The sequence below is a fragment of the Streptomyces sp. A012304 genome (assembly GCF_026008495.1).
In the GTDB taxonomy this organism is placed as follows: domain Bacteria; phylum Actinomycetota; class Actinomycetes; order Streptomycetales; family Streptomycetaceae; genus Streptomyces.
Map to the genome: position 1 here is coordinate 1 of NZ_BQUN01000198.1, position 41,379 is coordinate 41,379.

Sequence of the window (41,379 nt, forward strand, 5' to 3'; positions counted from 1 at the left end):
CCCACCCCGTCCCTGCCCGGCGCCCCCACCCCCGCCCTCCTCGGCTGGGCCCTCACCGCCCTGGGCCTCGCCCTGGCCGGCCCCGGCCTCACCCACCTCTGCGGCCGCCTCCTGCAAGCCGTCCGCCCGGGCGCCCTCCGCCTGCTGGCCGGCCGCGGCCTGATGGAGGAGGCGTCCCGCATCGGCCGCCCCCTGGGCATCCTGTGCGCGGTGGCCTCCGGCGCGCACACGATGGCCGCCCTGTACGACCCCGCGGATCCGTCCTTCGGCCCGCTTACCACTCTCGGCGCCGTCCTGGTCGCCGGCTGCGCCCTCGCCACGCTCCTCATGGCGGCCGTGGAGGCACGTCAGGCCCGCGCCGGCACCACCACGGCGCTGCTGCGCCTCGGCGCCCCGACCACGACGCTGCGCGCCGCGGCCGCCCTGCGCGCCGGCGCGCTCGCGGCCCTCTTCGTCCCCCTCACCCTGATCGTGGCGGAACTCGCGGCGCTGCTCCTCACCGGCTGACCGAGAACTCGCGCGAAAAAACCTTCCCGGCCACCGATGAGTTCCGCGCGGCCCCTCGGTCTACCCCTCGAACACCACGAACACGCCGCACGAACCGATTGGGAGAGATCGATGACCACCTCCGCCTACCAGCAGATGATCTTCATCAACCTGCCCGTGAACGACCTCGACGCCTCGAAGAAGTTCTTCACGGAGCTGGGCTACTCGCTCAACGCGCAGTTCACCGACGAGAACGCGGCCTCCGTGGTGATCAGCGACACCATCGTCGCGATGCTGCTCACCAAGCCGTTCTACTCGACCTTCACCAAGAAGGAGATCGCGGACGCCTCGAAGACCAGCGAGGTGCTGCTCTGCCTGAGCGCCGAGAGCCGCGAGAAGGTGGACGAGCTGGTCGAGAAGGCCGTCGCCGCGGGCGGCACCGCGTCGGACAAGGTGCAGGACATGGACTTCATGTACGGCCGCTCCTTCGACGACCTCGACGGCCACACCTGGGAGGTCGTCTGGATGAACCCGGAAGCCGTCCAGGGCTGACACGGGCCGCCCAGGCCGTGTCGTTTGGATCAGGCCGGCTGTGAGGTGCGGTGCCTTTCGGCCGACCCGAGCGGGGCATGGTGCGTGCAGATGCAAGGCGGAGGAGGGAGTCGACGCGGAGCGTCGGCGAGTGACGACAACGCCGCAGATGTGCGTGCCATGCCCCGCGACGCCGGGATGATCCAAACGACACGGCCTAGCATGGGCGGGTGCATGCGACGACACCCGCCCGGCCGTTCGACGGCTCCCGCGACCGTGAGATCGAGTCCCTCGCAGAGTTCGACGAGGTGGTGTCCTCCCAGGGCTCCCTCGCGCACCACCGCGTGCAGGCCGTCGACCTGACGGACCGTACGGAGGTCCTGCTGACCCTGGACACCACGGGCGCCGTCTTCCTCGGCTGCCCGATGGAGCCGGAGGCGGCGGCCACGGCGCGCGCCTCGGGCGCCCTGGTCTTCCCGCCGGTCCCCGGCCTCCCCTTCGACCCCTACCGCGGCTTCGTCTACTCCCCCGACGAACTGTTCGCGGCGCTGCGCCAGGGCGGATACGAGGCCACACCGGACGCCCTCACCTACGCCTGGTTCCAGCGGACGAGGACCGACGGCGACGTCTTCGCCTCGATGCTCCGCTCGATCCACGACGACGCCGTCTCCGACGCCCTCGACGAACTCCTCGTCGGCGCCCGCGTGGTGGGCGTCATGGGCGGGCACGCCATGGCGCGCGGCACGGAGGCCTACGCGGGGGCCGCGCGCCTCGGCCGTGAACTCGCCCGCGGCGGACTGACCGTGGCGACCGGCGGCGGCCCGGGCGCGATGGAGGCGGCGAACCTCGGCGCCTACGCGGCCCCCTTCGCCGACGGCATGCTCACCGAGGCGCTCCTGCTCCTCGCCAAGGCGCCGTCGTTCACGCCGTCCATCACCGACTGGGCGACGGCGGCCTTCGAGGTCCGCGCCCGCTGGCCGCGGGGCGGCCCCTCGGTCGGCGTCCCCACCTGGTTCTACGGACACGAGCCGCCGAATCCGTTCGCCGCGCACATCGCCAAGTACTTCTCCAACGCCACCCGTGAGGACGGCCTGCTGGCCCGCTGCACCGCGGGGGTGGTGTTCCTGCCGGGCGCGGCCGGCACCGTACAGGAGATCTTCGACAACGCGACGCCCAACTACTACGAGTCGCGGGGCGAGCCGACGCCGATGGTGCTGGTGGACCGGGCGCACTGGACCGAGCGGCTGCCGGCCTGGCCGCTGCTGCGGGCGCTCGCCCGGGAGCGGTCGATGGAGGACCGGATCGCGCTGGTCGACCGGATCGAGGAGGCCCCGGAGGCGCTGAAACGTCTCGGTGGGTGAGAAGCGGGCCGTTCCAAGGGCCCGGAGTGGCCTCCGGATTGACATTACTTATGGAACGCTTATAGACCTGTGGGACTCCTGGGGACGCTGTCGCCACCTCGTCGGGGGCGTCATCTCCCCCTCCACCCCCCGCAGTTGCGCATCTCGTAAAGGACAAACGTGTCCATATCCCGCCGTACCGCCGCTCGTTCGGTGCGCCTGCTCGGTGTCACCGCCGCTTCGGCCGCCCTTGTGTTCGGCGCCGTCGGATCCGCGCTGGCCACCGACCTCAAGGACTTCTCCGCCGAGGCCGCCTGTGACGGCGCGAAGGGTGTCATCACCGTCACCGACAAGGACAAGACGGCGACCCCCGCTGTCGTGAGCGTCTTCCTCGAGAACAACGGCGCCGACCTGAGGAAGGTCGGTGAACTGCCCGTCGCCGGCTCGGCCAAGGGCGTCACCGTCACCTTCGCCGAGGACTGGGAGCCGGGTGCCGTCTACCGGGTGCATGTCACGACGGCCGACCTCAACGCCGACCTCGAACTGCTGACGACCCCCGCCAAGGCATGCAAGGGCGACACCCCCTCCACGCCGCCCACCACCCCGTCGACCTCGCCCTCCCCGTCGCCGTCGGACTCCGCCTCCGCCTCGGCTCCGGCCGAGCCGGGGACGCAGGCCCCGTCGGACTCCGCGAGCGAGAGCACGGCGCCCGCCGGGGGCACCGGCACCACGGACAACACCGGCGCCACCGGGGAGAACGCGAGCAACGCACCGTCACCCGCGGTCGGTGAGTCCAACCTCGCCGAGACCGGCGCCAACTCCAACACACCTCTGATCGTCAGCATCGCGGTCGTCCTGGTCGCCGTCGGCGGCGGCGCGATCTTCTTCGGCCTGCGCCGCAAGGGCAGCAGCAACCGCTGACGCCCCGGGCACAGCGGTGGCCCGTCCGTCCCCCGGGGCGAACGGGCCACCGCCGCCGGTCAGCCGAACGTCGTCTTCTCCAGCCACAGCTCCAGCAGCGCCCGCTCGCCCAGGACCTCAAGGCCCGGGCTGTCCAGCGGCAGCCGGCGGTAGAAGGCGAGGAGGAGCGTGGTGAGCGGACCGCGCAGCGCCACCGTCGCCTTCTCGTGCCCGCGCCGCCAGACGATGCCCTGCTCGGTGAGTTCGATCAGCCACTCGGCGTCCAGGCCGGCGGGCGCGTCGGTGGCGTGCAGATGGATGCCGCGGTCCGCGACGAGCAGCTCGTCGGCGGCCGCGTCGGGCGCGTTCCGCTGCACCCACGCGACGATTTCCAGCCACTCGTCGATCGCGTCGACGGCCACATCGGCCGCGACCTCGTAGGGCAGCCCGGCGGCGAGCGCCGCGTCGGCGCGGTGCACGGTGATCTCGTGCGTCACACGGCGGGCCCAGAACCCGGCGTCGAGAACGCCCGCCCAGCCCCACACCTTGGCGTCGGGCCCGGCCTCCCGCAGTGCGGCGACGGCGATCTCGCCGCTCTCCGCGAGCCACGCGTCCAGCGCGGCCGGATCGCCCTCGGTGTCCGGCCCGCCGTGCAGCGGGATCCGTTCCTCGGGGATGTTCTCCGACGCCCGCGTCCGCACGAGCGTCTCCACCCAGCGCAGGGCGCCGCCCATGTGCCGCACGAGCTGTTCCAGGGACCACTCCGGGCAGGTCGGCACGGTGGCCGACAGGTCCGCCCCCGAGGTCACCACGGACCTCAACAGGCCGACCTGGAGGGCGATTTCGTCGCAGTATCGATCGTGCGCGAGAAGGGTCATGCGCAGCACCCTAGGGGTGGTCCGGTCCGTCGAGCACCGCGATTTCCAGCGCGTCGAACGCCACCCCGACCACGTCCCCGGTCTCCGGCGCGAGGCGCAGCGCGCAGGCGGCCTCCAGTCGTGGCGCGTCACTCGGCTGGAGATGGACGGCGACATGGGTGCCCTTGAAGGTGCGGGCGGCGACCGTGCAGCGCAGGCCCTCGTCCGCGGCGACCAGCCGCACCCCGGCCGGCCGCACCAGCAGCGTGCGGGTCCCCTGCGGGGAGCCGGCCGGCACCGGCACCTTGCCCCACGGCGTGTCCGCCGTCTCCCCGGCGACGCTCGCCTCCACGACGTTGTCGAAGCCGAGGAAGCGGGCGACGAACGCGTCGGCGGGCCGCTGCCACACCTCCAGCGGCGTCCCCGACTGGGCGATCCGCCCGTCCCGCATCACCACCACCCGGTCGGCGAGCGCGAACGCCTCGCCCTGGTCGTGGGTGACCGCCAGCACGGTGGTGCCCAACCGGCCGAAGAGGTCCCGCAGTTCGACGACCAGCCGCTCCCGCAGCGACCGGTCGAGCTGACCGAGCGGCTCGTCCAGCATCAGCAGCCGGGGCCGGGGCGCGAGGGCGCGGGCCAGCGCGACCCGCTGCTGCTCCCCGCCGGAGAGCGCGGCGACGGAACGGCGGACCGCCCCCGGAAGCCCGACGAGGTCGAGCAACTCCCCTACCCGCTCCTGCTGTTGCCGCTTGGGCGTGCCGTGCATCCGCAGTCCGAAGGCCACGTTGCCGCCCACGTCCCGCTGCGGGAACAGCTGGTGGTCCTGGAACATCAGCCCCAGCTCCCGTCGGTGCGCGGGCACGCCCGCCTGGTCGCGCCCGTCGAGCACCACCCGTCCGGCGTCCAGGGGCTGGAGCCCGGCGACCGCCCGCAGCAGCGTCGACTTGCCGCTGCCGCTCGGCCCGAGCACGCACACCACCTCGTGCTCGGCGACGTCGAGGCCGACATCGTCCAGCACGGCCCGCCCGCCGAACCGCACGGTCGCGCCCTCCAGCCGCAGCAGCATCAGAACTCCCCCGTCCGGTCGGTGCGCAGCCGCTCCAGCACCAGCAGGGCCACCGCGCACACCAGCATCAGAATCGTCGAAAGGGCCATGGCCTGGCCGTAGTTGAGGTCACCGGCCCGGCCCAGCAGCCGGGCCACGGCGACCGGCAGCGTCGGGTTGTCGGGCCGGGCGATGAACACCGTCGCGCCGAACTCCCCGAGCGACACCGCGAAGGCGAACCCGGCCGCGACCAGCAGCGCCCGCCGCACCATCGGCAGGTCCACCTCCCGCCACACCCGCCAGGGCGACGCCCCGAGCACGGCCGCCGCCTCCCGCAGCCGCTCGTCCACCGCCCGCAGCACCGGCAGCATGGTCCGTACGACGAAGGGGACGCCGACCAGCGCCTGCGCGAGCGGCACGAGGATCCAGCTGCTGCGCAGATCCAGTGGCGGCTCGTCGAGCGCGATCAGGAAACCGAAGCCCACGGTGACGGCGGAGACGCCCAGCGGCAGCATCAGCAGCGCGTCGAAGCCCCGCACCAGGCGTCCGGCGTCCCGCCGGGTGAGCGCGGCGGCGGCCAGCCCGCCGATCACCACCGCGATGACGGTGGCGACGACGGCGTACTGGAGGGAGTTGCCGATCGCGTCGATCGGCGGGACCAGGAAGACATTGCCCTCGTCGCTGGTCAGCGCCCGGTAGTAGGCGAAGTCGGATGCGTCCAGCGAACGCTGCACCAGCACCGCCAGCGGCAGCAGGATCAGCACGACGACGGTGCCGAGGACGGCGGCCAGCAGCGCCCACTGCCCGGCCCCGCGCGGCCGCCGCTCCGTCAGGGAGGCGTCCACCAGCCGCAGGGCGGTCTCCCGCCGCCGTACGGTCCAGGCGTGCAGGGCGAGGATCGCGCCGACGGCGGCGAACTGGACGAGGGTGAGGACGGCGGCCGTGGACAGGTCGAAGATCTCCGAGGTCTGCCGGTAGATCTCCACCTCCAGGGTGGAGAACGTCGGCCCGCCGAGGATCTGCACCACACCGAAGGAGGTGAAGGTGAACAGGAACACCATGAGCGCGGCGGCGGCGACGGCCGGCCCGAGGGCGGGCAGCGTCACCGTGCGCCAGGCGGTGAGGCGGGACGCGCCCAGCATCCGCGCCGCCTCCTCCTGCCGTGGGTCCAGCTGCGCCCACAGCCCGCCGACCGTGCGTACGACGACCGCGTAGTTGAAGAAGACGTGCGCCAGCAGGATCGCCCACACGGTGGTGTCCAGCCGTACGCCCCACAGCTCGTCGAGGAGACCGCCGCGCCCCACGAGCGCCAGGAACGCCGTACCGACGACGACCGTCGGCAGCACGAACGGGACGGTCACCACCGCCCGCAGGACCTGCTTGCCGGGGAAGGCGAAGCGGGCGAAGACATGGGCGGCGGGCAGGGCGAGCAGCAGGGTGAGCGCGGTGGAGGCGAGCGCCTGCCAGGTGGTGAACCACAGGACGTGCCGGATGTCGGGCTGCCCGAGTACGTCGACGAGCCGCCCGAGGTGCCATTCCCCGCCGTCGCCGAGCCCACGGGAGACGATCGCGGCGACCGGGTAGGCGAAGAACACCCCGAAGAACGCGACGGGCAGGGCCATCAGCCCGAGCCGCGCCGCGCTCCCGCGTCGGGTGGCCGCTACTTGAGGACGAGCGAGGTCCACGACTTGACCCAGTCGTCACGGTCGGCGGCGATCTTCGCCGGGTCCATGGTCTCGGGATCCTGGGCGGGCGGCCCGTACTGCGTGAACTCGGCGGGCACGGCCGCGCCCTTGAGCACCGGGTAGACGAACATGTTCAGCGGCATGTCCTGCTGGAACTCCTTGCCGATCAGGAAGTCGATCAGCGCCTTGCCGCCCTCCGCGTTCTTCGCGTTGCTCAGCAGCCCCGCGAACTCCACCTGCCGGAAGCAGGTGCCGGTCGCGACGCCGGTCGGGGCGGTGGTGGGCTTGGGGTCGCCGTAGATCACCTCGGCGGGCGGCGAGGAGGCGTAGGAGACGACGAGCGGCCGGTCGCCCCCGGCCTTCCTGCCGCCGGCGGAGCCGGAGAACTCCTCGTTGTAGGCCTGCTCCCAGCCGTCGACCACCTTCACGCCGTTGGCCTTCAGCTTCTTCCAGTACCCCTCCCAGCCCTGGTCGCCGTAGGCCGCGGCGGTGCCCAGCAGGAAGCCGAGGCCGGGCGAGGAGGTGGAGGCGTTCTCGGTGACGAGGAGGTTCTTGTAGGCGGGCTTGACCAGGTCGTCGAAGGTCGTGGGCGGGGCCAGCTCGCGGTCGGCGAAGTACTTCTTGTCGTAGTTGACGCAGATGTCGCCGTGGTCGACGGGCGTGACGCGGTGCTTGTCCGCGTCGAGCTGGTACTGGCTGTCGACCTGGTCGAGCCCCTTCGCCTCGTACGACTGGAACAGCCCGTTGTCGAGGGCCCGTGACAGCAGTGTGTTGTCGACGCCGAAGAAGACGTCGCCCTGCGGGTTGTCCTTGGTGAGGATCGCCTTGTTGACGGCCTGCCCGGCGTCGCCGTCCTTGAGGACCTTGACCTGGTAGCCGGACTGCTTCTCGAAGTCGGCGAGCACGTTCTTGGAGACGGCCCACGAGTCGTGGCTGACGAGGGTGACGGTCTTGGAGCCGCCGCCGTCGCCGCCGGAGTCGGACGACTCCGAGCCGCAGGCGGACAGCGTGACGAGACCGAGGCCGACGACCGCGGCCACGAACGTCCTGGTGTGCACTGGATTCCTCCTGGAGGTGACCAGGAAGAGACGCGGCCCCGCCCGGGTGACCCGGGCGGGGCGCAACAGCTTGAGCGGTGACCGAACTTCCTACCCAGAATGACCTGGGCGAGGTTCAGAGGGTCTGCGGCCCGGTGCCGCACTCTCAGCGCTGTGGCGCTCCCCTGTCGGAATACGAAGATATGAAGTTGTCCGGGATCAGACTACCGCTCGGTGGCGGCGAGCTGACCACAGGCTCCGTCGATCTCCTGGCCACGGGTGTCCCGGATCGTGACGGGCACACCATGCGCGGCGATGGCCTCGACGAACGCCTTCTCGTCCTCGGGCCGCGAGGCGGTCCACTTCGAGCCGGGCGTCGGGTTCAGCGGGATCAGGTTCACATGCACCGGCCGCCCCTTGAGCAGCCGCCCGAGGCGGTCCCCCCGCCACGCCTGGTCGTTGATGTCGCGGATCAGGGCGTACTCGATGGACAGCCGCCGACCGGACTTCTCGGCGTACTCGAACCCGGCGTCGAGCACCTCGCGCACCTTCCACCGCGTGTTCACGGGGACGAGCGTGTCGCGCAGCTCGTCGTCGGGGGCGTGCAGCGAGATGGCGAGACGGCACTTGAAGCCCTCGTCGGAGAACCGGTGGATGGCCGGCACCAGCCCGACCGTCGACACGGTGATCCCGCGCTGCGACAGCCCGAGGCCGTCCGGCGTGGGGTCGGTCAGCGCGCGGATCGCGCCGACGACCCGCTTGTAGTTGGCGAGGGGCTCCCCCATCCCCATGAACACGATGTTGGACAGCCGCGCGGGCCCACCGGGAACCTCCCCGTCCCGCAGCGCCCGCATCCCGTCGACGATCTGATGCACGATCTCGGCGGTGGACAGGTTCCGGTCCAGGCCCGCCTGCCCGGTCGCGCAGAACGGGCAGTTCATCCCGCACCCGGCCTGCGAGCTGATGCACATCGTCACCCGGTCCGGATACCGCATGAGCACCGACTCGACCAGCGTCCCGTCGAACAGCCGCCACAGCGTCTTGCGGGTGGTGCCCTGGTCGGTCGACAGATGCCGCACGACCGTCATCAGCTCGGGCAGCAACGCCTCCCGCAACTTCTCACGCGCCCCGGCGGGAATGTCGGTCCACTCCGCCGGATCATGCGCGAACCGCGCGAAGTAGTGCTGCGACAGCTGCTTCGCCCGAAACGGCTTCTCACCGATCCCCGCCACCGCCTCCTTCCGCTCGGCGGGCGAGAGATCGGCAAGATGCCGCGGCGGCTTCTGAGCTCCGCGGGGGGCGACGAAAGTAAGTTCTCCGGGCTTAGGCATGGCCTCTCAAGTGTCGCAGATCGTTCACGGTGTCCCGATGCCGCCGCCGTGTTCCAGTCGTTGCTTCAGCATCCGCTCGTTGTGCGGCAGCTCCTTGCGGAGCTGGGGCTTGACGACGAGGGGTACGAGGACCTTGCCGATGCCGTGGCCCTCCACGTCGACCTCCATGGTCACGCGGGAGCGGCGGCCGTCGTCGAGCGGGTCGATCTCGCCGTGGACATGGGGGCGGACGGGGCCGTCGATGCCCTGCATGCCCCAGGCGTGCGGCGGGTCGTACTCGGTGAACTGCATGGTCATCGGGATGTCCCGGCGGCCGACGTGACGGGTGATCCGTACCCGGGAGCCGACCCCGACCGGTCCCTCGTCGAGCCGTTCGGCCGAGACCGCGCTCGCCTGCCATTCAGGCAGGTGGGAGAAGTCGATGACGTAGGTCCAGACGTCGTCGGGTGTGCGGTCGACGTCGATCGATTCGCGGAAGTCGGACATGCTGTCGCCCCCTTCCAGGGGTCCCCCCTGTGAGGTCTCAGCAGAATCGTCCCACTCGTGCCCGCGCCGGGCCATCCGTACGGCGACGGGCCCCCGCCCCGGACAGGGAGGAGGCCCGCGCGCGCAGCGTACGTACCGGTCAGCCGGAGCCCACGAACAGCACCAGCAGCAGCCACACCACCGGAGCCGTCGGCAGCAGTGAGTCCAGGCGGTCCATGATGCCGCCGTGGCCCGGGAGCAGGGTGCCCATGTCCTTGATGCCCAGGTCCCGCTTGATCATCGACTCGCCGAGATCGCCGAGCGTGGCGCTGACCGCGACGGCGACGCCCAGCAGCAGGCCCTGCCACCAGGTGCCGTCCTCGATCAGGAACTGCACGCACAGCGCGCCCGCGACCATCGCGAACGCGACCGCGCCGAGCAGCCCCTCACGGGTCTTGCCGGGGCTGATGCGCGGCGCGAGCTTGTGCCTGCCGAAGCGCCAGCCGACGGCGTACGCGCCGGTGTCGCTGACGACCGTCAGGAGCAGGAACGTCAGCACACGCCAGTGCCCGTCGTCGGCGGTGAGCATCATCGCCACGAACGTGGCCAGGAACGGGACGTAGAAGGCCGCGAAGAGGCCGGCCGTGACGTCCTTGAGGTAGCCCTCCGGCGGTTCCGTCATCCGCCAGACCAGCACCGCCAGCGCCGTCAGGGCCATGGCGACCCAGGCGCCCTCGGCACCCCGGACATATCCGGCGACGACCATCGCCGCACCGCCCAGCGCGAGCGGCACGAGCGGCGCCTTGATGTCCTTGCGTTCCTGGAGCCGGCTGGTCAGCTCCCACAGGCCGACGACCACCGCGACCGCTATCACGCCGACGAACACGGCCTTGACGACGAACAGCGACGCGACGATCACCGCACCGAGCCCGACCCCAACGCCTATGGCGGCGCCCAGGTCACGGCCCGCGCTCTTCTTCTGCGGTGCGGGCACCGGCTGCGGGGCGTCGGGCATGGGCTCCGGATTCTGCGGCACCGCCGCAGGGGGCTGCGCCGACGGGGTCTCGTCGCGGTTCGTCTCACCGCGGTCGGTCTCACCGCGGTACGTCTCGTGACCGTACGTCTGTTCGCCGTACGCCTCACGGCCGTACGTCTCACGACCGTATGTCTCACGGCCGTGTGTCGCACGACCGTGCGTCCGGTCGTCGTACGTCTCACGACCGTACGTCGGGTGGCCGTGGGACGAGTGGCCGTAGGAGTCGTCACCGCGGTGGGTGCCGCCTCGGTGGCTGTCGTCTCGGTGGGTCTCGTCTCGGAACAGGGGGCCGCCCGGCCGAGCGGCCCCCCGGTCGCCATCCTGGTGTCCGCCGTGAGCGGGTACGTCGGGGACGATGGACATGGGGCGAGTCTGCTGCGCCTCAGGCGCATCGTACGCGGGACCCGCCGGGGCAGCCCCCTGGACAGGCCCTCGGTCGGTGGGCCCCCAGTACCCGGCCGGTGCACCCTGTGAACCGGCTTGTGGCGGAGCGCCCCAGGAAGAGTCGTTCATCAGACCTCGAGCAGCTCCGCTTCCTTGTGCTTCAGGAGCTCGTCCACCTGGGCGACGTACTTCGCGGTGGTGTCGTCGAGCTCCTTCTCCGCACGGCGGCCCTCGTCCTCACCGACCTCGCCGTCCTTGACGAGCTTGTCGATGGCGTCCTTGGCCTTGCGACGGACGGAGCGGATGGACACCTTGGCGTCCTCGCCCTTGCCCTTGGCGACCTTGATGTACTCGCGGCGGCGCTCCTCGGTGAGCTCGGGGAACACCACCCGGATGATGTTGCCGTCGTTGCTCGGGTTGACGCCCAGGTCGGAGTCGCGGATCGCCTGCTCGATGTTGCGCAGCGCGCTCTTGTCGAACGGGGTCACGACCGCCATGCGCGGCTCCGGCACGGAGAACGAAGCCAGCTGGTTGATCGGCGTCGGCGCGCCGTAGTAGTCGGCCACGATCTTGTTGAACATCGCCGGGTGCGCACGACCGGTGCGGATCGCGGCGAAGTCCTCCTTGGCGACCACGACGGCCTTCTCCATCTTCTCCTCGGCCTCGAGGAGGGTCTCTTCGATCACCACTTGCTCCTGCGTGTCTTGAGTAGGCCCGGCTGCGGTTCCTTGCGGGGGGCGGCGGCCGGCTGCGTCGCGTCTTCTTCCTGCACGGTTCCCGACCGGCAGGACATTGTCCATCCCCCGACCAGGGTCCGTCCCCCGGTCAGGTGTTGTCGTACGGACCGGGGAGTCTCCGGTCGAACCAGGGGTCCTACCGGTCAGGCCCGGCTGCCTTGGTCACCCACAAGCGTGCCGATCTTCTCACCCTTGACGGCCCGCGCGATATTGCCCTCGGCCAGAAGCTCGAAGACGAGGATCGGGAGCTTGTTGTCGCGGCACAGCGTGATCGCGGTGGCGTCGGCGACCTTCAGCTCGCGCGTGATGACCTCGCCGTAGCCGAGGGAGTCGAACTTGACCGCCTCGGGGTTGGTCTTGGGGTCGGAGTCGTAGACCCCGTCGACGCCGTTCTTGCCCATCAGCAGCGCCTCGGCGTCGATCTCCAGGGCGCGCTGCGCGGCGGTGGTGTCGGTGGAGAAGTACGGCATGCCCATACCGGCGCCGAAGATGACCACGCGGCCCTTCTCCAGGTGGCGCACGGCGCGCAGCGGGATGTACGGCTCGGCGACCTGGCCCATGGTGATGGCGGTCTGGACCCTGCTGTCGATGCCCTCCTTCTCCAGGAAGTCCTGGAGGGCGAGGCAGTTCATCACGGTGCCGAGCATGCCCATGTAGTCGGAGCGTGCCCGGTCCATGCCGCGTACCTGGAGTTCGGCGCCGCGGAAGAAGTTGCCGCCGCCGATGACGACCGCGATCTGCGCGCCGTCGCGCACGACGGCCGCGATCTCGCGGGCGATCTTGTGCACCACGTCGGGGTCCACGCCCAGGCCGCCGCCACCGGAGAATGCCTCTCCGGACAGCTTCAGCAGGAACCGGCCGCGCACTTTGCCGTCGTCGCTCTTCTGGGCCTTGGTCGTCATGGGAGATCCCGCCTCTTTCATGTGGTGCACATGCGAAGAAGGCCATTGCCGGTGGGGTGTCGTTCGCATCCCATGCGCGGCAATGGCCTCCTCGTCAGATCTGCTGTCGTCCGTCACACCATGGGTGACGGCGTACCCGGACGACTGCTGTCGACCCTATCGGGGTCGGGCGTCCGTCGCGGTACGGACTCAGATGCCGACCTTGATGCGCGCGAAGCGCTTCAGGGTGACACCGGCCTCGTCCAGGACCTTCTGGACGGACTTCTTGTTGTCGAGCGCGTACGGCTGGCCGAGCAGCGTGGCGTCCTTGAAGAAGCCGTTGAGGCGACCGTCGACGATCTTGGCGATCGCGGCCTCGGGCTTGCCCTCGGCGCGGGTGGTCTCCTCGGCGATGCGGCGCTCGGACTCGACGACCTCGGCCGGCACGTCCTCCTTGGAGAGGTACTTCGGCGCGAAGGCGGCGATGTGCTGGGCGATGCCCTTGGCGACCTCGGCGTTCGGCTTGTCCAGCTCGACGAGGACACCGATCTGCGGGGGCAGGTCGGGCATCGTGCGGTGCATGTACGCGAGCACGAAGCCGTCGGTGAACTGCGCGAAGCGGTCCAGGACGATCTTCTCGCCGAGGTTGGCGTTGGCCTCGTCCACGAACGCCTGGACGGTCTTGCCGGCCTCGATCTCGGAGCCGAGCAGGGCCTCGATGTCGGCCGGGGAGGTCTTGGCGACGTGCTCGGCGATGGCCGTGGCGACGCTCTGGAACTTCTCGCCCTTGGCGACGAAGTCCGTCTCGCACTTCAGCTCGACGAGGACGCCGGAGGAGTTGTCGTCGGCGATGATCGAGACCACGGCGCCGTTCTCGGCGGAGCGGCCCTCGCGCTTGGCGACGCCCTTCTGGCCCTTGATGCGGAGCGCCTCGACGGCCTTCTCGACGTTGCCCTCGGCCTCGTCCAGCGCCTTCTTGCAGTCCATCATGCCGGCGCCGGTGAGCTCACGGAGCTTCTTGACGTCGGCGGCGGTGTAGTTCGCCATGAGTCTTGAATCTTTCTCGAAGTCTGGAAGATCGAAGATCTGCGGGGTGCGCTCCCATGGAGACGGGCAGCGCTGTCCTCCCGCCGACCTACGGGTGAACGGCGGGAGCGGACTTCATGTCACCGCTCCCGCCGTCACCACTGACGCTGACGGGTCAGGCCTGCTCGGCCTCGGCGGCCGGAGCCTCGGCGGCGGGGGCCTCGGCGGCCGGAGCCTCGGCGGGGGCCTCGGCAGCGGGCGTCTCGGCAGCGGCGTCGGCGGCCGGGGCCTCCTCGGCCTTCTTCTCGCCCTCGAGCAGGTCGCGCTCCCACTCGGCCAGCGGCTCGCCCGCGGCCTTCTCGCCCTTGCCCTCGGTGGCGACACCGGAGCGGGCGATGAGGCCCTCGGCGACGGCGTCGGCGATCACGCGGGTGAGCAGCGTGACGGAGCGGATCGCGTCGTCGTTGCCCGGGATCTTGTAGTCGACCTCGTCGGGGTCGCAGTTGGTGTCGAGGATGGCGACGACCGGGATGTTGAGCTTGCGGGCCTCGCCGACCGCGATGTGCTCCTTCTTGGTGTCCACGATCCAGACGGCGCTGGGCACCTTGGACATCTCGCGGATACCGCCGAGGGTCTTCTCCAGCTTGGCCTTCTCACGCGAGAGGACCAGGAGCTCCTTCTTGGTCAGACCGGACGCGGCGACGTCCTCGAAGTCGATCTGCTCGAGCTCCTTGAGGCGCTGCAGACGCTTGTAGACCGTGGAGAAGTTGGTGAGCATGCCGCCCAGCCAGCGCTGGTTGACGTAGGGCATGCCGACGCGGGTGGCCTGCTCGGCGATGGCCTCCTGCGCCTGCTTCTTCGTGCCGACGAACATGACCGTGCCGCCGTGGGCGACGGTCTCCTTGACGAACTCGTAGGCGCGGTCGATGTACGACAGCGACTGGAGCAGGTCGATGATGTAGATGCCGTTGCGCTCGGTGAAGATGAAGCGCTTCATCTTCGGGTTCCAGCGACGGGTCTGGTGACCGAAGTGGACGCCGCTCTCCAGCAGCTCCCGCATCGTGACGACGGCCATGGCCGTTCTCCTTGAGTTTCTCGGTTGTGCCGCGGATGCCGGACGGCTTCCGCGCCTGACGCCCGCGGTGCGCCGAGCCACGAAGGACCGAGGGGCGCTGATACGTACGGACCGTTTCCGGTCCCCGTACCGGGGCGTGCGAAGTCGACCCGGTGACCCGGATCGCCAGAAGAAGTGTACGGGACCGGCGGGGCACCGGGTGACGCCGCTGTCCACAACAGCCGGTTCGTCCACAGCTCCCGGCCATGATCGGGCGTTCCCGGGACGCTTGCGCCATGTGCGTGAAGCGATACGCGGCCCTGTTCCTGACCCTCCTGCTCGCGTCGCCGGCCTCGGCGACCGGCGCGCCTTCGGCTCCTGTGCCGTCACCGGTCCCGGCGGTCGCCCGCTCCTGGCCGCTGGGGGTGCCGGGAGCCCGCCCGCCGGTGGTGCGGGCCTGGGACCCGCCGCCGACGGCGTACGCCCGTGGCCACCGGGGAGTGGACCTGGCGGCCCCGGCCGGCGCCCCGGTACGCGCGGTGGCGGTGGGCCGGGTGTCCTTCGCGGGCCGGGTGGCGGGCAGGGGCGTGATCTCGGTGGAGCTGACGGGGACGGGCACCCCGCCCCTGCGCACGACCTACGAGCCGGTACGACCGCTGCTGCGGAAGGGCGACGAGGTCACCCCGGGTCGGCTGATCGGCACCTTGGAGCCGACGGCCTCGCACTGCCGGACGACCTGCCTCCACTGGGGCCTGAGAAGAGCGGGCGCCTACCTGAACCCGCTCCTGCTCCTGCCTCCGTGGCTCCTGGACAGGGGGCCGTCGAGACTGCTGCCGGTACTGGGTGTCCCGCTGCCGTGAACCACGGGGCACCCCGGGCGCGCCACGGACCGGCAGCCGGGCCCTGGGTGTCCCGCTGCCGTGAACCGCGCGGCACCCCGGGCGCGCCACGGACCGGCAGCCGAGCCGCGGCCGCGTCCATTCCGCCAGCGCGGGACCCGGCTCCCCACCGGGCACCGGCGCCTCAGCCCGCGACCCCCCGCAACACCATCCCCACCGCCGCCTCCGTGATCCCCGCCGGCTCCTCCGCGCCCAGTTCGATCCTGCGGACCGCCGCGTCCACGACCCCCTGCACCAACATCGCCGCCAGCCGCGGTTCCGCGTGGCCCATCTCCCCCAGCGTCTCGACGATCATCGCCACGAGCCCCCCGTGCGCGGCCCGGATCTTCTCCCGCGCCCCCGCGTCCAGCTCGCTCGCCGAGATCGCCACGACGGCACGGTGCCGCCGGTCCCCGACCAGGGCCAGCTGCCGCCGCACATACGCCTCGATCTTGGCCTCCGGCCCCCGCGCCGCGGCCATCGCCGCCTCGACCTCCGCCGCCCACACGGGGAAGTCGACCTCGCACAGCTCCTCGACCACGGCCGCCCGCGACCGGAAGTACTCGTAGACGGAGGAGCGCGCGAGCCCCGTCCGCTCGGCGAGGGCGGGGAAGGTCAGCGCCTCCGTCCCGCCTTCGGACAGCAAAGACCGAGCCGCGTCCAGCAAGGCGGCTCGTTGCATCGACCGGTGCTCGGCCACGGAGGCCGCTCGAATCCTTGGCACGTCAACCACTGTACGGACGCGGCACCCCCGAGGGGAGTGACTGCGCCCGCACGTCCGCCCCGTGGCGCCGTCCGACCAGATCAGCGACCGAATCCGGCCAGTTTCGCGCGCAATTGCAGCACGGATTTGGTGTGGATCTGACTGACTCTGCTTTCGGTCACGCCCAGTACGTTCCCGATCTCGGCCAGCGTCAGCCCCTCGTAGTAGTAGAGCGTGACGACCGTCTTCTCCCGGTCGGGCAGCGTGTTGATCGCCCGCGCCAGGAACCGCCGCAGTTCACGGTCCTCGGCGATCTCCACGGGGTTGTCCGCGGCGGTGTCCTCCAGCGTGTCCATGACGCTGAGGCCGTCCCCGCCCTCGGCCCCGACGTGCAGCAGCTCCTCCAGCGCCACCACGTTGGCCAGCGACAGCTGGCTGAACACCGCATGGAGCTCGTCCACCGGGATGCCCAGCTCCGCCGCGACCTCGCCTTCGGTCGGCGTGCGCCGCAGCCGCGCCTCCAGCGTCGCGTAGGCCCGCTCGACGTTCCGCGCCTTCGTCCGTACCGACCGGGGGATCCAGTCCAGCGCCCGCAGCTCGTCGATCATCGCGCCCCGGATCCGGGTGATCGCGTACGTCTCGAACTTGATCTCCCGGTCGATGTCGAACTTCTCGATCGCGTCGATCAGCCCGAAGACCCCGGAGGAGACGAAGTCCGCCTGCTCCACGTTCGGCGGCAGGCCCACGCTCACCCGGCCCGCCACGTACTTCACCAGCGGCGAGTAGTGCAGGATCAGCTGCTCCCGCAGCCGCTCGTCCCCCGTCGCCTTGTACGACCGCCACAGCTCGTCGAGCGTCGAGGGAGCGGGCGGCCGCACGCTGCCACCGTCGCGGGCGGCTGGGGGGATCGCCGCCCGGTCGGACCCGGAGGTGTGCTGGGGCATTCGTCGCCTTGTGCCGTTCTGCCGTGAAGTACGTGAAGTCGGTGAATTACGTGAAGTCGGTGAAGTAGGTGAAGTAGGTGATCTACGCGAAGTGCGGGTGCGTGGGCGAGTCGTCTGTCTGGTGTCGAGTGGTACACAGTGGCCGGTCTGCGCCGGAATCCACGTGAGCGTAGCGTGACTGGAGTGTCGCGGTGTGCGAAGGACGTGACCGGACCTGTGCGCAGATACGTTCCGCTGGGTGCTCCCCAGGGGGGCGGCGGTCGCCCAGGGTGACCGCCGTTCCGCGTCAACTGAGGGATTTCCCAAGGCGTTCCGCATTCCCCCGGACGGCCGAACGCGCCCGGTCAACACGAGCGTCGTCCCCCTCGGACGGAGACCATCGCCTGGCGTGTCAACTTCCAGCCGTCGCCATGGCGTTCGACGTATCCGAGTGCCCTGAGTTCGTACAGCCTCGCGACCGCGTCGTCCTGGGTGGTGCCCGCCTCACGGGCGATCTCCTCGGCCGCCGCGGGCCGGCGGCCGGGCAGCCCGGACAGGACACGCCGGGCGCCCGGTTCCAGCAGGTCGCGCGGCAGTACCGGGCCGCGCCGCTCCGGAGCGAGCTCTCCCATGTCGCCGACCAGCTCGACGACCTCCGCGGCGTCGGTGACCAGCACGGCCTCGCCCCGGAGCAGTTCGTGCACGCCCGCGGAGAGCCCGCTGGTGACCGGGCCGGGCACCCCCATCGTGTGCCGGCCCAGGCGCTGTGCCGCCCGCGCGGTGACCAGCGAGCCGCTGCGGTAGGCCGCCTCGACGACGACCGTGCCCCGGGTGAGCGCGGCGATCACCCGGTTGCGCAGCACGAACCGGCTCTGCGTCGGATGGTCCCCCGGCGGCAGCTCCCCCACGACCAGGCCCTGCTCGGCGATCCTGTTGATCAGCTCGGTGTGTCCGCGCGGGTAGGGCCGGTCGACTCCGCAGGCGAGGACGGCGACGGTGGCGCCGCCCGCGGCGAGGGCGCCGCGGTGGGCGGCGCCGTCGACGCCGTAGGCACCCCCGGAGACCACCACCCAGCCGCGTTCGGCGAGGCCGGCCGCGAGGGTGGCCGCCGTGTGCGCGCCGTACTCGGTGCAGGCGCGGGCGCCGACGACCGCGACCGACCGCAGCGCCCACATCCGCAGGCTGGGGCGGCCCCGCACCCACAGTCCCAGCGGCCGGGCGTCCCCGAGGTCGTCGAGCGGGAGGGGCCACTCGGTGTCCCCGGGGCACACGAACCGCACCCCGGCCGCCCGGGCGACGGTCAGGTCCTGCTCCGGCCCGGCCCGCTCGGCGCGCGCCCGCAGCCCGGCCCACCGCCGCGTACTCACCCCGGGCAGCGCCTTGCCCTCACCGCGCAGCCGCCGCGCCACCTCGGGCGCGCCGATCTCCCGCAGCCACCGCCCGGCGATCTCGTCGCCGGGCTCGAGGACCCGGGTGAGGAAGACCCGGGCGAGTCGTTCCTCGTCCGGCTCACCACCGTCCCGGGCGTCCGGAGCGGCGTCGACGCTCACGTCAGCGCCCCGAGCGCCATCGGCACGCCGCGCGGCACCCCCGTGCGCAGTTGCAGCGCCAGGGCGACGTCCGTGGCGTCGGGCCGGTCGTGGCCGACGAGGTCGGCGACGGTCCAGGCGACGCGCAGCACGCGGTCCAGTCCGCGCGCGGTGAGCACCCCCCGTTCCAGGTTGCGCTCGGCCTCGTCCATCGCGCCGGCCGCAGGGTGCCAGCGGCTGCGCAGCTCCCGTCCCGGCACTTCGCCGTTGGTGCGCCACGGGGTGCCCGCGAGCCGGGCCGCGGCCCGTTCCCGCGCGGCGCGTACGCGATCGGCGACGGTCGCCGTCGAGTCGCCTCCGGGACCACGGTGTGCGAGCTCGGCCCGGCTGACCGGGTCCACCTCGACGCGCAGGTCCACCCGGTCCAGCAGGGGCCCGGAGAGCCGGACCTGGTAGCGGCGGACCGCCGAGGGCGGGCAGTCGCACAGCGAGTCCCGCTGAGAGAACCGGCCGCAGGGGCAGGGATTGGCCGCCAGCACCATCAGGAACCGCGCCGGGAAGCGCACCACGCCCGCACTGCGCGCGATCACCACGTGTCCCGCCTCCAGCGGCTGGCGCAGGGCGTCCAGGGTCCGGCTGCTGAACTCGGGGGTCTCGTCCAGGAAGAGCACCCCGCGGTGGGCCAGCGAGACGGCACCGGGCCGCGCGATGCCCGGTCCGCCCCCGACCAGTGACTGCATGGTCGCCGAGTGGTGCGGGGCGCAGTACGGGGGGACGTCGATGAGGGGTTTGCCCGGCGGCAGCAGTCCGGCCACCGAGTGCACGGCCGTGACCTCCAGCGACTCCTCCCGGCTCAGCCGGGGCAGGACGGCCGGCAGCCGCTCCGCGAGCATCGTCTTGCCGGCCCCAGGCGGACCCTCCAGAAACAGGTGGTGTCCGCCGGCCGCGGCGACCTCCACCGCCGTCCGGGCCGACCGCTGGCCCACGACGTCCGCGAGGTCGTGTCCCTGGTCGTGGTGGGCGGCGCCGAGGCTGTGCGTGCCGGTGGCCGCGCTCGTGCCGGGCATCCGCAGGCCGGCCAGGAGCGGGTCCGGCCGTCCCAGCCCGTCCGGCTCCTCCTGCGGCACCGGTTCGTCGGCGAGGACCGCGATCAGCTGCCGCAGGCTGCGCACGCCGAGCACCGAGACGCCCGGCACCAGCGAGGCCTCCGCGGCGGCGCACTCCGGCACGACCACCTGCTCGTAGCCGGCGTCGGCCGCCGCGAGCACGGCGGGCAGGATCCCGCGGACCGGGCGCACCCGGCCGTCCAGCCCCAGCTCGCCGATCATCACGATGTCGGCGAGCACCCGTGGGTCGATCCGCTCGGCCGCACCGAGCACCGCACAGGCCACGGCGAGGTCGAAACCGCTGCCCGCCTTCGGCACCGAGGCGGGGCTCAGTCCGACGGTCAGTTTCTTCTGCGGCCACTCGCCACCCGAGTTCACCACCGCCGCCCGCACCCGGTCCCGGCTCTCGGTCAGGCTCTTGTCAGGCAGCCCCACCAGGGTGAACGCCGCGACCCCGGGCTCCAGGTCGGCCTGGACCTCCACCACGACGCCTTCGACGCCCACCAGCGCCACCGAGCACGTACGCGCGAATCCCATCTCAGGCCACCCCCCGCACGTGCTCGACGACGGGGGCGCCGCGCCGGGGCAGCAGGACGCCGACCAGGTCGATGCGTACGCCACCCGGTGGCGCCCCTCCATGGGCCTGGGTCCAGCACGCGGCGAGGACCCGCAGCCGCTGCGCCTTCTCGGGCGTGACCGCGGCCATGGGGTGTTCGAAGTCGCCGCCCCGGCGGGTCTTCACCTCGCAGACGACCAGGACGTCGCCGTGCCGGGCGACGATGTCGATCTCTCCGGTCCTGCCACAGCGCCAGTTGCGCTCCAGAACCGTCATTCCGGCCTCCGCCAGCCTCCGTGCGGCCAGCGTCTCGCCGTACTTGCCGAGTGCGCTCCGTGCGTTCATGTCGGCACCACCTCCGGTGCCCACCGTCACGCATCCGGCTCCCCGGAGTTGATCTTGGTGGAGAACTCAGCGGCTGTGGACAACCGCGTCACTCACTCGGGTGGCGCCTCCGCCACCCGGACGGTGCCTCAGCCGCTCGGAAGCTCCAGGTCGCTCTTGTTCAGCTCCTCGATGTTCACGTCCTTGAACGTGAGCACCCGTACCTGCTTCACGAACCGCGCCGGCCGGTACATGTCCCACACCCAGGCGTCGGCCATCGACACCTCGAAGAACACCTCGCCCTGGACCGAGTGCACCTGCATCTCGTAGTCGTTGGTCAGGTAGAAACGCCGCTCGGTCTCGATCACGTATTTGAACAGACCGACGACATCGCGGTACTCCCGGTAGAGCTTCAGCTCCATCTCGGTCTCGTACTTCTCGAGGTCCTCGGCGCTCATGGCATGTTCCCCTTCAGCCGTGCGATCCCCCCATTGTGCGCCAGTCCCGTGAGTCGCTAGACGATTTCCGTGTCAAGGGTCACTGGTCTGGCCGGGGGACCTTCGTCGAGCAGCGTGCGCAGCAGCTCGGCGAGTCTGGTCGGATACACCGTCTCATGTGCCCGGGTGAGTTCCTGACACGTCCACCAGCGCGCTCCGGCGACACTGCGCCGCTCCAGCTCGGTCAGGGCCGTGGCCCGGACCGCGGTGACGGTCGTACGGGCCAGGTAGTACCACTCGTCCTGGTCCCAGCGACGGCCCGCGAACGGGAAGGAACACGTCCGCCGCCACAGCACCGGGCCGAGGTCGACGTCGGTGATGCCGGTCTCCTCGGCGAGTTCCCGCAGGGCGGCCTGCTCACGGGTCTCGTCGCCCTCCACACCGCCGCCGGGTGTGAACCACCAGTCGTCGGCCGGATCGTCCGGCTCGTGGCCGTGGAGCAGCAGGACGCGGTCCTCGGGGTCGAGCAGCACGACCCGGGAGACCTTGCGCATCCCGCCCTCGTAGCCGTCGACACCCGCGTCCGCCGGCCCGGCACCCGTCGAGTCGGCGGACATCGACTCCGCGGACGTCGACTCAGCAGACACCGGCCCGGCGGACGTCGGCTCAGCGGGCACCGGCGGGCTCCGGACGGGTGGCGGTGCGGCGCCGGGAGGCCCGCGCCGCGATCGGACCGTACGCGCCGCCGCCGAGGACGAGCACCGCGCCCACGACGATCAGCCAGACGATCACGCGCAGCGGCCCCGGCTGGGACAGCGCGCCCAGCGTCTCGAAGCCGGTGGGCCGCTGGAGCATGCCCTCCATGGGCCAGACGACGGCCTCGACGCGGGCCGTGACGGCGCTGCGCGCCACCGTGCCGCTGGCGGCGTCCGAGAGGTGGGCGGTGGAGTCCAGCGAGCCCTGACGCTCGTCGCCGAGCAGGAACAGCCGGCCTTCGGGGACCTTCACGGTCGGGATGCTCTTGATCTCGGCGGGGCTGCCCGCAGGCAGATACGGCTCGTCGATCTGCTTGCCGTTGACGGTCAGCTTGCCCTCGGTGCAGCAGGAGACGGTGTCGCCGCCGACCGCGACGACCCGCTTGACCACGGGCGCGTTGTCCGCCCAGGTCTTGTCGGTGAAGACGACGACGTCCCCGCGGCGCACGTCGGCGCCGTCCACGACCTCGGCCAGCACCCGCTGACCGGCCTGGATCGTGGGGCTCATGGAGCCGGTGGGCACGGTGTACGGCCGGTAGACCAGGGCTGCCCAGCCGAACCCGCCGAGGAACAGCACGAGGCCCAGCGCGACCGCCACACCGGACAGAACCTGTCCGGTCCGGCTGCCCACCGGGCCACTGCTGGTGCCGCCGCTGCGCGGGGCCGTACGCGTCGTGCTCTCGCCACCCATGGATCCGCACCCTACCCGGCGGTACCGAGCGGGGTCAGCCCTTCCTCGGCGGCCGGGGCCGCATCCTTGGGAAAGGGTTTGCCGAGGCCGGGCGGGATCAGCGGGTCTCGGCCGCCTTCGCCCGCCGACGGCGCCACAGGGCCACCGGGACGACACCGGCGAGGGCGAGGCCCTCCGGGGCGACGGTCAGGGCGGTGGAGGCCGCCGACTGGGCGCTCAGGCCCTTCTGGTCGAAGGTGTCCGGCACGGGCAGGGTGCCCCAGCGGTTGATCGGCCAGGCCTTGACGATGGCGCGGCCGACGACCTGGTCGACGGGGACCATGCCGTGGTTCTTGTCGCTCTGGTTGTAGCGGGAGTCGCGCGAGTTCTGGCGGTGGTCGCCCATGACCCAGAGGTAGCCCTTGGGCACCTTCACGGAGAACTGGCCGCCCTGGTCGTCCTGGCTGCACGGCGTGTTGCCCGGGTACACGTACGGCTCGTCGAGCGCCTTGCCGTTGACCGTCAGCGGGCCGGTGCCCTTGCAGGCGACGGTGTCACCGCCGACGCCGACCACCCGCTTGATCAGGTCCTTCTCCTCGGCGGACGGCATCAGGCCGATCCAGCTGAGGAAGGTCTGCACGACGTTCGGCTCCGGGGTGGGCTCGCCGGCCAGCCACTCGTCGGGGTCGTGGAAGACGACGACCTCGCCGCGCTCGGGCTCGGAGCCGAACCACGGGGTCAGCTTGTCCACCAGGACCCGGTCACCCTTCTGGAGGGTGTTCTGCATCGAGTCGGAGGGAATCGAGAACGCCTGCACCAGGAACGTCTTGATCAGCAGCGCGAGGACGAGCGCGATACCGATCAGGATCGGCAGCTCCTTCCAGAAGGAGCGCGGCTTCTTCGGCTTCGGGGCCGGGTCGCCCGGTCCCTGCCGCCCGTCCTCGGGGGGCTGCCCGTCCCCCGGCCCGCCGTCCCCGGCCGCCGGGTTCTCATTCCCGGAGGTCACGACGCCGTCCACGGCCGGGTCGGCCGCGTCCACAGGGTGTCCGCGGTGCTCCTCGCCGTCGTGCCCGGACCGTGCGCCAACCGCCACATCCCCCACGCCAACTCCTTACTCTGTGCCGCCGCCTGCCCCAGATACGGCGCAGGCCCACCACTCCCATAACGAGCGGGAGTTCCGCAGGGCTCGGGAGTCGGATCGTTCCGTTCGGATCGTCGGGAGCAACCCTATGCGACGGTTCGGAGGACGCGGTGGTCCTGACGACCGAGTCGGTCACCGCGGAGAAGGTCTGTGGCTCGTTGAGGCGGTTCCAGTGACCCAGCGGCCAGGCGATGACCATGGCCCGTCCCACCACCTCGTCCACCGAGACCGTGCCGCCGTAGTCCGTGTCCTGGTGGGCCCGTGAGTCCGCGGAGTTGTCCCGGTGGTCGCCCATCACCCACAGCCGGCCCTGGGGGACGGTGATGTCGAACGGCGTGCTGGAGGGCGCGTTCCCGGGATACAGGTACTCCCCCTCGTTCAGGGGAACGCCGTTGACGGTGACCCGTCCTTGCGCGTCACAGCACTGGACGCGGTCGCCGCCCACGCCGACGACCCGCTTGATGAGGTCCTTCTCGTTGTCGGAGGGCAGCAGACCGATGAAGGTGAGCCCTGCCTTGATCTGCTTGACGACGATGGGGTCGTCCTTCTTCGTCGTCGTCTGCTCGTCCTGGAGCCAGCCGCCGGGGTCCTTGAAGACGACGACGTCCCCGCGCTCGGGCTGGGAGCCGAACCACGGGGTGAACTTGTCGACCAGGACCCGGTCGCCGATCTGGATCGTCTGCTCCATGGAGCCGGACGGGATGACGAAGGCCTGCACCAGGAAGGTCTTCAGGACCAGGGCTATCAGGACGGCGACGCCGACGAGGAGCGGGATCTCCCGCACCGCGCTGCGCCGGCGCTTGCGCTTGACCTTCCGCTGGAGTTTGCGCCGCTCCGCGCGCGTGCGCCCGCCGCCGGGGCTGGAGGTGCGCCGGGCGCCGGTGGGCAGGAGGTTGTCCGCGGGACTGCTGGGGACGCCGCGAGGCTTGCCGCGGTTACCCATGGGCGCCCACCACGGTGTCATGAGCGCCCACGGCGGTGTCGGGCACTCCGACGGCGGTGTCGGGCACCCCCACGACGGTGTCGTCCGTGCGCGCGTCGGGCACAGGCGTCGCGTGCGCGCTCGCGTCCGGCACGCGTGCGTAGGCGCTCGGGCGGTGCAGACGGCCGAGGTGGGCGAACGGCCAGACGATCCAGTCGGCGCGGCCGATGACCTCGTCCACCGGGATCATGCCGCCGCCCGGTGACCCCAGGTGGTCGCGGGAGTCGCTGGAGGCGCTGCGGTGGTCGCCGAGGACGAAGAGGGTGCCGTCGGGCACCTCCACGTCGAAGGCCACCGTGGACGGGCTGTCGCCCGGGTAGAGGAACGTCGACTCGTCGACCGGCCGGCCGTTCACCTGGATCCTCCCCTCCTTGTCGCAGCAGACGACATGGTCTCCCCCCACACCCACAACGCGTTTGATGTAGTCGGCGTCCCCGAAATACCCCGTGCCGTCGAACACAACCACGTCCCCGCGCCGCGGCTCGGCCCCGAAGCGGTATGCCAACTTATTTACGAGAACGCGGTCGCCGATCCTCAATCCGTTCTCCATGGATCCGCTGGGAATCTGGAACGGTTTGACCACGAAAGCGTTGAGGCCCAGCAAAAACAGCAGGCAGAGCAGCAGGGTGAGACTGATCCGTCCGCCGGGCAGCCAGTCGCCGATCCGCGCCAGCAACGACGAACGCGACCGTTCCTCCGGTCCCTCGGCGTCCGGGATCGCTCCGGAGGCGGAAGGGCGGGAGGAGCGGTCGCGCTCCGTCGGCTGTGCTTCGGTGTCCATCGGGGCCAGATGCTATCCGGCCCCGCCGGGAACTCCCGAGCGCGCTCAGTTGTCGCGCTTCTCCTTGATCTTCGCGGCCTTGCCGCGCAGCTCGCGCAGGTAGTACAGCTTGGCGCGACGCACGTCACCGCGGGTGACGAGCTCGATCTTCTCGACGATCGGGGTGTGCACCGGGAAGGTGCGCTCGACGCCGACGGAGAAGGAGACCTTGCGGACCGTGAAGGTCTCGCGGACGCCGGCGCCCTGACGGCGGATCACCACGCCCTTGAACTGCTGCACACGGGAGCGGTTGCCCTCGATGACGCGGACGTGGACGTTGACGGTGTCACCCGGGCGGAAGGCCGGGACGTCGCTGCGCAGCGACGCGGCGTCGAGAGAGTCGAGCAGGTGAGACATTTCGTCTGCTTTCTTCGCTGATGCCACAGGTCATCAACGGCACTAGAGGTGGTGTACGAGTGTGGTGCGGGCCGGGGCGGGCGTCGTGTCCCCCTGTGGCAGGGGCGCACGCCGGACTGCGCACAACAGCGACCTATTCTTCCACGCCCTCGGTCCTGCGCCAAAATCGGCCGTACGGCTGACCTTCGGGGTCGGGTGCCCAGCCCAGGATGGAGAGCATCTCGCGGTCCTTCTTGTCGAAGGCCTTGGGGTCGGCGCGCTCGATCAGGTCGGGCCGGTGGGCCGTCGTACGCCTGAGGGCCTCGTCACGGCGCCAGCGGGCGATCTTGCCGTGGTGGCCGCTGAGGAGGACGTCGGGGATGTCCCGCCCGCGCCACCGGGGCGGCTTGGTGTAGACGGGGCCTTCGAGGAGGTTGGCCATGGCGCCGGGCGCGAAGGAGTCGTCACGGTGCGACTCGGCGTTGCCCAGCACCCCGGGCAGCAGCCGGGCCACGGCCTCCGTGACGACGAGGACGGCCGCCTCACCGCCGGCCAGGACGTAGTCGCCGATGGAGACCTCGTAGACCGGTATCCGGGCGGCGTACTCGTCGACGACGCGGCGGTCGATGCCCTCGTAGCGGGCCGGCGTGAAGATCAGCCAGGGGCGCTCGGACAGCTCGACGGCGAGGTCCTGGGTGAAGGGCCGGCCGCTGGGGGTCGGGACGACGAGCGCGGGGGCGTGCGCGCCGGTCTCGTAGCCGTCGGCGAGGACGGAGTCCAGGGCGTCGCCCCAGGGCTCCGTCTTCATGACCATGCCGGGCCCGCCACCGTACGGCGTGTCGTCGACGGTGTTGTGGCGGTCGTACGTCCACTGCCGCAGGTCGTGCACATGGACGTTGAGCTGTCCACGCGCGCGTGCCTTGCCGACCAGCGAGACGTTCAGCGGGTCGAGGTACTCGGGGAAGATCGTGACGACGTCGAGGCGCATCAGGACTTGTCCCGGGACGACGCGATCTCGGCCCTGTCGTCGATGAGGCCGGGGGGCGGGTCGATGACCGCCTTCTGCTCCTCCAGGTCGATCTCCGTGACGATCTCCGCGACGAAGGGGATCATCACCTCGCTCCCGTCGGGACGCTCGACGATGAAGAGGTCCTGGGAGGGCAGGTGGGAGATCTCGGTGATCCGGCCGACCTCCGTGCCGTCCGCGGTCACCACGTCGAGGTCGATGAGCTGGTGGTCGTAGTACTCGTCCTCGTCCTCGGGGAGCTCCTCCGGGTCCACCTCGGCGATCAGGAGGGTGTTGCGCAGGGCCTCGGCGGCGTTGCGGTCGCTGACGCCCTCGAAGCGCAGGAGGAGGCGGCCGCTGTGCACCCGGCCGGTCTCGATCGTGAGCGGACCCGCCGTGGCGGGGTCCGTGAGCAGTACGGCGCCGGGTGCGAGCCGCAGCTCCGGCTCATCGGTGCGGACCTCCACGGTGACCTCGCCCTTGATGCCGTGGGCACGGCCGATCCGTGCGACTACGAGCTGCACTTTTCGAAGATCTCCTGTCGTACCTGTCGGGTCTGTCGAGTCTGCCGGGTCTGTCGTGACGGCTCGAACGACTGCGGGCCGGGGACGGCCCAGTGGCCCTCCCCGGCCCGAGCCGGTGCTGCGAATGCGTCAGCGGACGTGATCGACGTCGACGAGGTCGACGCGGACACCGCGGCCGCCGATGGCGCCCACGACGGTGCGCAGGGCGCGTGCGGTGCGGCCGTTGCGACCGATCACCTTGCCGAGGTCGTCCGGGTGGACCCGGACCTCGAGCACACGCCCGCGGCGCAGGTTGCGCGAGGCGACCTGCACATCGTCAGGGTTGTCGACGATGCCCTTCACGAGGTGCTCAAGCGCCTCTTCGAGCATGCTGCTCAGGCCTCGGTCGACTCGGACTCAGCCGCGGCCTCGTCCTTCTTCTCAGCCTTCTTCTTCTGGGTGATCGCCTCACCCTTGCCCTCGTCGTCGCCGCCCAGGGCCTCGAACGACGGGCGCGTCTTCTTCGGCTCGGCGACGAGCAGCGGAGCCGGGGCGGGCTCGCCCTTGAACTTCTGCCAGTCGCCGGTCTTCTTCAGGATGGCGAGCACGGGCTCGGTCGGCTGGGCGCCGACACCGAGCCAGTACGCCACGCGGTCGGCGTCCACCTCGATGACCGACGGGTTGTAGGTCGGGTGGTACTTGCCGATCTCCTCGATGGCCCGGCCGTCACGGCGGGTACGGGAGTCGGCGACGACGATGCGGTAGTGAGGCGAACGGATCTTGCCCAGACGCTTCAGCTTGATCTTGACTGCCACGGGAGTGGGTTCTCCTGGATTTGACGTGGTTGGGCACGGCGAGAATGCCGCGTGGGGTTGCGGTACCCGAGTGCCCGATGGACGCGTCAGCCGGAGGAGAGAGGGGTCCTGTGCGGCTGTCGAGTACAGCTAGTCATTGTGCCACACCCGGCGGGTCACCTTGGGCGGCGGGCTCTGCCGGGGCATGCCTGGGAGGCGCCCGGCGCGATGGCGCCCCAGGTGGGCCGGGGCGGCCCGGTGCCGCGAGGTGCCGCCCGCGCCCACCGCGACGGACGGCACCCCCCTTCTCCATGTCCACGCCCGAACCGGCAGCCACGAGATGCCGGTGCTCATGGAGTCATGCCGCGCCCATGACCTCCGGGATGCGGAACGGCTTGCCGCAGCCGCCGCACACGATCGGGGCCTGGGCCAGGACCGACGGGACCACCCGGACGTTGCGGCCGCAGTCACAGACCGCCTTGACGCGGACGCCACCGCCGGAGGAGCCGTGGCGGGCCGCGGGGCCGCGGAAGGCGCGGGTGGTCTCGGAGGAGGTGGCCGCCACATGGGCCTTGAGGGCCCGCTGGAGGCGCTCGATCGTCGGGCGGTAGCGGCGCTTGGCCTCGGGATTCAGTGTGACCAGCGAGAAACCGCTGCTGGGGTGCGGCTCCTCTGGGTGGTCCAGACCCAGTTCCTCGGCGATCGCGAGGAATCTGCGGTTGTGGTAGCGGCCGGCGCGGGAGGTGTCGCGGACGCCGCGGGCGGCGGCGATCCCGTGGACTGCCTCATGGAGCAGTCGCTCGAAGGAGAGCTCGTGACCGCAGGCGGACGACGACTCCCCGATCAGGGACTCTGGCGCGGCAAGGTCCGGCAGCTCGGGGTGGTACCGCTGAATGTCGGCCCACGCCTGTGCCAGCTCTGCGGCGAGAACAGGTGGTGTCTGTGTCGTGCTCACGTAATGACAACGAGCGGGGGTGCCCCTGTGTTCCTATTCCGGGGCATCCCAAATAATTTGCACGTACCCGTCAGTTGCCCCTCATGTGTCCCGACGAGGGCGGGTGCGCTGATCTGCGGAGAAGCCGCACAGCTCATCCCAAGCCGGTGCGTAGTCCTGCATACGCCCCGGCGCGTAGACACTGTCCACGCGCCGGGGGACGGATGTGCGACGGAGGCGCAAGAGGCCTTTCGGTCGCGCTCGCGGCGGAGGGCGCCGTCTCAGTAAGCGCGTGCCACGATCGCGACGTTACCGGGGGCGTCGCCGTCGTCCGGCACCGACCCGTCCTCGGCGACCAGACACCGTACGGTCACCGCGTGCTCGCCCAGCTTGGCCTCGCCCTCCTCGCCGAGCGTCGCCCACGGGATGCGCGCCCAGCCGCCGGCGGTCGCCGCCTCCACGGCCTCCTCGATCGTGGACACGTCCGCCGTACGGGACTCCCGGCGCTCACGCGACTGCTTCAGCAGCAGCGCCTGGTCCTCCTCCAGCATCGTGGGCAGCAGGCCGACGAGCGCGTCCAGGGACACAGGCTCCTTGCCGCCGGGAATGCGGCGGGCCAGCATCGCGGTGCCGTTCTCCAGGTCGCGCGGGCCGATCTCGACGCGCACCGGCACACCCTTGAGCTCCCAGTCGACCGCGCGCCGCCCGAAGGGGATGTCGGTACGGTCGTCGACCTGGACCCGGACGCCGGCCGCCCTCAGCCGGTCGCCGACCTCGCGGACCTTGGCCAGAACCGCCTCGTCGCCCTTGATCGCCAGCACCACGGCCTGGATCTGCGCCAGCCGCGGCGGGACACGCAGCCCGTCGTCGTCGCCGTGCGTCATCACCAGCGCGCCGATCATGCGGGTGGTCGAGCCCCAGGAGGTCTGCCAGACGTGCTCCTGGGTTCCGTCCTTCGACAGGTACCGGGTGTTGAAGGCCCTGGCGAAGTTCTGGCCCAGCTCATGGCTGGTGACCATCTGCAGGGCCTTGCCGTCGCCCATCATGCTTTCGCAGGTGAGGGTGTTGATGGCGCCCGCGAACCGCTCCTTGGCCGTCTTGCTGCCGGAGACGAAGTCGATCGCGAGGACGTTCTCCAGGAAGTCCCCGTAGACGTCGCGCTGGATGTGCGCGGCGAAGTCGCGGGCCTCCTCGTAGGTGGCGTGCGCGGTGTGGCCCTCCTGCCACAGGAACTCCGAGGTGCGCAGGAAGAGACGGGGCCGCAGCTCCCAACGGACCACGTTGGCCCACTGGTTGATCAGCAGGGGCAGATCACGGTAGCTCTGCACCCACTTGGAGAAGTACTCGTTGATGATGGTCTCGGAGGTGGGCCGCACGACCGCCGGCTCCTCCAGCTCCTTGCCGCCGCCGTGCGTGACCACCGCCAGCTCGGGCGCGAAACCCTCGACGTGGTCGGCCTCGCGGGTGAGGTACGACTGGGGGATCAGCAGGGGGAAGTACGCGTTCTGGGTGCCCGTCTCCTTGATGCGGGCGTCCATCTCCGCCTGCATGCGCTCCCACAGCCCGTACCCGTACGGTCGGATCACCATCGTGCCGCGCACTGGGCCGTTGTCGGCCAGCTCGGCCTTGGCGATCAGATCCTGGTACCAACGCGGGAAGTCGTCCGCCCGCGGCGTGAGAACGGGTGCCTTTGCCATGGCGCGATGGTACGGGTCCAGGTTGCCGTCATGTGAAATCTCGCCACACACGCGGGCCGTGCGCAAGCGGGGCTCCGCAACCCCTGGACGCGGGGTCGAGTGGGGAGTTACCTGACATACGGGAGGGAGTGCGGGCGCACTGACGGGGACCCCCCGAACGGGGAAAGCGGCAGACTCTCGGCGGATTGGGGCGCTTTTCATGACACCTACGCTCGTGCGGCAGCACCTGCCTCGGACGGGGCCGCCGGTGCCCCACGCGGATCCGGGTGCACGCGCGCGTGACTGGTCCGAAATCCAGGAGCGGATGCTCGTCCCGCTCTACGAGGCCGTCTACGAGCGACTGGAAGTGGGCCCCGGCACACGGCTGCTGGGCCTCGGCTGTGGCTCCGGGCTCGCCCTGCTGATGGCGTCCTCGAGAGGCGCCGACGTCACCGGTGTCGAGACCTCCTCCCCCGAACGGCTGGCCCTGGCACGGCAGCGGCTGGAGCCGGCCGAGGCACGGGACGCACGCGCGCGTGCGCGGACCCGGCTCGTGGACGGCTCACCGCTGGACGCCGCCGACGCGCAGACACCCGCGTACACGCTGGTGACCGCCTTCGAGCCCATCGGCTGCCTCGCCGGGGACGCGGAGGGGCTCGTGGAACTGCTCTCGGCCGCCACACCGCTCGCCGCGCGCGGCACGCCCGTGGTGCTGGCCGGCTGGGGTCCGCCGGAGCGCTGCGCCACCTCGTCCGTGCTGCGGGTCGCCACCAAGCTGGCGGATCCCGAGCGGGGCGCGGGGAGTTGGCGGCCGCCCCTGCGCGACGACCTGGAGGAGGTCGCCCACCGGGCCGGGCTGCGGCCGGACGGATCCGGGCGCGTGGCCTGCCCGTTCGGCTACGCCGACGTGGACAGCGCCCGCAAGGGCCTGCTGTCCACGGGCCTGTTCGACGCGGCGATCACCGCCACCGACCAGGAGCGGGTGGACAAGGAGGTGACCGAGGCGCTGCACCCCTACCGGCGGCCCGACGGCACGGTGTGGATGCCGAACGTGTTCCGCTACCTCATCGCGCGCGTGCCCTGAGCGTCGGCGCCCTCACCCGTCGTTCTCCTTGGTGAGCCGTACGATGCCCGCGATGCGGTAGGCGTCCGCCTCCTCCAGCGTCTCGTCCTCCAGCAGCGCCAGCGCGAGGGCGTCCAGTTGCCCGCGGTGGTCGTGCAGCTTGCGGCACGCCTCCTCGTAGCACTCCTCGACGATGCGGCGCATCTCGCTGTCGATGACGTCGAGGGTCTGCGGGGCGGCCGCGAGCCCGTAGGCCTGCTGGGCGTCGCTCGGCAGGGCGGAGAGGCGGCCGACGCGCTCGCTCATGCCCCAGCGGCCCACCATCCCGCGCGCGATGGCGGTGACCTGTTCGAGGTCGCTCTCCGCACCCGTGGTGACGACCCCGTAGACCACCTGCTCCGCCGCCATGCCGCCGAGGGCGCCGATGATGCGGCCGCGCAGGTACTCCTCCGAGTGCGCGTACCGCTCCACCTCGGGGGTCGACATGGTCACCCCCAGCGCCCGGCCGCGCGGCACGATGGTGATCTTCCGGACGGGGTCGGCGCCGGGCTGGAGCATCCCGAGAAGGGCGTGCCCGCTCTCGTGGTACGCGGTGCGACGGCGGTCCTCCTCGGGCATCACCAAGGTGCGTTCGGCGCCGAGCTGCACCTTCTCCAGCGCCTCGGACAGGTCGGAGCGGGTCACCTGGTCCTGTTTGCGCCGGACGGCCAGCAGGGCGGCCTCGTTGGCGAGATTGGCCAGATCCGCGCCCGTCATGCCCGGCGTCACCCGCGCCACCTGGGCCAGGTCCACGTCCGGGGCGAGCGGGATGTCCCGGGTGTGGATGCCGAGGATGGCCTCGCGTCCGCCCCGGTCGGGCGGGGAGACGTTGACCACCCGGTCGAAGCGGCCGGGCCGGGTCAGCGCCGGGTCCAGGATGTCGGCACGGTTCGTCGCCGCTATGACGATCACGCCCTCGGTGCCGGAGAAGCCGTCCATCTCGGTGAGGATCTGGTTCAGCGTCTGCTCGCGCTCGTCGTGCCCGCCCACCGAGGCGCCGCCGCCGCGGACGCGTCCGATGGTGTCGATCTCGTCGATGAAGATGATCGACGGCGCCACCTTGCGGGCCTCGGCGAACAGCTCCCGGACGCGGGACGCGCCGACGCCCACGATCATCTCGATGAACTCGGAGGCGGAGGCGGAGAAGAAGGGCACGCCCGCCTCGCCGGCCACGGCCCGCGCCAGCAGGGTCTTGCCGGTGCCGGGCGATCCCGCGAGCAGCACACCGCGCGGCATCTTGGCGCCCATCCGGCGGTAGGCGTCGGGGTGCGCGAGGAAATCGACGACGTCGTCCAGCTCGCCCTTGACCTCGTCGATGCCGGCCACGTCGGCGAAGGTCGTGCGCTGACGGCCGGGCCGCAGCTCCACCGGCTGGGGCGGCCCTCTGCGGCCGAGCATGCCGCCCGCGCCGCCGAGTCCCGCGCCCGCCCGGCGGACGAAGAAGATCCACACCGCGACCAGGAGCACGATCGGGATCAGGGAGATCAGCAGGTTGGAGAGCAGGCCGCGTTCCTTGACGACCGGCTCGGCGGTCACCGTCACGCGCTGACCGCTGAGCTGCTGCCAGAGGTCGTCGTCCGCGAAGGCGGGGCGCTGGGTCTTGAACTCGGTGTACCGGCCGTCGCCGTCCGGGTTGTCCCGGGCGTCCTTGAGCCGGCCCTGGATCGCGTCGCCCTTGGAGTAGACGGTGGCGACGTTGCCGTCGTCGACCTGTCTGCTGAACTCGGTGTACGAGATCGTCGGCTCGTCGCCCTCGCCGAAGTAGTTCAGTCCGGCGTAGGCGATCAGGAAGACGATCACCGCGGTGACGAGCAGGCCCCACCACCGGCCGCGCGTCCTGCGGCCTCCGGACGGCTGCGGCGCCTCGTCCGGGGTTCCTTCGGTGCGCCACGGCTGCTCAGGGGCCTTACGGGGTGGCGCGGCATTGCCCATATCTGGACGTTACGGCACATGACGGGCCTCGGCATGCGCTGAGGGCGCCTTCCCGGGGGAAGGCGCCCTCAGCGGCTTGCGGTCCGGGTCGGTCCCGGTCAGCCCATGAACTTCTTGAACTCGTCCGGAAGCTCGAAGTCCTGGCCGGCCTGCTGGCCCGGCAGGCCGAAGGCGCCGCCGGGAGCGCCACCCTGGGCGGCGGCCGCGCGCCGGGCGGCCTCCTCCTGCTCCTGCTGCTTGCGCTTCATCGGGTTGCCGGAGCGCTGCTTGCCCTTGGCCTTCTTCGGCTGCTTCTTGGTGCGGCCCGGGCCGCCACCCATGCCCGGCATCCCCGGCATGCCCGGCATCCCGCCGCCCTGGGCCATGCGGGACATCATCTTGCGGGCCTCGAAGAACCGCTCGACCAGACCCTTGACCGCGCTGACCTCGACACCGGAGCCCTTGGCGATACGGGCGCGGCGCGAGCCGTTGATGATCGTCGGGTCCTGGCGCTCGGCCGGGGTCATCGACTTGATGATGGCGGCCGTGCGGTCGACGTCCCGCTCGTCGAGGTTGTTGATCTGGTCCTTGATCTGCCCCATGCCCGGCAGCATGCCGAGCAGCTTGGAGATCGACCCCATCTTCCTGACCTGCTCCATCTGGGACAGGAAGTCGTCCAGGGTGAAGTCCTGGCCCTTCTTGGACGCCAGCTTGGAGGCCATCTTCTCGGCCTCTTCCTGGCTGAACGTCTTCTCCGCCTGCTCGATCAGGGTGAGCAGGTCACCCATGTCGAGGATGCGGGAGGCCATCCGGTCCGGATGGAAGGCGTCGAAGTCGTCGAGCTTCTCGCCGTTCGACGCGAACATGATCGGCTTGCCGGTGATCTGGCGGATCGACAGGGCCGCACCACCGCGGGCGTCACCGTCGAGCTTGGAGAGCACCACGCCGTCGAAGCCGACGCCGTCACGGAAGGCCTCGGCCGTGTTGACCGCGTCCTGACCGATCATGGCGTCGACGACGAAGAGGATCTCGTCGGGGCCGACCGCGTCACGGATGTCGGCGGCCTGCTGCATCATCTCCTGATCGATACCGAGACGACCCGCGGTGTCGACGATGACGATGTCGTGGACCTTGGACTTCGCGTGCTCGATGGAGTCCTTGGCGACCTTGACCGGGTCGCCCACGCCGTTGCCCGGCTCGGGCGCGTAGACCGCGACGCCCGCGCGCTCGGCGACGACGCTGAGCTGGTTGACGGCGTTGGGTCGCTGGAGGTCACAGGCGACCAGCAGCGGCGAGTGGCCCTGCTCCTTCAGCCAGCGGCCCAGCTTGCCCGCGAGGGTGGTCTTACCGGCACCCTGGAGACCGGCCAGCATGATCACGGTCGGCGGCTGCTTGGCGAAGCGAAGACGGCGGGTCTCGCCGCCGAGGATCGTGACGAGTTCGTCGTTGACGATCTTCAGGACCTGCTGGGCGGGGTTGAGCGCCCGGGAGACCTCGGCGCCGAGGGCGCGCTCCTTGACGTTCTTGATGAACGTCCGCACGACCGGCAGGGCGACGTCGGCCTCGAGGAGGGCGATACGGATCTCGCGCGCCGTGGCGTCGATGTCCGCCTCGGACAACCTGCCTTTGCCGCGGAGGTTTTTGAAAGTCGCGCTGAGGCGGTCGGAGAGGGTATCGAACACGGTGGCGTCGGTCCTCGGAAGTCGGGGGCGGAACTGGGCTGCCCTCCAGGGTATCCGGCCTGGCAAGCAAATCGTCCCTGACCCAGGGACGCGGACCCCGCGGCGGGGGCGCCGGGACGGCCGGCCGCGGCACCGCGTCGGCGGCGCCGGGACGGCCGGCCACGACCTGACCGCGAGGTCACCCCCGCAGCGTCTCCTCCAGCTTCCGCGCCACCGCCGCCGCCTCGTCCCCGGGCAGGGGCGATCCGTCCGCTCCTGTGACGTAGAAGGCGTCCACCGCGTTCGCGCCCAGCGTGCTCACGTGCATGCTCCGCACCCGCACCGCCGCGTCCTCCAGGGCCCGCCCGATCCGGAACAGCAGCCCCGGCGCGTCCTGGGCGCGCACCTCGATGACCGTGGCGTGCCGGGAGGCCGCCGGGGCGACCGTCACCCGGGGCGGGGGCGCGACCACGCCCCGCCGCCTCGGGTAGGCCGCGTCGCGTTCGGCGAGCCGGCCGGCGATGTCCAGCGAGCCGTCGAGCGCGCGCACCAGGTCGGCGCGGAGCCGGGCGGCCTGGGGCAGGGAGCCGTACTCGGCGGCGACCCGCCAGTCCAGCAGCAGGACGGAGCCGTCGACGCCGTCGGGGAGGTCCAGGGCGCGCAGCTCCGCCGTGCGGACGGTCAGCCGGTGCATGGCCAGCACACCGGCCACGGCCGGCAGCACGCCCGCCTGGTCCGGTACGGCGATCAGCAGCTCCACGCCGAGTGGTTCCGGATCGCCGGCCGACTGCTCGGCGGGATCGGACGGCGGCTCGGTCTGGGCCCGCAGCGACAGCACGGGGCTGCCGGTCGCGACGGCCTCGATGGCGAGCCGCTCCTGCTCGGCGGTGGGCGCGGCGGCCTCGGGTTCCTCGGGCGTGTCCCCGGCGAGCACCGCGGAGACCCGTTTGACCAGGTCGGCGACGAGCGAGCCGCGCCAGGAGGACCAGGCGGCCGGGCCGGTGGCCAGGGCGTCCGCCTCGGTCAGGGCGTGCAGCAGCTCCAGCGTGCCCTGCGAGCCGACCGCCTCGGCGACCGAGCGCACGGTGGCCGGGTCGTCGAGGTCGCGCCGGGTGGCGGTCTCCACCAGCAGCAGGTGGTGGCGTACGAGGGTGGCGAGGACGGTCACGTCGTCGCGGTCGAAGCCAATGCGGGCGGCCACGTCCTTGGCGATGATCTCGCCGGCCACGGAGTGGTCGCCGGGCCAGCCCTTGCCGATGTCGTGCAGCAGCGCGGCGACCAGGAGGAGGTCGGGGCGGCTGACGCGGCGGGTGAACTCGGAGGCGCGCACGGCGGTCTCGATGAGGTGCCGGTCGACGGTCCACACGTGGACGGCGTTGCGTTGCGGCCGGCAGCGCACCCGCTCCCAGTCGGGCAGCAGCCGGGTGATCAGGCCCTCGGCCTCCAGCGCCTCCCAGACCTCGATGGTCGGGCGGCCGGAGCCGAGCAGGGTCACGAGCTGTTCGCGGGCTTCGGCGGGCCAGGGCGTGGGCAGGGGGCGCACGGTGGCGGCGAGGTGTCGTACGGCGTGCAGGGAGAGCGGGAGGCCGGCCTGGGCGGCGGCGGCCGCGGCGCGCAGGGGGAGCACTGGGTCGCGTTCGGGGCGGGCGGCGCGGGCGAGTACGACCTCGCCGTCCTGTTCGACGACGCCCTCGGCCAGGGGAGAGCGTTCGGCCACCGGCTTGCCGCCGCCGAGCATGGCGCGCAGCCTCGGCCGCACGGCGCGCGACCTGAGCACGCGCCCCACTTCGCGCCAGGTGACGTCACTGGCGTAGGAGATGACCCGGGCGGCCTCGTAGACCTGCCGCAGGAGGGTGTCGGCGTCGAGGAGGCCGAGTGCCTCGGCGACCTGGTCCTGTTCCTGGAGGGCGAGCCGGTCGGTGGCCCGGCCGGTGGTCAGGTGGAGGGCGTCCCGGACGTCGAGGAGGCGGCGGCGGGCGTCGTCGAGTCCTTCGCGCGGGGCGTCGGCGAGCCAGGAGGCGGCGACGGCGCGGAGTGCGGTGGCGTCCCTGAGGCCGCCGCGGGCCTCCTTGAGGTCCGGTTCGAGCAGGTACTGGAGTTCGCCCTGGCGTTCGGCGCGCTCGGCGCACAGTTCCTGGAGTTCGGGCAGGCGTTTGGGCGCCTGGTTGCGCCAGTCGGCCAGGACGGCCGTGCGCAGTCCGGCCGTGAGGCCCAGGTCGCCCGCGAGGTGGCGGGCGTCGAGGAGGCCGAGTTGGACTTTCAAATCCTCTCCGGCCGTCTTGCGGGCCTCCGCCGGTGTCCGCACGGAGTGGTCCAGGGCGAGGCCGAGGTCCCAGACGGGGTACCAGAGGCGGTCGGCCAGGGCGGCGACGGCCTGGGGGGCGCTGCCGTCGTGGAGGAGGAGCAGGTCGAGGTCGCTGCGCGGGGAGAGTTCGCCGCGGCCGTAGCCGCCGACGGCGACCAGGGACACGCCCCGCAGCTCCTCGGCGCCGGCGGTGAAGAGTCCCGCCAGCCAGTCGTCGGTCAGTTGGGACAGGGCCGCCGCGTAGCCGCTGGGTCCGGAGTCCTCTGCATCCTTGCGCACGTCCGTACTCGTCACCCAGTGGCTCCTGTTCTGTTCTGCGGTCAGAGCGCGTCCGGGCCGCGCTCGCCGGTGCGGACCCGGACGGCCGTCTCGACCGGGAGGGACCAGACCTTGCCGTCACCGATCTTGCCGGTGCGGGCCGCCTTGACGATGACCTCGATCAGCTGTTCGGCGTCGTCGTCCTCGGCCAGCACCTCGATACGGATCTTGGGGACGAGGTCGACGGTGTACTCGGCACCGCGGTAGACCTCGGTGTGTCCCCGCTGACGACCGTAACCGCTGGCCTCGGTGACCGTCAGTCCGTGGACGCCGAACGCCTGGAGGGCTTCCTTGATCTCGTCGAGCCGGTGGGGCTTCACGACGGCGGTGATGAGCTTCATGCGTCCACCTTCTTGGACTCGGTCGCGACCGGGGCGGGGACGGACCGGGCGGCTCCGCCGCCGGCGCCGCTGAAGTCGTATGCGGTCTCGGCGTGCTCGGCCTGGTCGATGCCGGCCACCTCGTCGTCCTCGGAGACCCGCATGCCGATGGTCTTGTCGAGGGCGAAGGCGAGGACCGCGGAGACGATCAGCGAGTAGGCCAGGACACCGCCGACACCGGCGAGCTGCTTCCACAGCTGGTCGAAGCCGTGGTCGCCGTAGAAGACACCGGTCGCGGTGGACTGGCCCTTGCCGGTGGCGAAGAAGCCGATGAGCACCGAGCCGATGACACCGCCGACGAGGTGGACGCCGACGACGTCGAGGGAGTCGTCGTAGCCGAACCTGTACTTCAGGCCGACGGCCATGGCGCACAGCAGACCGGCGATGGCGCCGACGGCGATCGCGCCGAGCGGGGAGACCGCGCCGCCCGCCGGGGTGATGGCGACCAGACCGGCGACCGCGCCGGAGGCGGCGCCCAGCGTGGTGAACGCGCCGTGGCGGATCTTCTCGTAGACGAGCCAGGCCAGCATGGCGGCGGCGGTGGCGACCTGCGTGTTGACGAACATCAGCGCGCCGACGCCGTCGTCGTTGCCGAGCCACGAGCCGGCGTTGAAGCCGAACCAGCCGAACCACAGCAGACCGGCGCCGAGCATGACCAGCGGGAGGCTGTGCGGGCGCATCGGGTCCTTCTTGAAGCCGACGCGCTTGCCGATGACCAGGATCACACCGAGGGCCGCGGCACCGGCGTTGATGTGCACCGCCGTACCGCCGGCGAAGTCGATGACGCCCAGTTCGAAGGCCCAGCCGCCGGTGCCCCAGACCCAGTGCGCGACCGGGAAGTAGACGACCGTGGCCCACAGGGCGATGAACAGCGCCCAGGCGCTGAACTTCACGCGGTCGGCGAGGGCACCGCTGATCAGGGCCGGGGTGATGATCGCGAACATCAGCTGGAAGACCATGAACACGAAGACCGGGATGGTGTAGCCGGGCCACAGTTCGGTCAGGCCGATGTTGCTGAGGCCGACCCAGTCGCCGTTCCAGCCGATGAGGCTGCCGGAGTCCGTGCCGAAGGCGAGGGAGAAGCCGTACAGGACCCACAGGATGGTGACGATCCCCAGGCTGATGAAGCTCATCATCAGCATGTTCAGGGTGCTCTTGACACGGACCATGCCTCCGTAGAAGAAGGCCAGGCCCGGTGTCATGAGCATCACCAAGGCGGAACAGATGAGCATGAAGCCTGTGTTGGCGGACGACAGCGTGGGTGCGTCCGCCGCAAGCGTGATGGCGGCTGATGCCATCGGCGTCTCCTCGTCGAATTGGTACGGCCCCGTGCGGGCGAAGCCTGAGCGGATTGAGGGGTGGGCCGGTTATGCGCCACGAGATTGACGCAGCGCGGTTTCGGTGGAAGCCCCTCGTTGTTTCGCCGCCGTGACGAAGGCGCCGTGCGTGTTACGCGTCGATGAACTGGCGGATATCGCGCGAGTCGATCGTTATCGTGGCGCAACCTTAACCGGAGGAAGAGAACCGGCCGCGGGCGGCCTTCCGATGACCTGGCACGGGGGAGCCGAGTCGGGCAGTTCGGGAGGGCCGGCCGCGGCCGGGGTTCAGGGGTTTTCGCCGGGCGTCAGACCGCTTCCGCGGTCTCCGGCAGCTCGACGGCGAGCCGGTCGGTGAGATCGACGACCTCGGAGACGTCCCCGAAGTCGCGTACGGCGGTGTCGACGGTCTTTCGGATACGAGTGTTGACGCGTTCGGAGCGGACCTTCTTGGCTTCTTTCATCGCCCGCGCGGCCAGCACGGCGCTCTGCTCGGGCTGGCGGCGCAGCAGGTGGACGGTGGCCATGCCGATCAGGTTCAGCACGTACGACCGCTGGTGGTCGGGGTCGTCGGCGAAGCGGTCCACGGCCTGCTGCATCAGGGGTTCGGCCAGCGAGGCGTAGGCGGGACTGCGGCCGGCGACATAGGCCAGGTCGCGGTAGGAGTGGGAGTTCTCGCCGTACAGCTCGGCCTTGGAGAAGAAGCGGATCCAGTCGGGGTCGGGCTCGTCCCACTCGTCCACTTCGGCGAAGGTGTCCTCGGCCATCCGGACCGCCCGCTTGCACCGGCCGGGCTGCCCCATGTTGGCGTAGGCGCGGGCTTCCATCGCATACAGCATCGACTGGGTGCGCGGGCTCGCGCAGTCCCGGCTGCCGTACTGCGCGAGGTGGATCAGCTCCAGGGCGTCGTCGGGCCGCCCGAGGTGGATCATCTGGCGGCTCATGCTGGAGAGGATGTACGAGCCGAGGGGCCGGTCGCCGGCCTCCTTGGCGGCGTGCAGCGCGAGGACGAAGTACTTCTGCGCGGTGGGCTGGAGCCCTACGTCGTAGCTCATCCAGCCGGCGAGTTCGGCCAGCTCGGCGGCGACCTTGAAGAGCTTCTTCGCGGTGGCCTCGGGCTGGGGCTCCTGGAGCAGGTCGGTCACCTCGTGGAGCTGGCCGACGACCGCCTTGCGGCGCAGGCCGCCGCCGCACTGGGCGTCCCACTTCCGGAACATCACGGTGGTGGACTCCAGCAGCTCCAGCTCGGGCCGGGAGAGTCGGCCGCGGGCCCGGCTGGTCGGGACGGGCTCGGACGCCTCGGCCGGGGCGGGCGGGGAGGGGACGAGCCAGCGCTGCATCGGCTCGATGAGGGACGGGCCCGCGGACAGGGCCAGCGAGGTTCCGAGGAAGCCGCGCCGCGCCAGCATCAGGTCGCTGCGCGAGAACTCGCTGAGCAGGGCCACCGTCTGCGGGCCCGTCCAGGGCAGGTCGACGCCGGTCGCGGCGGGTGCCTGCCGCGCGGCGCGCAGACCGAGG

The 41,379-nt window shown here is 71.3% G+C and carries 41 protein-coding genes, 1 pseudogene and 1 riboswitch; of the genes and pseudogenes, 7 read left to right on the top strand and 35 right to left on the bottom strand.

Features of this window, described 5'->3' with window-relative positions; genetic code table 11:
* The 4 genes and pseudogenes from ALMP_RS39605 to ALMP_RS39620 form a co-directional block, all read left to right on the top strand.
* Positions 1-507 (top strand): annotated as a pseudogene (locus ALMP_RS39605) (hypothetical protein); the annotation flags it as partial.
* A 111-nt stretch (positions 508-618) separates the two neighbouring features.
* The gene (locus ALMP_RS39610; protein ID WP_264936844.1) at positions 619-1,038 is read left to right on the top strand and encodes a VOC family protein; all 420 of its coding nucleotides are present in this window, start codon (positions 619-621) and stop codon (positions 1,036-1,038) included.
* A 209-nt stretch (positions 1,039-1,247) separates the two neighbouring features.
* A complete protein-coding gene (locus ALMP_RS39615) occupies positions 1,248-2,378 on the top strand; it encodes an LOG family protein (protein WP_264936845.1) in 1,131 nt (376 codons plus the stop codon).
* Between the two features lie 159 nt (positions 2,379-2,537).
* Entirely contained in the window at positions 2,538-3,278 is a 741-nt protein-coding gene (locus ALMP_RS39620) for an LAETG motif-containing sortase-dependent surface protein (protein WP_264936846.1), read from the top strand.
* Positions 3,279-3,337: 59 nt separating this feature from the next.
* On the opposite strand, the gene ALMP_RS39625 is transcribed toward ALMP_RS39620, so the two are convergent.
* From ALMP_RS39625 to rpsB, 11 genes are all read right to left on the bottom strand, one after another.
* Complete coding sequence (locus ALMP_RS39625) at positions 3,338-4,135, bottom strand: maleylpyruvate isomerase family mycothiol-dependent enzyme (RefSeq protein WP_264936847.1); 798 nt, start codon at positions 4,133-4,135, stop codon at positions 3,338-3,340.
* 10 nt (positions 4,136-4,145) lie between these two features.
* Positions 4,146-5,180, bottom strand: coding sequence for an ABC transporter ATP-binding protein (locus ALMP_RS39630; RefSeq protein WP_264936848.1), 1,035 nt, complete (start codon positions 5,178-5,180; stop codon positions 4,146-4,148).
* A complete protein-coding gene (locus ALMP_RS39635; protein WP_375803611.1) occupies positions 5,180-6,844 on the bottom strand; it encodes an ABC transporter permease in 1,665 nt (554 codons plus the stop codon). The genes ALMP_RS39630 and ALMP_RS39635 overlap by 1 nt, the downstream gene beginning before the upstream one ends.
* Positions 6,820-7,902 carry a thiamine ABC transporter substrate binding subunit gene (locus ALMP_RS39640; protein WP_264936850.1) on the bottom strand — a complete coding sequence of 361 codons (1,083 nt, stop codon included), beginning with the start codon at positions 7,900-7,902 and terminating at the stop codon, positions 6,820-6,822. Before ALMP_RS39640 ends, ALMP_RS39635 begins: the two co-directional genes overlap by 25 nt.
* 69 nt (positions 7,903-7,971) lie before the next feature.
* Positions 7,972-8,078, bottom strand: a riboswitch (TPP riboswitch).
* 27 nt (positions 8,079-8,105) lie between these two features.
* Positions 8,106-9,212 (bottom strand): 23S rRNA (adenine(2503)-C(2))-methyltransferase RlmN, encoded by a 1,107-nt coding sequence (gene rlmN / locus ALMP_RS39645; RefSeq protein ID WP_264936851.1) that lies wholly within the window; start codon positions 9,210-9,212, stop codon positions 8,106-8,108.
* Positions 9,213-9,236: 24 nt separating this feature from the next.
* Positions 9,237-9,698, bottom strand: a complete 462-nt coding sequence (locus ALMP_RS39650; RefSeq protein ID WP_264936852.1) for an SRPBCC family protein — start codon at positions 9,696-9,698, stop codon at positions 9,237-9,239.
* A 139-nt stretch (positions 9,699-9,837) separates the two neighbouring features.
* Positions 9,838-11,076 carry a phosphatidate cytidylyltransferase gene (locus tag ALMP_RS39655; RefSeq protein WP_375803612.1) on the bottom strand — a complete coding sequence of 413 codons (1,239 nt, stop codon included), beginning with the start codon at positions 11,074-11,076 and terminating at the stop codon, positions 9,838-9,840.
* A gap of 149 nt (positions 11,077-11,225) precedes the next feature.
* Positions 11,226-11,783, bottom strand: a complete 558-nt coding sequence (gene frr / locus ALMP_RS39660) for a ribosome recycling factor (protein WP_044388432.1) — start codon at positions 11,781-11,783, stop codon at positions 11,226-11,228.
* A gap of 194 nt (positions 11,784-11,977) precedes the next feature.
* A complete protein-coding gene (pyrH, locus tag ALMP_RS39665) occupies positions 11,978-12,736 on the bottom strand; it encodes a UMP kinase (protein WP_264936854.1) in 759 nt (252 codons plus the stop codon).
* Positions 12,737-12,925: 189 nt separating this feature from the next.
* Positions 12,926-13,762: a translation elongation factor Ts gene (tsf, locus tag ALMP_RS39670; RefSeq protein ID WP_264936855.1), complete on the bottom strand. Its 837-nt coding sequence runs from the start codon at positions 13,760-13,762 to the stop codon at positions 12,926-12,928.
* A 154-nt stretch (positions 13,763-13,916) separates the two neighbouring features.
* Positions 13,917-14,816: a 30S ribosomal protein S2 gene (gene rpsB, locus ALMP_RS39675; RefSeq protein WP_264936856.1), complete on the bottom strand. Its 900-nt coding sequence runs from the start codon at positions 14,814-14,816 to the stop codon at positions 13,917-13,919.
* Positions 14,817-15,091: 275 nt separating this feature from the next.
* On the opposite strand from rpsB, the gene ALMP_RS39680 reads away from it, so the two are divergent.
* Positions 15,092-15,655, top strand: coding sequence for a M23 family metallopeptidase (locus ALMP_RS39680; RefSeq protein ID WP_264936857.1), 564 nt, complete (start codon positions 15,092-15,094; stop codon positions 15,653-15,655).
* 163 nt (positions 15,656-15,818) lie between these two features.
* Here ALMP_RS39680 and ALMP_RS39685 read toward each other — a convergent pair whose 3' ends face one another.
* The 18 genes from ALMP_RS39685 to proS form a co-directional block, all read right to left on the bottom strand.
* Positions 15,819-16,373: a TetR/AcrR family transcriptional regulator gene (locus ALMP_RS39685; RefSeq protein WP_264936923.1), complete on the bottom strand. Its 555-nt coding sequence runs from the start codon at positions 16,371-16,373 to the stop codon at positions 15,819-15,821.
* A gap of 104 nt (positions 16,374-16,477) precedes the next feature.
* Positions 16,478-17,320: an RNA polymerase sigma factor WhiG gene (gene whiG, locus ALMP_RS39690; RefSeq protein WP_264936858.1), complete on the bottom strand. Its 843-nt coding sequence runs from the start codon at positions 17,318-17,320 to the stop codon at positions 16,478-16,480.
* Positions 17,321-17,664: 344 nt separating this feature from the next.
* Positions 17,665-18,849 carry a DNA-processing protein DprA gene (gene dprA / locus ALMP_RS39695; RefSeq protein ID WP_264936859.1) on the bottom strand — a complete coding sequence of 395 codons (1,185 nt, stop codon included), beginning with the start codon at positions 18,847-18,849 and terminating at the stop codon, positions 17,665-17,667.
* Positions 18,846-20,471 carry a YifB family Mg chelatase-like AAA ATPase gene (locus ALMP_RS39700; RefSeq protein ID WP_264936860.1) on the bottom strand — a complete coding sequence of 542 codons (1,626 nt, stop codon included), beginning with the start codon at positions 20,469-20,471 and terminating at the stop codon, positions 18,846-18,848. The genes dprA and ALMP_RS39700 overlap by 4 nt, the downstream gene beginning before the upstream one ends.
* A 1-nt stretch (position 20,472) precedes the next feature.
* Entirely contained in the window at positions 20,473-20,835 is a 363-nt protein-coding gene (locus ALMP_RS39705) for a YraN family protein (RefSeq protein WP_264936861.1), read from the bottom strand.
* Positions 20,836-20,963: 128 nt separating this feature from the next.
* On the bottom strand, positions 20,964-21,272 hold the full coding sequence (locus tag ALMP_RS39710; RefSeq protein WP_003993268.1) for a DUF2469 domain-containing protein: 309 nt from the start codon (positions 21,270-21,272) through the stop codon (positions 20,964-20,966).
* Positions 21,273-21,328: 56 nt separating this feature from the next.
* Entirely contained in the window at positions 21,329-21,868 is a 540-nt protein-coding gene (locus tag ALMP_RS39715) for an NUDIX hydrolase (protein WP_264936862.1), read from the bottom strand.
* Positions 21,869-21,917: 49 nt separating this feature from the next.
* A complete protein-coding gene (gene lepB / locus ALMP_RS39720) occupies positions 21,918-22,697 on the bottom strand; it encodes a signal peptidase I (protein WP_264936863.1) in 780 nt (259 codons plus the stop codon).
* Between the two features lie 97 nt (positions 22,698-22,794).
* Positions 22,795-23,778 carry a signal peptidase I gene (gene lepB / locus ALMP_RS39725; protein ID WP_264936864.1) on the bottom strand — a complete coding sequence of 328 codons (984 nt, stop codon included), beginning with the start codon at positions 23,776-23,778 and terminating at the stop codon, positions 22,795-22,797.
* A complete protein-coding gene (gene lepB / locus ALMP_RS39730) occupies positions 23,666-24,760 on the bottom strand; it encodes a signal peptidase I (protein ID WP_264936865.1) in 1,095 nt (364 codons plus the stop codon). Before lepB (ALMP_RS39730) ends, lepB (ALMP_RS39725) begins: the two co-directional genes overlap by 113 nt.
* Positions 24,753-25,580, bottom strand: coding sequence for a signal peptidase I (gene lepB / locus ALMP_RS39735; RefSeq protein WP_264936866.1), 828 nt, complete (start codon positions 25,578-25,580; stop codon positions 24,753-24,755). Before lepB (ALMP_RS39735) ends, lepB (ALMP_RS39730) begins: the two co-directional genes overlap by 8 nt.
* A 45-nt stretch (positions 25,581-25,625) precedes the next feature.
* A complete protein-coding gene (gene rplS / locus ALMP_RS39740) occupies positions 25,626-25,976 on the bottom strand; it encodes a 50S ribosomal protein L19 (RefSeq protein WP_264936867.1) in 351 nt (116 codons plus the stop codon).
* Between the two features lie 133 nt (positions 25,977-26,109).
* The gene (gene trmD / locus ALMP_RS39745; RefSeq protein WP_264936868.1) at positions 26,110-26,943 is read right to left on the bottom strand and encodes a tRNA (guanosine(37)-N1)-methyltransferase TrmD; all 834 of its coding nucleotides are present in this window, start codon (positions 26,941-26,943) and stop codon (positions 26,110-26,112) included.
* Entirely contained in the window at positions 26,943-27,485 is a 543-nt protein-coding gene (gene rimM / locus ALMP_RS39750) for a ribosome maturation factor RimM (protein WP_264936869.1), read from the bottom strand. The genes trmD and rimM overlap by 1 nt, the downstream gene beginning before the upstream one ends.
* Positions 27,486-27,614: 129 nt before the next feature.
* The gene (locus ALMP_RS39755) at positions 27,615-27,854 is read right to left on the bottom strand and encodes an RNA-binding protein (RefSeq protein ID WP_003973401.1); all 240 of its coding nucleotides are present in this window, start codon (positions 27,852-27,854) and stop codon (positions 27,615-27,617) included.
* 5 nt (positions 27,855-27,859) lie between these two features.
* Complete coding sequence (gene rpsP / locus ALMP_RS39760) at positions 27,860-28,279, bottom strand: 30S ribosomal protein S16 (protein ID WP_264936873.1); 420 nt, start codon at positions 28,277-28,279, stop codon at positions 27,860-27,862.
* A 337-nt stretch (positions 28,280-28,616) separates the two neighbouring features.
* Positions 28,617-29,213: a hypothetical protein gene (locus ALMP_RS39765; protein WP_264936874.1), complete on the bottom strand. Its 597-nt coding sequence runs from the start codon at positions 29,211-29,213 to the stop codon at positions 28,617-28,619.
* A 260-nt stretch (positions 29,214-29,473) separates the two neighbouring features.
* Complete coding sequence (gene proS / locus ALMP_RS39770; RefSeq protein WP_264936875.1) at positions 29,474-30,889, bottom strand: proline--tRNA ligase; 1,416 nt, start codon at positions 30,887-30,889, stop codon at positions 29,474-29,476.
* Between the two features lie 199 nt (positions 30,890-31,088).
* Between proS and ALMP_RS39775 the strand changes: the two genes are divergently transcribed.
* Entirely contained in the window at positions 31,089-31,952 is an 864-nt protein-coding gene (locus ALMP_RS39775; protein ID WP_264936876.1) for a class I SAM-dependent methyltransferase, read from the top strand.
* A gap of 12 nt (positions 31,953-31,964) precedes the next feature.
* On the opposite strand, the gene ftsH is transcribed toward ALMP_RS39775, so the two are convergent.
* From ftsH to ALMP_RS39800, 5 genes are all read right to left on the bottom strand, one after another.
* Positions 31,965-33,902: an ATP-dependent zinc metalloprotease FtsH gene (gene ftsH / locus ALMP_RS39780; protein ID WP_264936877.1), complete on the bottom strand. Its 1,938-nt coding sequence runs from the start codon at positions 33,900-33,902 to the stop codon at positions 31,965-31,967.
* Positions 33,903-34,000: 98 nt separating this feature from the next.
* A complete protein-coding gene (gene ffh, locus ALMP_RS39785) occupies positions 34,001-35,563 on the bottom strand; it encodes a signal recognition particle protein (RefSeq protein WP_264936879.1) in 1,563 nt (520 codons plus the stop codon).
* Between the two features lie 178 nt (positions 35,564-35,741).
* On the bottom strand, positions 35,742-38,141 hold the full coding sequence (locus ALMP_RS39790) for a [protein-PII] uridylyltransferase (RefSeq protein ID WP_264936880.1): 2,400 nt from the start codon (positions 38,139-38,141) through the stop codon (positions 35,742-35,744).
* Positions 38,142-38,167: 26 nt separating this feature from the next.
* A complete protein-coding gene (locus tag ALMP_RS39795) occupies positions 38,168-38,506 on the bottom strand; it encodes a P-II family nitrogen regulator (protein WP_030990174.1) in 339 nt (112 codons plus the stop codon).
* On the bottom strand, positions 38,503-39,828 hold the full coding sequence (locus ALMP_RS39800) for an ammonium transporter (protein ID WP_309299609.1): 1,326 nt from the start codon (positions 39,826-39,828) through the stop codon (positions 38,503-38,505). Before ALMP_RS39800 ends, ALMP_RS39795 begins: the two co-directional genes overlap by 4 nt.
* Between ALMP_RS39800 and ALMP_RS39805 the strand changes: the two genes are divergently transcribed.
* A complete protein-coding gene (locus ALMP_RS39805) occupies positions 39,746-39,931 on the top strand; it encodes a hypothetical protein (RefSeq protein ID WP_264936928.1) in 186 nt (61 codons plus the stop codon). The genes ALMP_RS39800 and ALMP_RS39805 overlap by 83 nt on opposite strands.
* A gap of 238 nt (positions 39,932-40,169) precedes the next feature.
* Here the strand turns inward: ALMP_RS39805 and ALMP_RS39810 are convergent.
* On the bottom strand, positions 40,170-41,379 hold a 1,210-nt coding region (locus tag ALMP_RS39810), incomplete at its 5' end, for a hypothetical protein (protein WP_264936881.1).

Coding starts and splice junctions, on each gene's coding strand:
- ALMP_RS39610 (WP_264936844.1), top strand. CDS start 619: ATGACCACCTCCGCCTACCAGCAGATGATCTTCATCAACCTGCCCGTG.
- ALMP_RS39625 (WP_264936847.1), bottom strand. CDS start 4,135: ATGACCCTTCTCGCGCACGATCGATACTGCGACGAAATCGCCCTCCAG.
- ALMP_RS39630 (WP_264936848.1), bottom strand. CDS start 5,180: ATGCTGCTGCGGCTGGAGGGCGCGACCGTGCGGTTCGGCGGGCGGGCC.
- rlmN (WP_264936851.1), bottom strand. CDS start 9,212: ATGCCTAAGCCCGGAGAACTTACTTTCGTCGCCCCCCGCGGAGCTCAG.
- ALMP_RS39650 (WP_264936852.1), bottom strand. CDS start 9,698: ATGTCCGACTTCCGCGAATCGATCGACGTCGACCGCACACCCGACGAC.
- ALMP_RS39655 (WP_375803612.1), bottom strand. CDS start 11,076: ATGTCCATCGTCCCCGACGTACCCGCTCACGGCGGACACCAGGATGGC.
- pyrH (WP_264936854.1), bottom strand. CDS start 12,736: ATGACGACCAAGGCCCAGAAGAGCGACGACGGCAAAGTGCGCGGCCGG.
- tsf (WP_264936855.1), bottom strand. CDS start 13,762: ATGGCGAACTACACCGCCGCCGACGTCAAGAAGCTCCGTGAGCTCACC.
- rpsB (WP_264936856.1), bottom strand. CDS start 14,816: ATGGCCGTCGTCACGATGCGGGAGCTGCTGGAGAGCGGCGTCCACTTC.
- ALMP_RS39680 (WP_264936857.1), top strand. CDS start 15,092: ATGTGCGTGAAGCGATACGCGGCCCTGTTCCTGACCCTCCTGCTCGCG.
- whiG (WP_264936858.1), bottom strand. CDS start 17,320: ATGCCCCAGCACACCTCCGGGTCCGACCGGGCGGCGATCCCCCCAGCC.
- ALMP_RS39700 (WP_264936860.1), bottom strand. CDS start 20,471: ATGGGATTCGCGCGTACGTGCTCGGTGGCGCTGGTGGGCGTCGAAGGC.
- ALMP_RS39705 (WP_264936861.1), bottom strand. CDS start 20,835: ATGAACGCACGGAGCGCACTCGGCAAGTACGGCGAGACGCTGGCCGCA.
- ALMP_RS39710 (WP_003993268.1), bottom strand. CDS start 21,272: ATGAGCGCCGAGGACCTCGAGAAGTACGAGACCGAGATGGAGCTGAAG.
- ALMP_RS39715 (WP_264936862.1), bottom strand. CDS start 21,868: ATGTCCGCCGACTCGACGGGTGCCGGGCCGGCGGACGCGGGTGTCGAC.
- lepB (WP_264936863.1), bottom strand. CDS start 22,697: ATGGGTGGCGAGAGCACGACGCGTACGGCCCCGCGCAGCGGCGGCACC.
- lepB (WP_264936865.1), bottom strand. CDS start 24,760: ATGGGTAACCGCGGCAAGCCTCGCGGCGTCCCCAGCAGTCCCGCGGAC.
- lepB (WP_264936866.1), bottom strand. CDS start 25,580: ATGGACACCGAAGCACAGCCGACGGAGCGCGACCGCTCCTCCCGCCCT.
- rplS (WP_264936867.1), bottom strand. CDS start 25,976: ATGTCTCACCTGCTCGACTCTCTCGACGCCGCGTCGCTGCGCAGCGAC.
- trmD (WP_264936868.1), bottom strand. CDS start 26,943: ATGCGCCTCGACGTCGTCACGATCTTCCCCGAGTACCTCGACCCGCTG.
- ALMP_RS39755 (WP_003973401.1), bottom strand. CDS start 27,854: ATGCTCGAAGAGGCGCTTGAGCACCTCGTGAAGGGCATCGTCGACAAC.
- proS (WP_264936875.1), bottom strand. CDS start 30,889: ATGGCAAAGGCACCCGTTCTCACGCCGCGGGCGGACGACTTCCCGCGT.
- ALMP_RS39775 (WP_264936876.1), top strand. CDS start 31,089: ATGACACCTACGCTCGTGCGGCAGCACCTGCCTCGGACGGGGCCGCCG.
- ftsH (WP_264936877.1), bottom strand. CDS start 33,902: ATGGGCAATGCCGCGCCACCCCGTAAGGCCCCTGAGCAGCCGTGGCGC.
- ALMP_RS39795 (WP_030990174.1), bottom strand. CDS start 38,506: ATGAAGCTCATCACCGCCGTCGTGAAGCCCCACCGGCTCGACGAGATC.
- ALMP_RS39805 (WP_264936928.1), top strand. CDS start 39,746: ATGAGCATCACCAAGGCGGAACAGATGAGCATGAAGCCTGTGTTGGCG.